Source organism: Variovorax sp. RO1 (assembly GCF_002849325.1).
Lineage (GTDB): Bacteria > Pseudomonadota > Gammaproteobacteria > Burkholderiales > Burkholderiaceae_C > Variovorax.
This window is the reverse complement of sequence record NZ_PKMT01000001.1, coordinates 1,620,818-1,677,637: the sequence shown is the minus strand read 5'-3', so window position 1 is coordinate 1,677,637 and position 56,820 is coordinate 1,620,818. Positions and strand designations below refer to the sequence as shown.

Genomic DNA, 56,820 nt, shown 5'->3' with positions numbered 1-56,820 from the left:
CGCCGCGCGCGCTCCAGGCCTTCGTTGATGGCAAAGCTGCCGTCCAGGTGCGGGTCGTTGATGTAGCCCTTCCAGCCGACGGTGGTGCGCGGCTTTTCGAAGTAGGCGCGCATCACGATGACCAGGTCGTCCTGCAACGAATCGGCCACCTTCTTCAGGCGCTGCGCGTACTCGATGGCCTGGTCGTGGTCATGGATGGAGCACGGGCCGACCACCACCACCAGCCGGTCGTCGCGGCCGTGCAGCACGTCGGCAATGGCCGCGCGGCTGCCTTCGACCAGCGCCAGCGTGTTGTCGCGCACAGGCACGCGCTCCTGCAGCAGCGCGGGGGTCATGAGCGGGCGCACGGCGCCGATGCGCACGTCGTCGATGCGGGTGGTGTCGAGCGTGCTGTCGCGGGAGCCGACTTCGGCGTCGTGGAGGGGGTCGTCGAGGCGGGGCATGGTCGTGGGTCTTGTGTCGAAGAAGGTTTCCTCGATTGTCCCCTCGAAGCCGCCTACCGCCGGCGGCCCCCTTCTGCTCGCCTACTTGCCGATCAGCTGCGTGAGCTTGTCGGCCTCGAACGACTCGCCGCGCGCCGCGTCGCCCGGTACGCAGTCCTTCGTGCCCGGCTGCGCCGACAGCTTCTCGATGGCCTGCCACAGGAGCGCGATCTGGTGCTCCTGGCTCGATGCGTTGTCGATCAGGCCGCGCATGGCCTGGCTCAGCGGGTCGTCCTCTTGCGTGATGCCGTAGGCCGAGAACTTCTGCGGCGCGGACACGTCGGCGCTCTCGCCCTCTTTCGACGGGATGATGCGCGCCGGAATGCCCACCGCGGTCGCCCCGGCCGGCACCGGCTTGATGACCACCGCGTTGCTGCCGATCTTGGCGCCGTCGCCGACGATGAAGCCGCCCAGCACCTTGGCGCCCGCGCTCACCACCACGTTCTTGCCCAACGTCGGGTGGCGCTTGGTGCCCTTGTAGAGCGAGGTGCCGCCCAAGGTCACGCCCTGGTAGATGGTGCAGCCGTCGCCGATCTCGGCGGTTTCGCCGACCACCACGCCCATGGCATGGTCGAAGAACACGCGCTCGCCGAGCTTGGCGGCCGGGTGGATCTCGATGCCCGTGAGCCAGCGTGCGCAATGCGCGATGAAGCGGGCCGGCCACTTGAAACCGTGGGTCCAACAGGCGTGCGCCCAGCGGTGCAGCACCACGGCATGGAAGCCGGGGTAGACCGTGATCACTTCCCAGGCGCTGCGGGCGGCCGGGTCGCGTTCGAGGATGCACCGGATGTCGGCGCGCAGGCGAGAGAACATCGCTGCCTTTGTTGTCGTTATATCGATAGGGGCCGGGCAGTCTAAAGCCGGGCGTCTTCGCGTACGCGCGATGGGGTTTTGTGACGGCTCAGCTGCCGCGCGGCGGCCGGGTGGCGTCGCTCATGGCCTTGGCAATGCCGCGCAGGATGTGGATTTCTTCCGGCGTGGGCTGGGCGCGGTTGAACAGTTGCTGCAGCCGCGGCATGAGCTTCTTCGGCGCCGCCGGGTCGAGAAAGCCGATGTCGACCAGCGAGCGCTCCCAGTGGTCGAGCATGCCGGCCACGGCCTGGGCGTCAGCCGCCTGCACCGGCGCGATGGCCTCGCGCACGCCGTAGCCGCCCAGCGCCAGGCGCCATTCGTAGGCCACCACCTGGATGGCCGCGCCCAGGTTGAGCGAGCCGAATTTCGGGTCGGTGGGAATGGTCAGCGCCACGTTGCAGCGGTAGACGTCCTCGTTGCGCATGCCGAAGCGCTCCGAGCCGAACAGGAACGCCACGTGCTGGTCGCCCTGCTTGCCCAACGGCTCCAGGTGCTCGCGCGGCGTGCGCGTGGGCGGGCCGAAGTCGCGCGGGATCATGGCCGTGGCGCACAGGTGGGTCACGCCGTCGAGGGCTTCATCGAGCGTTTCGACGATGCGGGCGTTGTTCAGCACGTCCAGGGCACCACTGGCGCGCTGGATGGTTTCCTCGCGCCGCAGCACGTTGGCCCAGCGGGGCGTCACCAGCACCAGGTCGTCGAAACCCATGGTTTTCATGGCGCGGGCGGCGGCGCCCACATTGCCGGCGTGGCTGGTCTGGATGAGGATGAAACGGGTGCGCATGACGGGTGGGGAAGACACAAACGGGCTGAGCCGGTAAAATGCCCGATTCTCGCCGCCCGCATCGCCGGACCGCAGGGTCTCCCAGATTGCACCAAATTGCATTCCTGAGGGCCACATCCCACCGTTCTTCTCACAATCCAGAATGTCGTCCCCCAACCTGCATCCCATGCTCAATGTGGCCGTCAAGGCCGCACGCGCCGCCGGCGCCATCATCAATCGCGCTGCCCTCGACGTCGAGGCCGTGCGCATTTCCCAGAAGCAGGTCAACGACTTCGTCACCGAAGTCGATCACGCCAGCGAGAAGGTCATCATCGAGACCTTGCTGGGCGCATACCCGGGGCACGGCATCCTGGCCGAAGAATCGGGCACCGAATACGGCGCCAAAGACTCCGAATTCGTCTGGATCATCGATCCGCTCGACGGCACCACCAATTTCATCCACGGCTTCCCGGTCTACTGCGTGTCGATCGCGCTGTCGGTGCGCGGCAAGATCGAGCAGGCGGTTGTTTTCGACCCGTCGCGCAACGACCTGTTCACGGCCACCAAGGGCCGCGGCGCCTACATGAACGAGCGCCGCATCCGCGTGTCCAAGCGCGTGAAGCTCAGCGAGTGCCTCATTTCCACCGGCTTCCCGTTCCGCACCGGCGACAACTTCAAGCAGTACCTGGCCATCATGGCGGACATGATGCCCCGCATGGCCGGCCTGCGCCGCCCCGGCGCCGCTGCGCTCGACCTGGCCTACGTGGCCGCCGGCTTCACCGACGGCTTCTTCGAAACCGGCCTGAACCCCTGGGACGTGGCCGCCGGCTCGCTGCTGGTGACCGAAGCCGGTGGCCTCATCGGCAACTTCACGGGCGAGCCCGACTTCCTCGACCAGCGCGAATGCCTGGCCGGCGCCCCGCGCGTGTACGGCCAGCTGGTGCCGCTGCTCGCCAAGTACTCCAAGTTCGCCAACGTGGACGACAAGCTGCGCGCCAGCGACCGCGTGCGCGCCGTGTCGGCCTCGACCCGCTCGACGCCCGACGAGGCCTCGACCGACCTGTACGCCCGCAGCACCGTGACCGACCAGACGGCCGCCTCGCTCGACGGCAGCGCTGAAGCCCCCGCGGCTGCACCCGCCGCGCCGGCCGCCCCGCGCAAGCTCACCCGCATCAAGCGCGAGGCGCCCGCCGAGGGCGACGCCTCCGCCAAGTGATGACGGGGCCGGGCGCCGCCGCGCGGGTTCGTGCGGCGTTGCGCATTGCGCTGAGCCACTACGTCGCGAGCGGGCTCACCGTCGCGCTCGGCCTGCTCGTGATCTCGGGCGGGGTGCACCTGTGGCTGGGCACCCTGGCCGCGTCGGCGGCCGCCACCGGCGTGATCGTCACGGCGCCGCCCGACCTGCCCGGCCCGCGCCGCGGCAAGTTTTTGCAGATGCTGCCGGCGCCGCTCATCGGCCTGCCGCTGTTCTTCGCGGTGCAGATGCTGCACGGCGCACCGATCCGCCTCGGGCTGCTGCTGGTGCCCGCCACCTTCATGGCCTTCGTGGCCATGGCCTGGGGCAAGCGCGGCATTCCCATCGCCATCGCGGTGATGTTCTCGATGATCTTCTCCATGGCCACGCCAGCCCCCGCCGGGCTGTCCGACGCCATCGCGCGCACCACCGAGTTCGGCCTGGGCGCCGGCCTGTACGTGGTGTGGGCCACGCTGGCCAACCTGCTGCTCAACGGGCGCTTTCGCACCCAGTCGATCGCCGACGTGCTGTTTTCGCTGGCCGCGCTCATGCGCACCGAGGCCAGCCAGTTCACGCCGCAGGACGAAACCCGCGACATCCGCGACACCCCCGCCTCTTTGCTGGGCCAGCTGCTGCGTGAGCAGGCCGCACTGGCCGACCAGCTGCAGGCCACGCGCGACATCGTGCTCGAGTCGCCGCGCACGCCGCGCCGCCAGCGGATGGCCGGCATGCTCGTCATCGTGCTCGAGATGCGCGACCAGCTGCTCGCGAGCGAGCTCGACCTCGACGCCCTGCGCGCCCATCCGTCGCACGCCCAGGCGCTGGTCGAGATGCGCCGCATCCTCGAAGAGCTGGCCGACGAAACAACCGCCCTGGCCGATGCGCTGCTCATGCGCCGCCACCCTGCCGTCGTGGCCGATCGCCGGCCGCGCCTGGCCGCCATCCACGTGACAGCCGACGACGAAGACACGCACGGCCAGATGGGCCCGTCGGCCGCCATGCTCGCGCGCGGCCTGGCCAGCCGCATCGGCCACATCAACGACGAGGTGCTGCGCCTCGCGGCCATGGCGCGCGGCGACGTCGAGCCCAACCTGGCCGTGGTGCGTGCCAACTGGCAGCTCTTCGTGAGCCCGACCGACTGGTCGCTGCGCCCTTTTCTCGCGCTCTGGCGCTGGGACGCGCCGCCGCTGCGCCACGCCATTCGTGCGGCACTGGCCATCGCGGCCGGCTACGGCATCGCCGTGTCGATGCCCTGGGGCTCGCACGATTACTGGATCCTGCTGACCATCGTGGTCGTGCTGCGCGGCAGCCTCTCGCAGACGCTGGAGCGGCGCAACAGCCGCGTCGCCGGCACGCTGCTGGGCTGCGTGCTCGCGGTGGGCCTGCTGTCGGCGCACCCCTCGGCGCTGATGCTGCTGGTGAGCGTCACCATCGCGCAGGCCATCGCCCACAGCTTCGCGGTGCGGCGCTACCTCGTCACCGCCGTGGCCGCCACCGTGCTGGGCCTGCTGCAGGCCCACATGCTGAACACCGGCACCGCGCCCATCTTTGCGCTGTTCGAGCGCATCGCCGACACGCTCATCGGCGCCGCGCTGGCCTGGGGCTTCTGCTACGTGCTGCCTTCGTGGGAGCGCACGCAGATTCCCGCGCTGGTGGCGCGCGTGCTCGCCGCGCAGGCACGCCACGCGCGGCTCGCGCTCGGCCTGGGCCAGCTGCAGGCCATCCAGAGCAGCCCCGAGCTTGAGTGGCGGCTTGCGCGCCGCGAGGCCTACGACAGCCTCTCGGCGCTCGTGCAGGCCACGCAGCGTTCGCTCTCCGAACCGCGCGCCGTGCAGCCGCCGCTCGAACCGCTCGAACATCTGCAGGCCCACAGCTACCAGCTGCTCGCGCAGCTCAGCGCCGTGAAGTCGATGCTCGTGCTGCGCCGCGACCGCCTCACGCCGGGCGACATCGAAGGCCCGCTCGTGCGCACCGCGCAACGCATCGAGGCTGCCCTGGGAACCATTCCGATCGCAGGGCCCTCTCACCCCGAGAGCACGGGTGCCACCACTGTCGGCGGCCCCATTCCCTTGCCTGACCCGTTCGACAACGACATCAGCCCCTGGCTGGTGCGCCGGCTCGACCTGGCCACGGCGCTCGCCACGCAGCTGCGCGACGACGCGGCGCGCATTCTTCAACCACTGAACGACAACACCCCAGAAGCAAAGACCACCCCCGCCTGATGACCCAAGAGCTCCTCGCACACCCCTGGTTCGGCACCTGGATTGCCGCCCTGATCGCCGTTCCCCTCGCCCTTCTCGCCCACCGCATCGGGGGCATGGTCCTCAGGCGGATCACCCGCCCGGCGCCCGCCGTGCATGCGATGGTGGTCAACTGCACCGCCCCCGCGCGGCTGGTGCTGCCGCTGGCGGCGCTCATGATGGTGTGGCAGGCGGCGCCCGAGGACCTGCGCTTCATGGGCAGCGTGCGGCATCTCACGGGGCTGCTGCTCATCGCGGCCAGCACCTGGTTCGTGCTCAAGGCCATCAGCGGCTTTGCCGACGGCGTGCTCGCGCAGCACCCGTCCGACATCTCCGACAACCTGCAGGCGCGGCGCGTGCTCACGCAGACCCGCGTGCTCGCGCGCACCGCCATGTCGGTCGTCGTCGTGGCCGGCGGCGCCATGATGCTCATGACCTTCCCCGGCGCGCGCCAGGTCGGCGCCAGCCTGCTGGCCTCGGCCGGCGTGATCGGCATCGTGGCCGGCCTGGCGGCCAAGCCCGTCTTCAGCAACCTCATCGCCGGCCTGCAGATCGCGCTGTCGCAGCCGATTCGCATCGACGACGTGCTCGTGGTCGAGGGCGAATGGGGCCGGGTCGAGGAAATCACCGGCACCTTCGTGGTCGTGCGCATCTGGGACGACCGCCGCCTGATCCTGCCGCTCACCTACTTCATCGAGAAGCCGTTCCAGAACTGGACCCGCCATTCGGCCGAACTGCTCGGCTCCGTCTTCTTCTACCTGGACTACGGCACGCCGCTCGCGCCGCTGCGCGCCGAGGTCGAGCGCATCGTCAAGGCCGCGCCCGAGTGGGACGGCCGCTTCTTCAACCTGCGCGTGACCGACGCCACCGAACGCACCATGCAGGTCCGCGTGCTCTGCACCGCAGCCACCTCCGGCCTGGCGTTCGACCTGCGCTGCAACGTGCGCGAAGGCGTCATCGATTTCATGCAGCGCGAGTACCCGCAGTTCCTGCCGAAGATGCGCTTCGAGGGCACCGATCCGGCGATGGGGCAGCCGGAAGTGTTACGGCACGCGGCGGCGGGCTGAACGGCCAAGCGAGCGGGAATACTTCGGCGGTGAGTGGACGGCGGCAGCCATGCGCTGCGCGCCCAAAGTCGATCGGATTCCACGAAAAGGGCATTTCTCCGCCACCACGGAAGCGCTGAAAGAGGCGCCGCGCATTGACCATCCCTGTCTGCCGAAACGACGCACATCAGCGCTCGAAGGCAACAGGGAGGATCAAAACAATGCCATCGCAAACAGGCGAGAAGATCGACTTTCGGAAGTCGAACAATTTCATGCGCTCCTGGTCGGCGCAGACCGGTGAGATTTTTCGTGAGGACATTGCGCTCTCCACGAACCGGGCGCCCCCGCCCATGCGGGGCCGGCTTGCAGCAGCCCCGGCCGCGCAGAAGTCGGTGGAGGTGCCTGCCAGAAGGACCGCCAAGCAAGACCCCTACGTCAACACGGTGCGCGGAGCGATCCACGCCGCGGAAGCGGTGTCGAACGCCGTGGGCGGCTTGCAGCACTGGTTGAACTCACCGCCTGCGCCCCCGCCTCCTCCGAAAGAAAAGCCGAAGCCTGTCCAGACTGTCCCGCCGTTTGACATTCAAGACATCCCCGGCGCAATGCGCAAGATCGGCGCGCCTGTCGGAGCCGACTTGATGGACAAGTGGTTTGCGGGGGCGTTGAACTATCCGCCCACGCCGGCTGACGAACGCAATGGCATCAACCAGAACGGCGTGCCGTATCCGCCGAGCATGTTCGATACCACCTCCGTCAAGATCGACTGGGTGATGAAATTTGCCAGAGCCCAAAAGGGCCGGGACTACCTGATGTCCCAGTTCGAGACAACAGCTGCGCGAAGAGAGCTCTCCAAGTCGCTGCGGCCGTTCCGGAATCGGCAGGACATCTGGCCTTGGTTGGAATGCCAGGGCGACATCGTTCGCTTCCACAAGGACTTCCAGTTCCAACAAGCACCTGTTGAGGGCACGCTGAGCCAGAAGCTGACGCAATTCATCACGCAGTCCCTTTCCAACGAAGGACTCCCGGACGATCTGACGTGCACGCTGGGCTCCTTCAACCTCTACGCGGCGGTCTCATACGCCTGGTTCGATCACAAGAAAAAATTGGCCATCGTGACCCACGTCTCCATCTATGTGAAAGACAACTTCACTTTCACGGACGAAGCGGGCAACGCATCGCAATACCTTGGGCACTGGAGTCGGAGCCATGTGGCGATCGTTCCAGCTCACCAGACTGCGGCGATGGCGAACATCGGATGGCTCGAATACCCCGTGGCACAAGGCGATGTGCATGCCAAGGACGCCGTGGTGTATCCGGTCAAGAACTCCGACTTTCGCGCGTGGCAACGCAAACACAACCAGGGCGGCGACTTCGTCATCTACACCGACAGGATCACCGTGAAGCTGGCCACGCCGATCGAGGTGGCGTTGTGATGCCCAACGCTCGCGCCATGCTGCACCGAAGTGCCCGCATCCTGCGCTGGGCGCTTTGTATCGCCCTTCTTCTCTTTGGCATCAAGTACTGCTTCGAGGTGAAAGCCCGTGTTCGTGCCGACAACCATCCCGACAGGTGGTGGAGCGAGGTGTCACCCATTCAGGACGGGGCTTACACGGCCAGGCTCGTCTTCGTCAGCCGTGGCACGATCCTGCTGAGGCTCTATCGCACGGGTGAGCCCACGCTGCTCGCAGAACGCACGTACACGGAGCACGGAGTTGAGCTCAGTTGGACGGACGACGGGTGGTTGATCTACGACACCTCTGACACGTCCTACCAAGAGGGCTCCATCCAACTCCCGCCCACCCGCCTCGACAACCTCATGGCGAAGCTCCCCTGACAGATCAGGAGGTCGGCGACCGCCGCCAAGCGCCGCCGCCCCCTCCTCTCCCCTACCGCGCAGGCGCCACCGCCGGCAGCACCACCGGCGCCCCCAACCGCGAGGCGCGCTCCCAGCCCGGTTGCGACTGCGCGCGCTCCAGCTCCGCAACAACCTCCTCCCGCGTGCGCGGCTGCGAGGCCTTCACGGGAATCGGGGCGCCCCAGCGCAGCACGCCGGCCCACTCGGGGCTTTGTTGCGCGGCGCGCAGTTCGGCCACCACTTCGGCATCCGTCTTTCCCGGTCCCGCGTTCTCAGGGTGTTCCTTGATGCCCGCTTCGTTCGCCGCGAAATGCGCGCCGGCCTCGACGTGCTGCGGGCTGCGCGACGCGGCCGTCTGCGCGCCGGCAATGAGCGGGACCGTGGCTGCGGCCACGGCCGCCAGCATGAAAGCCATCTTGCTGTTCTTCATGTGTCATCTCCTTCGAATGGCGCCGAAGAAGAACACCCTCATCGGCGATGGCGGTGTCTTGATGACCGCCATGCCGACACACTAGGAATGCAACGCCGTCGCGATGCGGACGGCGCCATTACAAAGAGGCAATCGCCGGCAACTCAGTCGGGCAGCGAGCCCGCCGGTGCCGCCACCGCACGCGCCGCGATCGGCACCGACATCACGATCGACGTGCGCGTCTCGCCCAGGTGGTTGATGCTGCTCACGAACGACTCGAGGTGCTCGATGTCGCGCGCGACCACCTTCAGCACGTACGAGTCCTGCCCCGTGACGTGGAAGCACTCGAGCACTTCGCGCCGGCCGTCAAGCAGCTTCAGCAGCCGGGCCTTGTCGGGTTGCGCGGTCGTGATGCCGACGAGCGCGGTGACGGTGTAGCCCGCCTTGCGCGGCGGCACCACGGCGCGGTAGCCCTCGATGACGCCGGCTTCTTCGAGGCGCTTCACGCGCTCCGAGGTGGAAGGCACCGACAGCGCCACTTGCCGCGCGAGCGCCGTGAGCGAGGTGCGCGCGTCCTGCTGGAGCGCGTCGAGGATCTGCCAGTTTTTGGCGTCGATTTCCATGGATCTAAGGCCCGATTGAGAATTTCACTTCCGATTTCAGGCAGCGCATGCCGCGCGCCTGAATTTCGCCATTCTCGTCACGCGAGCCGCGCCGAACAATCGTCGGCATGGACTTCCCTCTCTTTCTCAAGGCCCTTGTCATCGGGCTCTCGATTGCCGCACCGGTCGGCCCCATCGGCCTGCTGTGCATCCAGCGCACGCTCGCGCACGGCCGGACCATTGGCTTCCTCAGCGGCCTCGGCGCCGCACTGGCCGATGCCTGCTACGGCGCCATCGGTGCGTTCGGCGTGTCGGCCGTGGTGTCGACGATGGTCGCGGCGCGCGTGCCACTGGCGCTCGGCGGCGCGGCCTTTCTTGCGTGGATGGGCGTGCAGTTGCTGCGCGCACCGGCGGCCACGCAGGCCCGGGCCGCGGAAGACGCGGCCACGCCGGTGAAGGCGCTGCTGTCGGTGTTCGTGCTCACGCTGGCCAACCCGATGACGATTTTGTCGTTCGTCGCGGTGTTCGCCTCGCTGGGCAGCGGGCATGTGGGCAGCGGCAGCGGTGCGGCGCTCACGATGGTGCTGGGCGTGTTCCTCGGCTCGGCGCTGTGGTGGCTGGGGCTGTCGAGCATCGTGTCGATGGTGCGGCACAAGCTCGGCGCGCGCGTGCTGCAGAGCATCAACAAGCTGTCGGGTGCGCTGCTGCTGGGCTTTGCGGTGTTTCAGCTGTCGACGTTGCTGTCGCGCTGACGAATCAACTACCCGGCTTTGGCTGCGGGCTTGCGGCGCACGGGCTTGCGTGCACCCAACGCACTCGCCAGCGCCTTCGTTGCCCAGTCGCGCAAGGCGTGCGGGTCTTCGAGCGCATCGACCGGCGCCTCGTAGTAGCTCGCCACCTTCACGGTCGAGGCGCTGGTCGCGTACGAGAACGGCACCGCGCCCAGGCGCTCGAAGTCCGGCCGGGTGCCGTCGTCCACGCGCAGGTACAGCGTGCCCTTCATCACGAAGGCAAACTGCACGCCGGCCTGGACGAGGCCGAAGCCGCCGAAGAAGCGCTTGACCTCGATCGGGCCCATCGCGCCCAGCGACTCGGCCAGTTCGAGTGCTCGCCCATGCGAACGTTCGGCACCGCCGACGGCTGCCGTACCTTTGGCGCGGCTCAAGCGACCGCCTTGCGGCGTGCATCCGTCACCGGTGCCCCACCGTGCACTTCAAGCAAGCGCAGCAGCGCCTCGGAGCTGTGCGCCTTGGCCCAGTCGCGTTCGGAATCGTTGATGCCGACCAGGTGCAGGAAATCGAAGCGGCCCGAATCGAGCTGCGCCGTCGCGGGATAGTGCTTCGGCTCCATCAGCACCACATGGCGCAGGGCCACGGTGCCCTTCTCGCGGATCGCGTCGCCGACGGGAATGCGGTCGCCGTAGTCGAAGGGTTGCTTGTCTTCACCGAAGTGCGCGTGCGCGAGCAGCACGTTGTAGGCGAGCAGGCGGCGCAGCAGCTTGATCGCCCACTGGTCCTGCGGCTGCGACGGCACCTCGATGACCAGCTCGGAGCCGATCCACGAATAGCCTTCGGGGTCGTAGTCGGCCGGCTCCGTCTCCCAGGGCGTGGAGGCGCCCGAGGTCACGTACAGCCAGGTGTTGCGCACGGGCGTGGGCGCGAACTCGAACACGCCCAGGTGCAGCCATCGCGGATCGACGTCTTCAGCGCCCAGCGCCTTGAACTCGTCGAAGTCCAGCACGTAGATGCCGGTGCGCTCGGGGCCGAACAGGCGCGGGTACAGCGTCTCTTCGCGGTAGGCCCACACGTCTTCCATGGAACTCATCGGCGAATCCTCCTCGTTTGGAACGACGGGATTCTCGTCGTTCAGCGCGAACTGCGCGAACGATAGAGCGCCGGCCATTCGAGATTGGTGAAGGCGCGTAGCACCCACTCCACCGGGCCATACGCAAAGCGTGCCAGCCACCAGCTGCTGAGCAGCAGCTGCGCGCCGAAGATGCCGAAGGCAGTCATCAGGCTCACGAACGGACCGAACTCGCCGATGAGCCGCAGCCCGTACGCCAGGAAGAGCCACGCGCACACCGCCGACTGCAGCAGGTAGTTCGACAGCGCCATGCGCCCCGCCGGTGCCAGCGCCCTGGCCACCCATGCGCCGCGCGCCGAATCGAACAGCAGCATCAAGGCGCCGACATAGGCGGCCGTAAGCAGCGGCGCGGTGAAGAGCCCGGCGGCCAGGGCCAGCACATCCCAGCGCGAGCCCGGTGCGAAGACGCTGGCCCACGCATAGAGCGCCGCGCCCGGCACGCCCACGAGCAGCCCCGGCACCAGCAGCCGCTTGAACAGCGGCCGGCTTCGCCGCGCCCGTGCGAACAGCCGGCGCCGGCCCTCGATGACGCCCGCGAAGAACATCGCCAGCGCCATCGGCGCCTGGATCAGCCCGAGCACCAGCCACACCTGCGTCAGTTCGTACAGGTGCTGGCCGACGACCGTCAGGGGCGTGCCGCGGTAGGCCGCGAGCGCCGACATGGCCTGCGCCCACGCGGCACGGGTGTCGGGCGGGTCGCCGACCAGCGCCACCAGCACGCCCACGCTGCCCCACACCAGCGCCGTCGCCAGCACCAGCCGCCGCGCCCAGCGCGCCAGCAAGGCATCGCTGCGCGCGCGCACCGCCAGCAGCACCACGCCGAGCACCGCATAGGTCGTGAGGATGTCGCCATGGAACAGCAGCACCGCATGCAGTGCCCCGATGAGCCACAGCGCGGCGAGCCGGCGCGACAGGCGCGGCACGAAAGGCTTGCCGCTGCGTTCGGTCGACTGCATCTGCAGCGTGAAGCTGTAGCCGAACAGGAACGAGAACAGCAGGTAGAACTTGGTCTCGAAGAGAAAGGCGATGGCAAAGGCCGCGGCGCGGTCCAGGCCCGTGCGCATCATCGGGTCGGACAACGGCAAGCCGTAGAAGGGCGAAGCGAACGCGCCGATGTTCACGACCAGGATGCCCAGCAACGCGAAGCCGCGCAACGCATCGACGAGCGACTGGCGCTCACCCGCAACCGGTGTGTGGCTCATGCGCCCCTCCCCGGTTTCGCGAGAAAGCGGCTCGCCACGCGCCGCAGCATCGGGGCCTCGCGCGCCGGGTCGAAGCCCGTGTCGAGCGCCAGGCGCGAGAACACGCCGTCGATCAGCGCGGCGATCCAGTTGGCCGATTGCACGGGGTCGAGGTCGGGGTCGATCTGCCCGCGCGCCGCGGCCTTGCGCAGCAGTGCGGCGAGGCCGTCGCGCATGTCGGCGTCGCCCGCCGCCACGCTGGCACAGACCACCGGGTTGCGCAGGGTTTCGGCAGCCACCTCCAGCGCCAGCCGCGAGTAGCTGCGGTCGGCGGCAAAGACCATCACCACGTCGAGAAAAGACAGCACCACCTCCAGCGGGTCGGCCGGGTCGTCGTCGATCGCGGCGAAGTACGCGGCCGTGTCGCGCCGCTCTTCTTCGGCAATGGCTTCGATGATGGCGTTCTTGCTCGCGAAGTAGTGAAAGAGGTTGCCGGGGCTCATGCCCGCGGCGGCGCAGATCTGCGCGGTGGTGGTGGCGTGAAAGCCGCTGCGGGCAAAGCAGTCGGCGGCGGCCTCCAGGATCTGGCGGCGCTTGGCCTGCTGGCGTTCGGGATCAACTTTGCGCACGGCGGTTCTCGCGGATGGCAGTCATCCGCCATTATTAGACCGAGCGCTCGATCTATTCTTAAGAAACCCTGAAAAAGCCCTTCAGGAAGCGCGCGTGGCCGCGATGCCCCGGATGGTCTCCAGCAGCAGCCGCGCGCCCTCGCCCGTCTCGCCGCCGCGCCGCACGGTCACGCCCACCGGGCCTTCGGTGCTTGCCGTGTCGATGGCCACGCGCTTCAACTCCCCGCGCGCCACGAAGCCTTCCACCGCACCCTGCGGCGCAAACCACACCGCGTCGGAGCGCTGCAGCAGACTCACCGCAAAGCTGGTGTCGGTCGACTCCACCAGCCGGGCCGGCAGCGCGAGGCCTTGCGCGATGAGGAAGGCGTCGGCCGTGTGCCGGATCAGCGTGCCCGACACCGGCAGCACCAGCGGGTAGGCGGCCAGCGCGTCGAGCGTGGGCTTGCGACGCGAGGCCAGCGGATGGCCGGGCCGCACCACCAGCAGCAGCACCTCGCTGTACAGCTGCTCGAAGGCCAGGTCGGCCATGGCCGAGGCCTGCGCCAGCCGGCCCAGCACGAGGTCGATTTCGCCCTGGCGCAGCTGCGTCATCAGCTGCGCGTTGGTGCCGCTCACCACGCGCACGCGCATCGCCGGGTGCACCGCATGCAGCCGCGCGACGGCCTCGGGCAGCAGGTGCGCCGCCATGTTGGGCAAGGCGCCGACCACCACGCGCAGCTGGTCAGCCTCGGGCTGGTCCATCGCCAGGCCCAGGCCTTCGCGCAGGCCGCGCAGCGCCGACACGGCGTGGCGCACCAGCACCTCGGCGGCGGGCGTGAGCTCCACGCCGCGGCGGCGGCGCAGCAGCAGCTGGCGCCCGACGATCTCTTCGAGCTCGGCCACCGTCTTCGACACCGCCGGCTGCGTGAGCGACAGCGCCTCGGCCGCGCGCACCAGGTTGCGCTCTTGCGCCACCATCACGAGGCATTGCAGGTGGCGCATCTTCAGGCGCTCAAAGTTCATGGCTGACATGCGGTTCTCCTCGAAGCCAGTGGGGCGACGTGCTTTCAAATATAACCAGAGGGAATAGCTGGCAGAAGAGACTTCAGTTGTGCCGCGCCGCGCACCCTTCTAGAGTGCCGTGGATACGGAGACAGACAAAGCAGCCCATGACCACGATTTTTTCCTCGAAGCAGACCTCTTCATTCTTCGGCGCACAACGCCGCCTCACGCTCGCCGCCGCCTGCGCCGCGCTGGCCTTCGGCCTCGCCGCCCCGGCCGCGCACGCCCAGGCGACCTATCCTGCGAAGCCCGTGAAGTTCCTCGTCAACTTCCCCGCCGGCGGCCCGCTCGACATCCTCGGGCGCGCGCTGGCCGACGCGCTACAGAAAGACCTGAAGCAGCCCTTCGTGGTCGACAACCGTCCCGGCGCGGGCGGCAACATCGGCGCCGATGCCGCGGCCAAGAGCCCGGCCGATGGCTACACCGTGCTGCTCAGCATCGACAGCACCTTCACCATCAACCCGCACCTGTACGCGTCGATGCCCTTCGCGGCCAAAGACCTCAAGCCGCTGATGATCTTCAGCTCGTCGGGCCTGAGCTTCACCACCGCCGCGTCGGTGAAGGCGAAGACGCTGCCCGACTTCATCACCCAGGCCAAGGCCGAGCCCGCCACCTTCAGCTCGGCCGGCAACGGCAGCCCGGGCCACATTGCCGCCGAGATCTTTGCGGGCGCGACCGGCGCGAAGATCGTGCACGTGCCCTACAAGGGCAACGCCCCGGCCGTGATGGCCATGCTGGGCAACGAGGTGCAGGCCGGCATCGTCGCCACGCCCGGCGTGCTGCCGCAGATCCAGGGCGGCAAGCTGCGCGCCCTGGCCGTGACCGGCCGCCAGCGCGCACCGCTGCTGCCCGAGGTGCCCACCGTGGGCGAGCTGGGCCTGAAAGACCTGGAGTTCGAGGTGCTCTACCTCGCCATGGTGCCGGCCGCCACGCCCGAGCCCGTGATGCAGACCCTGCGCCAGGCGCTGCAGAAGGCGATGGCCCTGCCCGAACTCAAGAGCCGCCTGGCCTCGCTCGACATGGTGCCGCTCGCCGAAACCGAGGCTGCCGCCGCCACGCGCCTGGCCACGGCGCAGGCGCGCTACGGTCGCATCGTCAAGGCGACCGGGATGAAGGTGGACTGACGGCCTTGGCCTTGCCGGTGCGCGTCGTGTTGTTCTTCTTGCCGTTGCCTGCTGCTGCCGCCGCAGCCGCCGCCGCCGCGTGGCGCCCCCGGTCGGCCTTGGGCAGCACCGCCTGCGCGATCATGGTTTCGGCGTGCGCCTGCAGCCGGAGCAGCGCGTCGTCGAAGCGCGCGGCATCGTCTGCGTCGAGCGTGCCCATCAGCTCGGCGTTGATGCGCGTCACCAGCGGAAACAGCTCGTCATACAGCGCCTGCCCCGACGCCGTGAGGCCGAGTCGCACCTGCCGCCGGTCGCCCGCCAGGGCCGTGCGCGACACCAGCCGCTTGGCCACCAGCGAGCCCACCGCCTTCGAGGTGCGCGCCCGATCGAGCTGCGCAGCCTCGGCCAGCTGCGACGAGCCCAGCTCGCCCCGGCTGGCCAGCACCGCGATCAGCCGCCACTCGCGCCGCGTGATGCCGAAGCGCCCCTCGCACAGCCGGATCACCATGCTGCCCGCCACCGCGAGCAGCCGCGACAGCCGGTACAGCAGCAGGTCGTCCAGCGGGCGGCGCGGCGGGGTGGCTGCGTCTTCGGTCATGGGGCGAGGTCTCGAAAGGCCGGGTAAATCCGGGCGATGGTTGATTTGATCAATCGACTGTAGCGTCTCCAGAATCGTCCGCAGCCGCGGCCACCCGCCCCGGCCACGCACCGACCACTGCAGTACGCCGAACGAGACCCGGAGACATTGACGATGCCCCAGCTTCCCGACCCGACCCGCCGCCGCACCCTGACCACCCTTGGCGGGCTGGCCCTTGCACCGCTCGCACCGCTTGCATTCGCACAGCAATCGGCAGCCTTCACCCCCGGCCAGCCGATCAAGGTGCTCATCGGCGTGCCCGCCGGCGGCACGCAGGACGTGCTGACCCGCGCCATTGCCCACCAGGTGCGCGATTCGCTCGGCCCGCTCATCCTCGACAACCGCTCGGGCGCGGCCGGCCGCATTGCCGTGGAGGCCGTGAAGACCGCGGCGCCCGACGGCCACACCCTGCTGCTGGGCACCGCGAGCATGATGACCATGTTCCCCAGCGCCTACCGCAACCTGTCGTACGACCCCATCAAGGACTTCGTGCCGCTCGTGAACGCCGCGCGCTTCGAGCTGGCGCTCACCGTGCACAAGGACGTGCCCGCCAACACGCTGGCCGAGTTCATCACCTGGGCCAAGGCGCAAGGCGACAAGGTCAGCTTTGGCTCGTACGGCGCCGGCACGCCCTCGCACTTTCTGGGCGAAATGCTCAACCGCGCGGCTGGCCTGAAGATGGTCCACGTGCCCTACCGCGGCTCCACCCCCGCGCGCCAGGACGTGATGGGCGGCACCGTGCCCGTGTACTTCGACACCATCGGCGGCGCGCAGCAGATGCTGCCCACTGGCCGCGTGAAAGTGCTGGCCACCAGCGGCGACAAGCGCTCGCCGCTCATGCCGCAGCTGCCCAGCTTTGTCGAGAGCGGCTACAAGGACGTGGTGGCCACCGCATGGTTCGCCTACTACGCGCCGCTCAAAACGCCGCCCGCCACCGCCGAGACACTGCGCGCCGAAATCATCCGCGCCGTGAACTCGCGCGACGTGCGCCAGCAGCTGCTGCAGAACGGCATGTACCCCGTGGCCGACGGCCCCGAGGCGCTCGTGAAGACCATGCGCGAAGACATCGCCCGCTGGGCCGGCATCATGAAGGCCGTGAACTTCCAGGCCAACGACTGACCGACCGACAGACCCCAAGGACTCCCTTCATGATCTCGCGCACCCTCTCCGCTTCTTCCGCTTCTTCCGCTTCTTCCGCTTCCTTCACTCCCACGCGCCGTCGCCTCGCCGCCTTGCTGGCCATGGCCGGCATCGTGGCGGCCATCGCCGCCCCCACGCTCGCACGCGCACAGGCTGCGCTCGACAGCCCGCTGCGCATCGTCGTCGGCTACGCGCCCGGCGGCGCCACCGACCGCGTGGCGCGCATCGTGGGCGACAAGCTCACGGCCAAGCTCGGCGTGCCCGTCATCGTCGAGAACAAGCCCGGCGCGGGCGGCCGTCTGGCCGCACAGCAGGTCAAGGCCACGCCCGCCGGCCAGAACGTGTTGATGCTCGCCAACCCCGCCGTGATGATCGTGGCGCCCCTCGTCTTCAAGGACAACGGCTACGAGCCCGAGCGCGACTTCGTGCCCGTGTCGCACGTCAACGCCTACGACTTTGCGCTGTCCGTGTCGCCCACCCTGCCCGTGCGCGAGCTGAACCACTTGCTCGCATGGATGCGCGCCAACCCGCAGCAGGCCAACGTGGGCGTGCCCGCCACCGGCAGCCTGCCGCACTTCTTCGGCCTCATGGTGGGCGAGAAGGCCAAGGTGCAGACCCAGGTGGTCGGCTACCGCGGCTCCGCCCCGCTGCTGAATGATTTGATCGGCGGCCAGGTGCCCATTGCCGTCGACACCGAAGACGTCGTGCTGCCGCAGCACAACGCCGGCAAGCTGCGCATCCTGGCGCTGTCCGGCGAAAAGCGCTCGCCCTTCGCGCCGAATATTCCGACCTTCAAGGAAGCCGGCCTCGACCTCGCCGCCACCGGCTGGAACACCTTCTTCGCGCCGGCCACCATGCCCAAGGACAAGGTCGAACGCCTGGCCACCACCATCCACGCCGTGATGCAAGACCCCGACACCCAACGCAAGTTCAAGGACGCCGGCATGACGCCGGTGGTGAGCACCCAGGCGCAGACCGCCGCGATGCTCAAGGCCTACAAGGCGCAGTGGGCGCCCGTGGTCCAGAAGTCCGGTTATCAGCCCTGATCGAAAGACCTTCCGACATATGACGACACGCAGCACCCGCCCCAACATCATCTTCATCGTGGCCGACGACCTCGGCTATGCCGACCTTGGCTGCTACGGCGGCCGCGACGCGCCGTTTGGCCGCGTGTCGCCCGTGCTCGACGGCCTGGCCGCCAACGGTTTGAAGCTCACGCAGGGCTACTCCAACTCGCCCGTGTGCTCGCCCACGCGCTTCGCGATGATCACCGCGCGGTATCAGTACCGCCTGCGCGGCGCGGCCGAAGAGCCCATCAACAGCAAGAGCCGCGGCAGCACCACGCTGGGCCTGCCCACCGAGCACCCCACCCTGCCGTCGCTGCTGAAAGACAGCGGCTACAAGACCGCGCTCATCGGCAAGTGGCACCTGGGCTACCCGCCCAGCTTCGGGCCGCTGCGCTCGGGGTATGAAGAATTCTTCGGCCCCATGTCGGGCGGTGTCGACTACTTCACCCACTGCGACTCGGCCGGTCGCCACGACCTCTGGTACGGCGAAGAAGAGCACAAGGACGACGAGGGCTACCTGACCGACGTGCTCTCGAAGCGCGCCGTCGACTACGTCGAGCGCATGGCCACGCAAGAGGCGCCCTTCTTCCTGAGCCTGCACTACACCGCCCCCCACTGGCCGTGGGAAACCCGCGACGACGCCGACAAGGCCCCGCTCGTGAAGGACAACCTGTTCGACCTGTCGGGCGGCAACATCCATGTGTACCGCCGCATGATTCATCACATGGACGAGGGCATCGGCTGGATCATGGCCGCGCTCGAAAAGCACGGCATGGCCGACAACACCCTCGTCGTGTTCACCAGCGACAACGGCGGCGAGCGCTTCTCCGACAACTGGCCGCTGGTCGGCGGCAAGATGGATTTGACCGAAGGCGGCATCCGCGTGCCATGGATCGCGCACTGGCCGAAGGTGATCGCCAAGGGCGGCGAGAGCACCCAGCTGTGCATGACCATGGACTGGTCGGCCACCATGCTCGACGCCGCCGGCGTGAAGGGCGACGCCGCGTACCCGCTCGATGGCGTGTCGCTCATGCCCGTGCTGAAAGACGCCACCCAAACCTTCCGCCGCCCGCTGCACTGGCGCATGAACCACCGCGGCCAGGAAGCGATGCGCGACGGCGACTGGAAGTACCTGAGGGTCGACGGCAACGAGTACCTGTTCAACATTCCGGCCGATGAGCGCGAACGCGCGAACCTGGGGAAGAAGGAGCCGCAGCGGCTGGAGGCGATGCGGGCGCAGTGGCAGGCGTGGAATGCGACGATGCCGGGGATTCCGGAGGATGCGACTGTGAGCCTTGGGTATTCGGTGAAGGACATGCCGCAGCGCTGAGCCTCTCAGCGGTCGCGCGCTTTGATTTGTTCGACTTGTCGTAGTTGGGCTACGACAAGCCGAACAAAACGAAATCGCTCAGCGTGGAGACGCTTGTCGTTGCGGCTGCTGCATCGCATGCGCACTGCCGTCCGGACTCTACCTCGGCGGCCAGAAGAATCAGTTGCCAGCGTTCAACCACCACCGGCTTCTTCGAGGCATGCAACCACCTGTTCGCGTTGCTCACTAGGGATGTGTCCCAAATAAAAAAGTCGGACTCAGGAAATTTCTCGCCAGTAAGGCACTAGTTTTGAGAGGCACCTCTCCCCCAAAAAAGCCAACGGAGGGGCATCGATTGAAACTGGGCACTGTCATTCGCCTCAAGCAGAAACCGGAGAGCTCAAAACCGTATAGTTCGGCATCCAGACTCTTTCGGGGTTTTCCGTGAACGATGCCTTAGCCAATAGTCCATTTTCAGAGGCGCAACTCTCGAAGGCGCTAAGCACGCTGGAGGCGTCGGCGCAACAGCTACGCATCCTCATTGCGTCTATGCCGCCCAAGGAGCTTTTAGGCTACGTTTACGCGACGCTTGTACTCGGTCCGATCAAGGATCGGAAAATTTCAGATGAAGAAGTGCCGGAGACCGAAATCCGCCCGAAACAGAACCTCGAGGAGGCTCAGTTTTTACTGGAATATATCCATGCAGTCCTGGCTACGACATCGACATCCGTCGAATCGAAGTTGGACGAAGCAGTCTGCGCCGAGATCATCCGAATAGCGGAGAAACTGAAAAGTGCTTCGTTGATGATCGCCATGATCATCGCCGGACAGAGTTCGGAGGAGCAGTTCGGCGCCAATACTCAAACATTTCTTTTTCACGCGCTTTCGACTTGGATCTTGATGCGTGGACAGCGTTACCAAGTACTGGAAAAAGAGTTCTTTGTCTTCGCTCTCAATCCGCATGACGATGCCCTCCGGCGTGTCTATGGCATGGGGGCTCTGGAAATTGCGGCAGGAATTCAGGAATCCGCTGATGCGGTGCGACTGGGCCATGATCAAGCCGTACGAGCGCTCATGGGCTCGATCGAGGACGCACAGCGCTTCGTGGCATCGCACGATCAATCGGCTACGGAGGGGATGGCGCAATGGATGGCCGAACACACAGAGCCGGCGAAGAGGGCCAGCATAGCGTTCGATGATCTCTTCCAAGGAGGCATCTGCAACGTCAGTCGTCATACTCGACTCCCAGCTTTGCTGCTAGATGATCTGTCGTACGAGGTGGCTGAGGAAACGGAATTCTTTGGCCCAGGGACATACTCCGGCACCCCCTTTCGCACTCTACCTGCGCGTAAGAAGCCGTTCATCAAACTCGATGGGGAACATTACCTCACAGATCCAAGCTTTGCTCGCGATTCTATGTATCGGGCCATGCTGCACAACTTGTTGATTCGCGACATCGGATATTCGGATGAATTCAAGGAGCGACAAAAAGAGTGGAGCGAAACAGCGTTTTCTAACGTCTTCAAGGATCAGTTTATAGGTGCAACGATATTGCGAGAGTGTTGGATTCCGCCGATCTCTGACCCTAGATTTCCATTGAATACTGACCCACCCGTTTTGTGAGCCTGAAGGCTTCACAGTGTGGATAAGTGCTTGGTGTTCTCCTTGTGTGGATCTGTCGCAGATTGCGCCGCTGTTTGCGCGATTTGGTTGCCTCGATCGCGAGCCAGGTCGCGAGCTTCTCGGCATAGGGATCGAGCTTGCTTGAGCTCGTCCGCTTGGCGTAGCGCGGCTCTTCATCGCCGGCTCGCAGGTACTTCTTTACGGTGTTGCGAGACAGGCCTGTACGCCTGGCTATCTCGCGAATGGACATCTGCTCGCGCAGGGCCCAGCGTCTGATGACACTCAATGTCGCCACGTCTATCACTCCTAGGATCCCCTGCTTTAAAAATGAGCAGGGTAGGGTTTTACGTGGGTCAGTCTTAGACGGAAATTACTGCGTTTAGTGGGTCAATTTTCGGCAGCAATCAACAGGATCTACTTTCAAGCGTTTACCAGTCTTTCGACAGGGCTGGAACGGATCGGAAAGCTCTGCGTGATCCTTGATCACTTCATCGAAACGGACGGAGCATTTCCGAAACAGAAAGAGATGAAGCATCAGTTCGGTCACAAGTTGGAACTACTTTACGAGCGTTCGAAAGAGGTGACAGAAAGGCGCTCGATTCAACTGCAAATGACGCGCGATCTTTCCGATCCTGTACACACGGCAATCATGCGTGTGCTGCACGACTTCGCGGACGGCGACCGGTATTCAAACATCGACATCCTGGTCGGAGGGAGGTCATCGGCCGATCCCGTTGGAAGATGGTTCGAGGAAGTCGATACTCCTTTGTACAGTTCACGCGTTTCGCAAAAGAGAAAAGACCAGATCGCGCATAGTGCGAGCCTCGGCGCGCGGCTGCTCGGTGCTACCTCAATGGTTCGGCACACCGCCGAGACAGGCGATGGAATTACCACCTTTGAGGAGGGTAGTCAGCGAACAGGGATGTGGGAGGCGGTGGCTCCCTATCGACAGTTAGCTGTTCTACAGATCATTCGGTACTGGACGGAACTCATCATAGAGTTGGGGGACGCCGCACATGCCGTTCCAGGGGATGGCGTACCGTATTTCAGCGAGATTTTTGGAATGTTCTGCAATGAAGACTCATATCTCCGGTCAAGGAAAACATGGGAGACGCTCTGAGACGGGGCTACCTTAGTAGGCCTTTCCATCGGGTCGCCTTTAGCGGCCGCTGAAACCAATCGTTGAATGTCAGCCTTGGCTCTCTGAATTCAGCCCCGACTTTGACTGCTCCGGATCGAGAGCATCAGTACCCGACCACAAGCAGCAGACGTTCAAGATGCCGCCCGCAGCCGTACGCTGCCAATATTGGGGCCGCCTACCTCGAACCAGCTGTCGGGCCGGCACGATCACTAGGAACCGGATGACTGCTGCAGGGCAGACACCCTGAGGTCAAGCTGCAGCTACAACCAGCAGCAATCGCTGCAAAGCGGTTCAGCCCTCGTTCTAGGAGTAGGAGACGCGCTCGTTGCAGCATTGGAGACGATGGAAAAGTGACCCGCCGCCGGTCACAACGACACGGCGGCCGAGCACCAATCCCCTACCCCCTCCCACTCTCCCCCAACAACCTCTCCGCCTCCCTCGCCAGATCCGCTGCAATCCACAGCATGTGATCCCGGTGTTTCTCTCCTGCTTCCTCAAACCAGCCGTTGCCGTCGCCGTAGCAGCACCACAGCAGGGAGTTCAGCTGGGCCAGTTTGATTTCGAGGAGGTCTCGGGCGTCTTCGCCAGTGGGGGTGGACGAAGGTGTCGCCCCGCTCTTGCGGCGGGGAGATTGGGGCGTAGAACGCCCGGCCATAATTCGATCAGCCATTTGTTGTGCTCGCTTTCGAAAGTAGTTGCACGTCATGTGGTTAGACGGTCAGGGTGTTCACGCACCCTGGCCGTCGCCTTTTGCGCTTCACATTCGTGTCGCTGCGCCACAAAGAGGCATCGACACCCGCCGTGAGGCAAAGCGGTTCATTCATTCGCTCGTCAATCGATCAATGGATGCATGGGGAGAAGGCGTTTCCTTTCACGGGGTTCGTCGGCCGCTACAGCGGGCCGTCTTGTCACGGGGGCATTCACTGTAGAGAAGCAAAGCCGCGCAAGAGAAAAGAATTCGTCGAGGATTCCTCGAATCGACGAGATATCTGAGGTGCCCCGGTTTTTTGGGCTTCACCGGAGACGAGGCGAAGCGAGGCCCAGCGCAGGGCCGGCCGCTGGCTAGCTAGTGCGCGTGCGTGGCGCGTTCGGCTTCGCTGCTCTCGTGGCCGTCCACGTAGCCGGCCTGGCTGGCGCTGCGGTCCGGCAGCGCATCGACCGCCAACGCGAGGAAGACGGCGAAGAGCAGCCACAGCGCCACGTCGCTCAACCGATAGAGGTTTCTGCGAAAGCGCTTGGTGCGGCGGATCACGGCGCGCCTCCCGGGGCGGCCGTGCGGGCGTCGTCGTTCAACGCACGCAGAAGACAAAGCCCCCTGCAGCGGGCTGCATCCACTGCGACGGCCTCGTCGTCCACGTCAGCCATGGGGCATGCGGTGGAACAGCCCCGGCAGAAAGCCGCCGGGCGCGGTGAGCCGCGACTTGAGCCGCACGACCAGGTGCAGGTCGTCCACCAGATGGATGTCGCCGCCGCGGTGGGTGAGCTGCAGCTTCACGGCCAGCAGGCCCTGCAGCTTGGCGCGGTGCCATTCGGCGGCGTCGGTGATCTGCGCGCGCGTCATGGCCGGGATGCCGATGCCGTGTTCCAGCTCGGCGGCGCGCAGGCAGGTCACGACGCGGTCGACGCTTTTCAGCGTGCCCTCGATCACCTCCAGGCAACGCTCGGCCAGCCGCATCGGCTCGTCGGCGGAGTTGCCGTACACGAAGGCCTCGTAGGGACGGGGCGCGCGCGTGGCGTCGCGAAGCATGGGCTGCGGACCGATGTTGCTGTTGTTGCTGCTGCCTATGGGGCTCAGCGCGGCAGCAGGTCCAGGCATTGGCGGCGGCGCCACACGGCGCTGCGCACGGCCTGGCTGTCGTCGAACACGACCTTGTACTGACACACGAGGTAGTTGGCCGACTGGGGCATCTGGAACTTGAAGTGGTAGTCCCACTCGGTGCCGAGCGCGCCGCGCTGCTGCTTCAGCGCTTGGCCGAGCACGGCGAGCACCTGGGCCTGGTTGAGGCCGGGCTTGATCTCGCGAAAGCGCTCGGGCCGCGACACGACGCCGTCGCGCAGAAAGGGTTCCTTGAAGTCGGGGCGGCGCGCCTCGACGTCGCGGTAGTCCAGCTTGTCGGGGTTGCTCACGGGGTCCACGGGGTTGTCGCGGGCCACTGCGGTGGTGGCGGCGCCGAGCAGCGCGGCGGCGAGCACGAAGGTGGCAACGGCGGGTGATGCGTGCGGGGTCTTGGTCATGGCTAGCGTCCTCTTGGGTCAGATGGGTGTCAGATGGGTTTGTGGGGAAAGATGAGCGCGCGCGGGTCAGCGCTCGCGCATGGCTTCGCGCGCCTTGTTCAGCGGCTTGGTCAGGTAGTCCCACACGGTCTTGCGGCCGGTGCGAATGTCGGCGGTGGTCACCATGCCGGGCACGATGGGCATGCGGCGGCCGGCCTTGTCGGTGAGTGCGTCGGAGTCGGTGCGCACGAGCACGGGGTAGTACACGATCTCGGGTTTGACCTCGTCGCGCTGGGTGTCGGGCGCGATGGTTACGACGCGGCCCTTGAGGCCGCCGTACACGGCGTAGTCGTAGGCGGTGATCTTGATCTGCGCCTCCTGCCCGGGCCGCATGAAGGCAATGTCGCGCGGCGAGATGCGCGCCTCGACCAACAACTGGTCGTCCAGCGGCACGAGGGTCAGCAACGAGCCGTTGGGCGGCACGACGCCGCCGATGGTGGTGACCTGCAAGCTCTTGACGATGCCGCGCACGGGCGAGTTCAAGGTGAGCCGCTCGAGCGAGTCGGCACGCCCGCGCACCACCGACGACAAAGACTTCACCTCGGCATCGGCCTTGGCGAGTTCTTCGCGGCTGCGCACCATGTAGTTGGAACGCGCCTCGGAAATCTTCAGCTCCAGGTCGGCGGCCTGGCGTTGCAGGCGGATGAGTTCGACGTTGCTGGCCGCGCCGCTCACCTGCAGCGAACGCGTGATGTCGAGCTCTTTGCGCACGAGCGAAAGCGCCTGACCCAGGCCGGCCGTGGTGTCGCGCAGGCTGCCCTGGCGCGAGCGGAAGAGCGCGCTTTCGGAGTCGACCAGTTGCGCGTGCGCCTTCAGCTCGGCGGGGAACTGCAGGGTGTTGCGCCCTTCCACCTCGGCGCGCAGGCGCACGCTGCTGGCCAGGGCGGCGCGGTAGCGCGCGGCGGTTTCTTCCACGCTCGATTCGCCGCGCGTCGGGTCGAGCTGCGCGAGCACCTGCCCCTTCTCGACGATCTGGCCTTCGTGCACGCGCAGCTCGGCAAGGATGCCGCCTTCGAGCGACTGGATGCGCTGCTCGCGCGAGCTGGGAATCACCTTGCCCATGCCGCTGGACACCTCGTCGATCTCGAAGCACCAGGCCCACACGAAGAACACGAGCAGAAAGAGCGCGACGAACCACACGACGCGCGCAGAGCCGCTGGCGCGGGCTTCGTCGAAGTCGTCGGCGCCGCCGGGACCCCACACGGTGGCGGTGGATACGGCCGGTGCGGTGGGCGCTTGCACTTGTGCCTTGGTCAATGTCACGGCGTTCATACCTGCGTCTCCTTGCCACGGCCTGCGGGGGCCGTGGTCTCTCGCGATGCCGCCGCGCCCTGGCGCAGCCGCGCCATCACCTGCTCGCGCGGCCCGTCGAGCACGACGGTGCCGCCGTCCACCACGAGGATGCGGTCGACCGCTTCGAGCACGGCCGGGCGGTGCGTGGCCAGCACCAGCGTGCGGCCTGCGGACAGCGCGCGCAGGTGTTCGATCACTTCGCGTTCGGCCACTTCGTCGAGCGAAGCGGTGGGCTCGTCGAGCAGCAGCACGCTGGGGCGGCGCAGCATGAGCCGCGCGAGCAGCAGGCTCTGGCGTTGTCCGCCCGAGAGGCCGCGCCCGCCTTCGAGCAGCGGATGGTCCAGCCCGGTGGGCAGGCGGCGCACGAAGGCCCAGGCGCCGGTGGCTTGCAGGGCCGTGATCAGTTCGGCGTCGGTGGCGTGGGGCGTGCCCATCTGCAGGTTCTCGCGCAGGGTGCCGTGGAACAGGCGCGCGTCTTGGGCGAGCAGCCCCACGTCGCGGCGCACGTCGGCGGGGTCGATGTGGGCCATCGACACGCCGTCGAGCACCACACTGCCCGCGCGCGGTTCGATAAGGCCCGACAGCGCCTGCAGCAGCGTCGACTTGCCCGCGCCGTTGCGCCCGAGCACGGCAATGCGTTCGCCGGCGCCGATGTGCAGCGCCTTCACGTGCAGCGCGGTGGTCTGGCCGTCGTGGCTGAAGACGGCGTCGCGCAGCGTGAAGTCGCCCTGCACGGCGGGCCGGTGCACGCGCGTCTCGTGGGGCGGGTGGTCGACCGGGAGCTTCATGAGCTGGTCGAGCGACTCGCCGGCCACCTTGGCCTGCTGCCAGCGGTTGAGCACCTGCGTCACGCCGGCCAGCGGCGCGAGCATGCGGGTCGACAAGATCGATGCGGCCACGAGCACGCCGGTGCTCATGTGGCCGTCCATCACGAGCGGCGCACCGAAGAACACGACGAAGGCAAAGGCCCCGCCCTGCACGGTCTGCGTCCAGTTGCTCAGGGTGTTGAGCAGCGCACGCAGTTGCAGGCCCGAGTCGGCGTTGACGGCGTTGTAGTGGTTCCACTGGTTCTGGAAGCGCGGCTCGGCCTGCAGCACCTTGATGTCGTCGATGCCCTGCACGGCCTCGACCAGCATGGCGTTGCGCAGCGACGATTCACGCATGCCCGCCTGGGCCAGCGCGCGCAGGCGCGGCTGCGCCAGCAGGCTGGGCACGAGCAGCAGCACGCACGCGGCCAGCGGCACGAGCACGAGCCAGCCGGCAATGAACCAGAAGAGCACGCAGAACACGAAGAAGAACGGCAGGTCGGCCACGGCCGCCACGGTGGTCGACGTGAGCATTTCGCGCACGGGCTCCAGCTCGCGCAGCTGCGAGATGAAGGTGCCGGTAGCGCGCGGGCGCGCCGAGCCGCGCACGCGCAGCGCGTGGCCGAACACGCGGTCAGAAATGCGCAGGTCGGCGCGCTTGCCCACCACGTCGGTGATGCGCATGCGCGCGCCGCGCATGACCCAGCTGAACACAATCGACAGCAGCACGCCGCCGAACAGCACATGCAGCGTGGGCAGCGACTGCGCGGGCACGACGCGGTCGTACACCTGCATCGAGAACAAGGTGCCGGCCAGCGCCATGAGGTTGTAGGCGAGCGACGCGACGAGGATGTGGGCGTAGGGCCGCCAATCGGCCAGCACGATCTGGCGCAGCCAGTGCGGCTCGACAGGGCGGATGTAGGCGTCGACGCGCGAGTCGGGCGCCGATTGCGCGGGCCGCAGCACGGCCATGGCTTCGAGTGCGGGTTGCAGCTCGTCAATCGTGCAGACGGTTTCTGCACCCTGGTCGCCACCGAGCATCACGCGCAGGCCCTGCGCCGAGATGGCGGTGACCACGGCCACCTGCCCGTCGCGCAGTTGCAGCACCACGGGCAGGCGCCAGGGGCTCAGGGTGTCCAGGCGCGGCGTGACCTGGCGCACGGTGAGCCCGGCTTGGCGGGCCATCTGGCGCACGCGCTCGCCGATGTCTTCGTGGTCGCTCCATGCGGCAGCGCCGCGGATGCGCTCGCGCGAGGTGTCGAGGTGGTAGTGGGCGGCCACGGCCAGCACGGCATCGACCCAGCCGGCGAGCAGCTCGGGGCCGCGCGCGGCAGACAGCTCGGGCATGGTGGTGGCGGTCATGGCTGGCCTCCGGCGACGAGGTCGCCTGCATCGACCAGCCCGAAGGCCTCGCGCAGGCGGCCCGACTGGTACAGGCACTCGACCGCGAGGCGCTGCACTTCGTGCGCGCTCTCGGCCTGCTCGAAGCGCGCGCCGTGGAACTCCTGCTCGGCATTGAGCAGGTCGAGCAGCGAGCGCGTGCCCAGTTGCAGGTACTGCTCGCGGTACAGGTCGCGCGTGCGCTGCGTGCTGTGCACGCGCGCGGCGAGCACGGGCAGGCGCTGCGCGTGGCCTTGCGATTGCACGCGCGCGTCTTCGAGCCGCTGCCGCACGCTGAGCTGTGCATAGCCCAGCGCGGCCTCGGCCGCTTCGACGGCGTGCACGGCGGCCCGCTGGCGGGCCTGGCTGCGCCCGCCTTCGTAGAGCGGCGCGCTGAAGTTGACGGTGAACGTGCTTTCTGTGGCGGGTTGGCCGGCGAGCCGCGCGCCCGATTCGAGCCCGCGGTTGACGCCGGCGTTGAGCGACAAGGTGGGCAGCAGTTGCGCATCGGCACCGCGCAGCGCGGCCTGTGCCATGTCGCGCTCGGCCTGCGCCATCTGCACGGTCGGCGCGGGCAAGGCCGTCTGCGGGTGCGCGGCGCAGGCGCTCGCGAGCGGCGGCGACGCTTCGCCGGCAATGTCGACCGGTGCGCGGCCCTGGGTCAGATGCATGAGGTTGAGGCGCCAGCGCTCGGCCTGCGACGCGGTGTTGAGTTGCTGGGCGCGTGCGGCTTCCAGGCGCGACTGCGCCTGCGCCACGTCGGACTGGCTGGTGGCGCCCTTGGCCTGGCGCTCGCCCACGAGGCCGGCCAGCGACTGCACGCCCTTCACCTGGGCCTGCGCGATCTCGCCGAGCGCCTGCTGGCGATGCACTTCGATCCATGCCTGCGCGGTGTCGCGCACCACGTCGTCGACCGCCACCAGCAGCTTGGCGCGCGCGGCCGTGGCCGAAGCCTCGGCCTCGTTCACGGCGCTCGACACCTTGCCGAAGTCGTACAGAAGCTGGGTCACCGACAGCGAGGCCTGGTGCACCTGGCGGCGACCGTCGGTCTGGAGCTGGCGGTTGCCGGTGCGCGCGCTGAGGCCGGCGCTGACCTGCGGGTAGTAGCCCGAGCGCGCGGCCGCAATGCCCTCGCCCGCCTGCAGGGCCTGCCCGACCGCGTTGCGCACGGTCGGGTGCGAGGTGGCGGCCAGGCGCACGGCCTCGGTCATGCCCAGCGGGGTGGCGGCGCTCGCTTGCGCAAGCACCGCCGTGCCGGCGAGCAGGAAGAAAAGGCCCGCGGCGGCGGACGGGAGATGACGAGAAAAAACAAGCATGCGTAAGAACGGGCGACAGCGTGCGAACAAGGTGCCGACACCGCAAGCGGCGCCGGCACCCCGGTCACTCAGTGGTGAAGCGCGAGGCCCATGTGAAGCTCGTCGTCGAGCGAAGGGGCCACGGGCGGTGCGTAGGCCGCGAGCGAATCGGCCGACGACGCCAGGGCCAGCACCGAGGGCGATGCCTGCGCGGATGCGAAGGGCGGCGGGAACGCGGCCTGCAGCAGCGCATGCAACGACTCGGCAGCGCCGAAACCCTGCAGCATGTCGGACAGCTGCATGCCTCCCCATGGGCTGTCGCCGAAGGGGAAATGCGGCGCATCTTGCTGCTGCTGCTCGATCGACACCGTCACTTCGTCGACGCCGGCCAGGCCCAGCGAGTCGGGCGAGCTGAAGAGCGCTGCCGCCCCCGCCGCACCGGCTGCCGGCGTGTAGTTGACGTGCAGCGTCTGCGTGGCCACGTTGCTCGCATCACCGTCGCGGTCGACCACCTGGTAGCTGAGGGTCTCGTCGTAGTTGTGCGAGCTGGTGGTGCGCGGTGCCACCTGGTAGCTGAATTCGCCCGAGTCGAAGTCCACGACCAGCTTGCCGCCCTGCGCCGTGGCAATGGTGACCTGGTGTGTCGCCGCGTTGTAGCTGTAGTCGCTGCCGGTGGCGGGGCCGGTCTTCGTCATCAGGCCCGTGTTGCTGTCGAAGGCGTAGGTGGTGCCGTCGATGCTCAGCGTGGACACATGACCACCGTCGGCGCCGAAGCCCGACGAGCCACCGAGGCCGCCGGTCAGCAGGTTGCTGACGGTGGGCGGCACGCTGATCGTGCCTTGCAGCATGTCGTTCAGCTGGCTCGTGTCGGTGACGATCTTGCCGTTGGTGTTCGTTCCGGTGTTGCCGTTGTAGGCGATGGGGTCGATGAAGCCCTGCTCCGTCGGGCCCAAGCTGGAACCCAGGCCCAGCGCGAACGAGTTGATCTGGTGGGTGGTGAGGAAGTTCTTCCAGAGCGTTTCTTCCGCTGCCTGGATGCCGTTGTCGGACGAGTTGTTGTTGTTCTGGTTGTTCAACTGGCCGGTGTTGCCGTCACCCTGGGTCGGCTCGCCGTCCGTGAGGAAGTACGAGACGTTCTGGGCACCCTGCAACTTGCCGGTCGCCGAGAAGCCACTCATCGCCTGCGCCAGGGCAGCGTCGTAATTGGTGCCGCCCCCGGCCTGCAGGTTCTGCACCAGCGTCTTGGCCTCTGCCGCCGTCATCCAGGCCTGCTGCGCCGCCCCGGTGCTGCTGAAGGTAACGAGCTGCACCCTCACGTCGCCGTACAGGTCGTAGCCGTCGATCAGGTTCTGGACGGCCTCTTTCGCACGGCTGAGGCGTGTCGGGGTTTCCTGCCCCATGCTCCCGGAGAGGTCGAGGACCACCATCAGGTTCGTGTTGATCGGCGCCACGTCGACAGACTGTTCGCCGTTCACGAGCACCGGCGCGTCGTCCTTGACGGGCACATCGAAGCTCACTGGCGCAGCAGCGGTCTGGCCGTCGGTCACATGCACCTGGAATTGCAGGTTCGACACGCCCTCGCCGTTGCCAGCCGGGTGGTCGATCGGCGCCTTCAGCGTGACGGTGTAGCCCGCCTCGAACTGCCCCGCGCCCGTGGCGGTGACGTTGCCCACGGCCACGGTCATCACCTCGGTGGTGACGCCGCCGACGGTGACGCTGCCCGTGAGTGTGTGCGTGCCCGCGTCCCAGGTCCACGTCACCGGCTGGCCGCCGGAGGTGATGCCGTTCGGTCCACTCAGCGACACCGACAGGTCGCCGGCCAGGCTGTCCGGGTCCGTGATGGAGATGGTGCCGGTCGATTGCAGCGGCGGCTCTCCCGCAGCCGGAATGCCACCGGGCAGGCTGCCTTCGGAGAGGACATCGGCGTTGGTCACCGTGGCCGACGGCGCGTCGTTCACCGGGTTGACGGTCACGTTCACCGTGCTGGTGGTCGTGCCGCCATGGCCGTCGCTCACCGTGACGGTGAAGCTGTCGGTGCCGTTGAAGTTCGGGCCAGGAACGTAGGTGTAGGTGCCGTTGGCGTTCACCGTCACCGTGCCGTGCGACGGGTTGCTGCCCTTGGTGTAGGTGAGCGTGTCGCCATCGACGTCGCTGCCGACGATCTGGCCGCTGACGGGCGTGTCTTCGTTCGTGGTCTTGGTGTCGTCGGGCGCCGTCGGTGCTTCGTTGACGTTCTGCTCGTTGAGCGTGACGGGGATGTTCGTCGTGACGGTGCCGTCGCTTGCGCCGACCACCAGCGAGTGCGCGTTGGCGCCCGCTTCGTAGTCGTTGACGAACGCCGCAGCGCCTGCGGGCGTGAGGCTGATTGCGCCCGTGACTGGGTCGATGGCGAAATAGCCGTTGTCGTTGCCAGAGAGGATGCTGTAGGTGATGGTCGCGCTGTCGACGTCGGTGGCACGGACGGTGCCGAGCACGGTGCCTGCGGCGCGGTTCTCGTCATAGCCGAAGACATAGCCGTCTGTCGTGTTCACCGGCGTGCCGCCTCCATCGACGAACACGGGAGCGTCGTTGACGGGGTTGATCGTCACGTTCACGGTGCTGGTCGTCGTGCCGCCGTGGCCGTCGCTCACCGTGACGGTGAAGCTGTCGGTGCCATTGAAGTTGGCGCCAGGCGTGTACGTGTAGGTGCCGTCGGCGTTGACAGTGACCGTGCCGTGCGCTGGGTTGCTGCCCTTGACGTAGGTCAGCGCGTCGCCATCGACGTCGCTGCCGATGACCTTGCCGCTGACAGGCGTGTCTTCGTCGGTCGTCTCGTTGTAGTTGGGCACCGTCGGTGCGTCGTTGATGTTCTGCTCGTTGAGCGTGACGGGGATGTTCGTCGTGACCGTGCCGTCGCTCGCGCCGACCACCAGCGAGTGCGCGTTGGCGCCCGCTTCGTAGTCGTTCACGAACGCCGCAGCGCCTACGGGCGTGAGGCTGATCTCGCCTGTGACGGGGTCGATGGCGAAGTAGCCGTTGTCGTTGCCCGAGAGGATGCTGTAGGTGACGGTCGCGCTGTCGATGTCGGTGGCGCGGACGGTGCCGAGCACGGTGCCGGCGGGGCGGTTTTCGTCGTAGCCGAAGACGTAGCCGGTGGTCGTTTCGACCGGCGTGCCGCCTCCGTCGACGAACACGGGGGCGTCGTTGACGGGGTCGATGGTCACGTTGACGGTGCTGGTGGTCGTGCCGCCGTGGCCGTCGCTCACCGTGACGGTGAAGCTGTCGGTGCCGTTGAAGTTGGCACCCGGCGTGTAGGTGTAGGTGCCATCGGGGTTGACCGTGACGGTGCCGTGCGCTGGGTCGCTGCCCTTCACGTAGGTGAGCGTGTCGCCATCGACGTCAGTGCCGACGACCTGGCCGCTGACGGGCGTGTCTTCGTTCGTGGTCTTGGTGTAGTCGGGCGCCGTCGGTGCATCGTTGACCGGGTCGATCGTGACCGTCACGGTGCTGGTCGTTGTGCCGCCGTGGCCATCGCTCACCGTGACAGTGAAGCTGTCGGTGCCGTTGAAGCTAGCGCCAGGCGTGTACGTGTAGGTGCCGTCCGCGTTGACCGTGACGGTGCCGTTCGTTGGGTCGCTGCCCTTGGTGTACGTCAGCGTATCGCCGTCGATATCGCTGCCGACGACCTGGCCGCTGACGGGCGTGTTTTCGTTCGTGGTCTTCGTGTAGTCAGGTGCCGTCGGTGCATCGTTGACCGGATCGATCGTGACCGTCACGGTGCTGGTGGTCGTTCCGCCGTGGCCATCGCTCACCGTCACGGTGAAGCTGTCGGTGCCGTTGAAGTTGGCGCCAGGGACGTACGTGTAGGTGCCGTCAGCGTTGACGGTGACCGTGCCGTGGGCTGGATCGCTGCCCTTCGTGTACGTCAGCGGATCGCCATCGACATCGCTGCCAGTCACTTGGCCGCTGACCGGCGTGTCTTCGTTCGTGGTCTTGGTGTAGTTCGGGACCGTGGGCAAATCGTTCACCGGATCGACGGTGACCGTGATGGTGCTCGTCGTCGTGCCGCCATGACCGTCGCTCACCGTGACGGTGAATGTGTCGGTGCCGTTGAAGTTGGGGTTCGGCGTGTACGTGTAGGTGCCGTCGGGGTTAACGGCCACGGTGCCATGCGAAGGATTGCTGCCCTTCGTGTAGGTCAGCGCGTCACCGTCCAGGTCAGCGCCCGTCACCTTGCCGCTGACTGGCGTGTCTTCGTTCGTCGTCTTGGTGTAGTCAGGGGCCGTCGGTGCGTCGTTCACCGGGTTGACGGTCACGTTCACCGTGCTGGTGGTCGTGCCGCCGTGGCCGTCGCTCACCGTCACGGTGAAGCTGTCGGTGCCGTTGAAGTTGGCGCCCGGGACGTAGGTGTAGGTGCCATCGGCGTTGACCGTGACGGTGCCGTGCGCTGGGTTGCTGCCCTTCGTGTACGTCAGCGTGTCGCCATCGACGTCGCTGCCGACCACACTGCCGCTGACTGGCGTGTCTTCGTTCGTCGTCTTGTTGTAGTCGGGCGCCGTCGGTGCGTCGTTGATGTTCTGCTCGTTGAGCGTGACGGGAATCGTCGTCGTGACCGTGCCATCGTTCGCGCCGACCACCAGCGAGTGCGCGTTGGAACCGGCTTCGAAGTCGTTGACGAAGGCCGCAGCGCCTGCAGCCGTGAGGCTGATCGCACCGGTGACCGGGTCGATTGCGAAGTAGCCGTTGTCGTTGCCCGACAGAATGCTGTAGGTGACGTTCGCGTTGTCGACATCCGTGGCGCGGACGGTGCCGAGCACAGTGCCTGCAGGGCGGTTCTCGTCGTAGCCGAAGACATAGCCGGTGGCTGTGTCCACCGGCGTTCCGCCGCCACCACCTTCGACGAACACAGGAGCGTCGTTGACGGGGTTGATGGTCACGTTCACGGTGCTCGTCGTCGTGCCGCCATGGCCGTCGCTCACCGTGACGGTGAAGCTGTCGGTGCCATTGAAGTTCGCGCCCGGCGTGTAGGTGTACGTGCCATCGGTGTTGACCGTGACCGTGCCGTGGGCTGGGTCGCTGCCCTTGGTGTATGTCAGTGCATCGCCATCGGCATCGCTGCCGACGACCTGGCCGCTGACGGGCGTGTCTTCGTTCGTGGTCTTGGTGTAGTCGATCACCGTGGGCGCGTCGTTCACCGGGTTGACAGTCACGTTCACCGTGCTGGTGATCGTGCCGCCGTGGCCGTCGTTCACCGTCACCGTGAAGCTGTCGGAGCCGTGGAAGTTGGCGCCGGGGACGTAGGTGTACGTGCCGTCGGCGTTGACCGTGACCGTGCCGTGCGCCGGGTCGCTTCCCTTGGTGTAGGTCAGTGTGTCGCCGTCGGCGTCGCTGCCGACGATTTGGCCGCTGACCGGCGTGTCTTCGTTCGTGGTCTTGGTGTAGTTGGGTGCCGTCGGTGCATCGTTGATGTCCTGCTCGTTGAGCGTGACGGGAATGACCGTAGTGACGGTGCCGTCGTTCGCGCCGACCGTCAGCGTGTGAACGTTGGATGCTGCTTCGAAGTTGTTGACGAACGCTGCAGCGCCTGCGGCCGTGAGGCTGATCGCGCCCGTGACCGGATCGATGGCGAAGTAGCCGTCGTCGTTGCCCGACAGGATGCTGTAGGTGACGGTCGTGCTGTCGACGTCGGTGGCGCGAACCGTGCCGAGCACGGTACCTGCGGGGCGGTTCTCGTCGTAGCCGAAGACGTACCCGTCAGTCGTGTTCACCGGCGTGCCGCCACCGTCGACGAACACTGGCGCGTCGTTGACGGGATCGATCGTGACCGTCACGGTGCTGGTGGTCGTGCCACCGTGGCCATCGCTCACTGTGACGGTGAAGCTGTCGGTGCCATTGAAGTTGGCGCCAGGCGTGTACGTGTACGTGCCATCGGGGTTGACCGTCACCGTGCCATGCGCCGGATCGCTGCCCTTCGTGTAGGTCAGCGTGTCGCCGCTATCAATGTCGCTGCCGGTCACGCGACCGCTCACGGGCGTGTCTTCGTTCGTGGTCTCGGTGTAGTCAGGCGCCGTGGGCGCGTCATTGACGGGCGAGACGGTCACAGGCACCTTCACGGTGGTGGTGCCGCCCTTGCCGTCGCTGATGGTCACTTCAAAACTGTCGGGGCCTTCGTAGCCGGGCTTGGGCGTGTAGACGAACTGGCCGGTGGACGGGTCGACGGTGACGGTGCCGTGCTCGGGGCCCTTGGCGACGGTGTAGTTCAGCGCGTCACGGTCGGGGTCGGTGGCCTGCACTTGTCCGGTCACGGGCTTGTCCTGCTCGGTGACGACGGGCTCGGCCTTGCCTTCGGGGCCGCGGTTCTGCGGGGGGAGCAACGGCGGGATGAAGGCCGAGCCACCGCCGCCGCCGCCACCACCGCTCGCGGCGGCACCGACGCCCAGCACGCCGAGCGCACCCAGCAGCCAGCCGGGCACACCGTCGGGCAGCAGCGCGCCGCCGGCGTCGTTCCATTCGATTTCAGTGAAGTGGAAGTCTTTCCAGGGCGCGGTGTACTGGCCCCACCACTGCACGCCGGCGCCGTCTTCGAGCACGAGGTCGTTGCGGCCGCCGTCGGGGTACTCGGCGAAGAAGCCGCGCACGGCAACTTCCTGGCCGTCGCGCATCACGAGCACGAGGTCGTCGCCGCGGCGCTCGAACTTGAGCACGCTCTCGGGCGCAATCTTCAGCGAGACGATCGACGGGCGATCCAGAACCAGAGGGGTTTCTGCCGTCGCCGCTTTGCGGGCCGACGCGCCACCAGACTTGTAAACAGCTTCCATGATTTGTCCTTGCTCCTTGACTCCGAACCTCGGGCGCGCCGTCGCTTTCGACGAACAGCCCGGGCCGCACACATTGGGAAATCTCGAGCGCCGCTTGCGTCTCTCGAGGACTTGCCGGCGAGACCCGGTGCGGGTCCCACACAGGCTTGCGCTTGCATGGGGCGGGATTCTTGGTGCGGGGGGTCGGCCAGACTTTTGCCGGAGAGGCCGCGGCGTTTGCCGTGGCGGACAACTGTTCACAAACGTGTGCGAACGTCGAATACTTCACACGAATGGGGAAAGAAATACGGTAATTCGGGGGTGAAGGAAAGCGGACACGGGCGGTCTTTTGGCTTACGGACTTTTGCCAGGCCGTCTAATTCTTTTGATTGAAGGAATGAGCTCGGTTATTTGCTGCAATACCGGAAATTCCGGACTCGCCGCCTCCAGCGCCCCGTTTCTCCTCTGACAGAGGGCGTTTCAGAGGCCGTCGCACAGCGCCCGTTTGGGGTCACCTACACGAATGGCAAGCGAATCAATCAGGAATGAATGGCAGTCATTGGATGAATTTGCAAAGTTTGTGACAATGATTACCAAATTAACTCCTTGGTTACATTGTTTCGGCCACCGGGCGTTCAAACGCGGTGCCGGCGCCCCTTATTTCCATGTCTTATTGGTCCCCTCCGGAGCCCCGGAGAGCTCATCTTCTGGTTGTTGACGACAACGTCGACGAGCTCAAGCTCCTGCTGGAAACGCTGCGGGGCACCGGTTACCGCATCACGCTCGCTTTCGACGCGATGGAGGGCTACCGCCGTGCGACGACGCTGCAGATGGACCTGGTGCTGCTGGACGTGCGCCTGGGCGGCACCGACGGGTTTGCCGCCTGCCGCCTGCTGAAGGCCGACCCGGCCACGGCAGACATTCCGGTGATCTTCGTGACCTCGTCGGCCAGCGTGGAAGAGCGCCTGACGGGCCTGCGGGCCGGCGCGGTCGACTACATCGTGAAGCCCTTCGATCCGGCCGAGGTGATGGCCCGCGTCGAAATTCACCTGGCGCTGGCGGAATGCCGCAGGGCGCGCGTCGCGCCTGCAGCGGAACCACCGCAGCCGCTCGATCGCCCGGCCGCGAACGACGGCGGCGCGCCGGGCTCGGGCATGGACCGCGCGCTCATGCAGGCGGCCGAACGGCTCATCCTGGCCGACCTGAGCCGCGTGCTGCCGCTGCGCGAAATCGCGGCGCGCGTGGGCACGCACGAGAAGCGGCTGTCGCGCGTGTTCAAGGAGCTTGCGAACCGCACGGTGTTCGAGTTCGTGCGCGAGGCACGGCTGCACGAGGCGCAGCGCCTGCTGCTCGAATCGGCGATGCGCATCGAAGAGATCGCCGCGGCGGTGGGGTTCTCGAGCGCCGCGAATTTCGCGACGGCGTTTCGCGAGTACTTCGACTGCACGCCCTCGGCCTGCCGCCAGGCCGGCGTCGAGCGTTCGAGCACCTGACGCGTGATGCACCCGGCGCGCGTGTCCCGATGGACGAGCGACTTGCTGCTCGGCCTGGCCTTGTGGCTGTGGGCCTTCGCAGCCAGCGCAGCCGAGGCAGTCAAGTTCAGCGCGCTCGCCCGAGGCGACATTGCCGTCGAACAGACCGTCGAGGTGCTGGAAGATCCGATGGCCCGACTGTCAGCAAGCGAGGTGCTCGCGCTGCCAAGCGGTGGTGCAAATGGCTTCGCACCCGCCACGCCCGACCAGTTGATGCGCGGGTTCTCGACAGCGGCGGTCTGGCTGCGCCTGTCGCTCGTCAACGATGCGCAGGAGGTGCGCACGGCGCGTCTCGGGCTCAACGTGACGTGGCTGCGGCATGTCGACTTTCACCTGCTGCGCACGCGCGACGGGCAGCCCGTGTGGACGCACGCGCAGGCCGGCGTGTCCGACCCGATGGACGCCACGCACCGCTACGACCGCATTCCGCAGCTGCAGATCGACCTGCAGCCGGGCGAATCGGTGCAGGTGCTGGTGCGCGTGATGAGCACGGGCCAGATCAAGCTGGTGCTGGAGCTGCACACCGACGAGGCGTGGCATCACATCGAACGCAACCACGCGCTGCTCAGCGGCCTGCTGATCGGCGGGCTGCTGGCCTTCGCGGTGTATTCGGCTGCGCTGTGGTGGATCTCGCGCGCGCCGATGCTCGCGTTCCAGGCCGGGAGCTTTGGGCTGCTGGCGCTGTACGAGGCCACCTACCGGGGCTATGCGCGCATCGCGCTGTGGCCGAACAGCACCGACTGGAGCTACCGCGGGCACAGCGTCATGGTGGCGGCCACGGCGCTGTGCCTGCTGCTGTACTTTCACGAGCGCAGCCGCCAGAGCCCCATGCGCGTGCCCGGGCGCCCGCTGCTGTTCGTGCTGGCCGCTGTCGAAATCGTCGTGCTGCTGGGCACCTTGTTCGGACCCTACGCGACCTTCGCGTCCATCGGCATCGTGAACGCGCCGCTGATCGTGCTCGCGCTGACGGTCTGCACTTTCATCTACCAGCGGCGCGCCGGCCCGGGCGGGCGACTGTCGCTGATGGTGATGCTCGTGATCTGCGTGGGCGCGCTGATGCGCATGTCGGCGCTGATGTTCGCGGAGCGTTCGATGTCCGACTTCGACCACTATGCACTGGCGTTCCCGGGCATGCTGGTCGGTGCGTTCGCGATCACGGCGTGGTCGTTCCAGGAAACGCGCCAGCGCAATGCGGCGCAGCAGACGCTGCTGGCGTGGCAGGCCCAGGAGCAGCAGCGGCTCGAAGAAGAAGTGGTGCGCAAGACCCGCGCGCTGAGCGAGGCACTGGGCCAGGCCGAACAGCGCACGCGCGAGCAGAAGGAGCTGCTGGCCTACATCAGCCACGACCTGCGCGCGCCGGTGGCCACCATCCTCGGCAACCTGCGGCTGATGCAGGACGGCATCGACACGCCGGTGCCCACGCGGCTCGCCACCATCGAGCGCAGCGCGACCTACCAGCTGGAGCTGATCGATGAGCTGGTCGACTACGCCAAGGGCGAGCTGGCGCCGCTCGCCGTCGAAGCGCAGCCGGTGCAGCTGCGCACGCTGGTCGACAACATCGCGCAGTACGCAGACGCGCTCGCGCAGCGGCAGCACAACAGCTTCGAACTGACGATCGACGGCGCGCTGCCGGCCATGGTCCGCCTGGACGGCAAGCGGCTGCAGCAGGTGGTGCTGAACCTGCTGTCGAACGCGGCCAAGTTCACGCGCCACGGAACGATCGCGCTGCGCGTGCACGCCCTGCCCGCCGCCGTCGGCGATGCGTGGCAGCTGCACTTCGAAGTGACCGACAGCGGCACGGGCATCGACACCGACACGCTCGACCGCATGACCCGCCTGCTGGCCGACAACGCGCCCAGCATGGCGGGCGGCGGGCTCGGGCTGGTGATTGCGCAGCGCATCGTGCAGCGGATGGGCGGGCAACTCGCGATCCACAGCGGCATGGGGACGGGGACGCGGGTGGTCTTCTCGCTGGCGACGGAGCCGGCGCCTTCGTCGGATGCGCCGTCTGCACCGCCGCTACCGGAACCCATCGCCGCGCCCGCCCCGCGCCTAAAGCCCAGGGCGCGCCGGCCACTTCCGGTGCTGACGCCGCTGTCGCCGGCGCAGAAGGACGAACTCGAAGCGCTCGCCCGCGATGGGCGATGGAGCGACCTGCACGAGTGGGTGAACCGGCTGGCCGCAGACGCGCACAGCCAGCCGATGGTGCTGACGCTTCGCCAGGCGCTGGACCGGCTGGATTTCGAGCAGATCCGCCTGATTGCGCGCGCGGCGCCCGTGCGCGCGCTCTAGCTGCGAAGCGTCAAGCGTCAGTCGTTGCCGAACACCGGCTTGCGCTTTTCCACGAACGCGCGCACGGCCTCGCGGTGGTCGCCGGTCATGTGGGCAATGGCCTGGTAGCCGGCCGACATTTCGAGCAGCGATTCGAGGGTGCTGCGCTCGCCCTCGCGCAGCAGCCGCTTGGTCATGCGCAGCACGCCGCCGGGGTTGGCGGCGATGCGGGCGGCGAGCCGCAGGCTTTCTTCAAGCAGTTGCTCGTGCGGCACGACGCGCGAGACGAGGCCGCAGGCCAGCGCCTCTTGCGCGCTGAGCGCGTCGCCGGTGAAGGCCATCTCGGACGCTTTCGACATGCCGACCACGCGCGGCAGCAGCCAGGCGCCGCCGTCGCCCGGCACGATGCCGACCTTGACGAAGCTCTCGGCAAAGGTGGCTTTCTCCGAGGCGATGCGGATGTCGCACATGCAGGTGAGGTCGAGCCCCGCGCCCACGGCGGGGCCGTTGACGGCGGCGATCACGGGCACGTCGAGGTTGTAGAGCGCCTTGGGCAGGCGCTGGATGCCGTTGCGGTATTCCTCGCGGATCACCTCCGGCGACAGGCCTTCTTTCTCGTAGCGCTGCATGTCTTTCACGTTGCCGCCCGAGCTGAACACGGGGCCTTCGCCGGTGAGCACGACCACGCGGATGCTGCGGTCGCGCGTGATGTCGGCGCAGGCCTGCACGATCTCGTCGACGGCGGTGTTGCCGGTGAGCGCGTTGCGCGTTGCGGGCTGGCTCATGGTGAGCGTGAGGATGGCGCCGTCGCGCGTGGTCTTCAAAAACGGGGCGGTGGTCATGCGGAATCTCCTTGGGTGTCTTGTGTCGTCGTTCGCGTTCACGCGGGGTCGGTGGTGGCACGGATGAGGTCGAGCGCGAGGCCGTCGCGGCGGTCGACCAGCTCGGCGCCCACCACGTCGTGCCAGTGCGACTCGGAGCCGCCGGCCTGGCGCCAGGCGTGCAGGCGGCGCGTGTACATCTGCAGGTCGAACTCTTCGGTGAAGCCGATGGCGCCGTGGATGGAGTGACTCAGCGCCGCCACTTCGAGCGCGGCCTCGCTGGTGCGCGCCTTGGCGATGGCCACGCGCAGGCGGTCGGTGCTGCAACCCATCTGCGCGGCCATGCGGGCCGCGAAGGCGTGCTCGGAGATCACGCCCAGCTGGTGCTGGATGGCCTGGAACTTGCCGATGGGCCGGCCGAACTGGTTGCGGTCGTTGGCGTATTGCAGTGTTCGCGTGAACACGCTCATCAGCGCGCCGGCGAGCTGCGCGGCGAGCACGCAGGCCAGCGGCACGCGCACGTCGGCCACACCCGACACCGGCAATGCGGCGGCCTGCGCGGGGGCGGACCACGACAGCGTGGCGTCCAGCGGCGCGACAGCAGCGGTCGACGCTGCCGCATCCGCCGGCAGCAGCAGGCAGGTCTTGCCCAGCCCCACGAGCACCCAGTCGGCCACGCGGCCGAAGCTCACGCGCTCGCACACCAGCGTGTCGTCGTTCTGCAGTCGCCCCTGCGCCAGCGCGATGCTGCCGCCAGGCCGGGGCACGCCGGCCTGCGCCAGCAGCGAGCGCGCCACCATGGTCTCGGCCAGCGGCACGGGCACCACGAAGGCGCCGCAGAGTTCGAGCAGGGGAAAGGCCTCGGTCAGCGAGAGGCCCGCGCCGCCTTCGACCTCGGGCAGCAGCGCATCGGCAAAACCCGATTCCTCGATCGCCTGCCACAGCGCTTCGGCCGATTGCCCGCCTTCGATGTCGCGCACGGCCTGCAGCGTGCAGCGGTCGGTGAGTACGCCGCGCAGGGCGTCGATGTAGATGTCGTCCATCGTCTGTTGTCCTTGTGGTGTCAACGCAGGCCGAGGCCGCGCGCGATCATTCCGCGCAGGATGTCGCGCGTGCCGCCGCGCAGCGAGAACGACGGCGCCACCTGCGTCACGTAGTCGAGCGTGCGCAGCAGTTCGAGCGGAATGTCCTGCCCGTCGCGCGCATACAGGTCGTCTGCAATGGCGGCGGGAATGAGCTGCTCCACGCCCGTGCCCAGGTCCTTGACGAGCGCGGCCTCGACGATCGGGCTGCCGCCCTGCGCCACCTTCTCGGTGACGGCGAGCGACATGGCGCGCAGCGGCGCGAGCTGGCTCAGGATCTTGCCGGCCAGCCGCACCGACGCGGGCGTGCGGCCGGCCTCGGTGCGCACGAAGGCGAGCCACTCGTCGAACAGCACGATGCTGGAAAACAGCCGCTCGGGTCCGCTGCGTTCAAAGGCCAGCTCGGCCGTCACTTGCTCCCAGCCCCGGCCCTCTTCGCCGATGAGCGCGTCGGGTGCGAGCGCCACGTTGTCGAAGAACACCTCGCAGAAATGCGAGTCGCCCGACAGGTCGGTGATGGGCCGCACGGTCACGCCCGGCAGGCTCAGGTCGACGATGACCTGCGACAGGCCCTTCTGCCGGTCCTGCGCCTCGCCCGAGGTGCGCACGAGCGCGATCATGTACTGGCAGTGGTGCGCGTTGGTGGTCCAGATCTTCTGGCCGTTGAGCGTGAAGCCTTCGGCCGTGCGCACGGCGCGGGTGCGCACGCTGGCCAGGTCGGAGCCGGCGTTGGGCTCGCTCATGCCGATGCAGAAGAACGATTCGCCGCGGCAGATCGGCGGCAGGTAGAAGCGCTTCTGCGCCTCGGTGCCGTACTTGAGGATGAGCGGGCCGCTCTGGCGGTCGGCGATCCAGTGCGAGCCGACGGGTGCGCCGAAGTTGAGAAACTCTTCGACCAGCACGTAGCGCGCGAAGGCGCTGCGGCCACCGCCGCCGTATTCGATGGGCAAGGTGATGCCGAGCCAGCCGCGCCGGCCGAGTTCGCGGCTGAAGGCGCTGTCGTAGCCCGACCATGACTTGGCACGAATGTGCGCGGGCACATGGGCGAGCGCCTCGGAAAGAAAGGCCCGCACGGGCGCGCGCAGCGCCTCGTCTTCGGGCGGGATCGCGGTCATCGACAGCGAGGTCAGCGCACTCATGCGACTACTCCTTGTTGGATCAAATCGGCAATCGCCTCCGGCGCCATGCCCATCACGTCGGCCAGCACGTCGCGCGTGTCCTGGCCCAGCAGCGGCGGCGCGCGGCGGTACTGCACCGGCGTGTGCGACATGCGCAGCGGGCTGGCAACCAGCGGGATCTCGCCCGCCACCGGATGCGTCATGCGGATCTGCGTGCCGCGCGCCTTCACCTGCGGGTCTTCGAACACATCGGCGATGGTGTTGATGGGGCCGCAGGGCACGCCCACCTGCTCGAACAGCGCGATCCACTCGGCGGTGCCGCGCGTGACGGTGAGCGCGCGCATCAGCGCGATGAGTTCGGTGCGGTGCGCAATGCGGTCGGCATTGGTCCTGAAGCGCGCATCGTCGGCCCACTGCGCATGCCCGACCGCGCGGCAGAAGTTGCCGAACTGGCCGTCGTTGCCGATGGCCAGGATCATGAAGCCGTCTTGCGTGGGAAAGTCCTGGTAGGGCACGGTGTTGGGGTGAGCATTGCCCATGCGCCTGGGCTCACCGCCGTACAGGTGGTTCATGCCCTGGTTGGCGAGGCAGGCCACCTGCACGTCGAGCAGCGCCAGGTCGATGTGCTGGCCCACGCCGGTGATGTCGCGCGACTGCAGCGCGGCCAGGATGGCGGTGCTGGCATACAGGCCGGTGAGGATGTCGGTGAGCGCCACGCCCACCTTCACCGGGCCGGCGCCCTCCTCGCCGTCGGCGCGGCCGGTGATGCTCATGAGGCCGCCCATGCCCTGCATGAGGAAGTCGTAGCCGGCGCGCTCCGCGTACGGGCCGGTCTGGCCGAAGCCGGTGATAGAGCAATACACCAAGCGCGGGTTCAGGGCCAGCAGCGAAGCGTGGTCGAGCCCGTACTGCGCGAGGCTGCCGACCTTGAAGTTCTCGACCACCACGTCGCAGCGCGTGGCCAGTTCGCGCACCAGCGCCTGGCCGGCGGGCGTGGTGAAGTCGACGGCCACCGAGCGCTTGTTGCGGTTGGCGCAGAGGTAGTAGGCGGAGTCGCGGGTGTCGGCGCCCTCGCGGTCTTTCAAAAAGGGCGGGCCCCACAGACGGGTGTCGTCGCCGCGCCCGGGCCGTTCGATCTTGATGACCTCGGCGCCCAGGTCGCCCAGGGTCTGGCTGGCCCAGGGGCCGGCCAGCACGCGCGAGAGGTCGAGCACGCGGATGTGCGAGAGCGCACCGGCGCCGGCTGTGCCGGGTGCACCGGCGGCCTTCTTACTGCTGTTCGACATTGGCCTTCACCGCGATGCGTTTCCACAACTGGATTTCCGCGGCCTGGAAGGCGCGCATTTCCTCGGGCCCGCCGCGCATGACCTCGGCGCCGATGCGCTCGTAGAACTCGCGCGTTTCGGGCAGCGTCTCGATCTTCGTGAGCAGCGCGGCGAGCTTGTCGGTCTCGGCCTTGGGCGTCTTCGCCGACACCATGGCACCGACCCAGGTGTAGGCCGCAAAGCCCGGCAGGCCAGCCTCGGCAGCGGTGGGCACATTGGGCAGCGCAGGCAGGCGCTTGTCGGCCGCCACCGCCAGCGCGTGCACCTTGCCCGACTTGGCCAGCTCCTGCGCGCTGGTGATCTCGGCGAAGGCCAGGTCGACGGTGCTCGACACGACGGCCACGAGCGCTTCGCTCGCGCCCTTGAAGGGCACGTGGCGGGTCTGCACCTTGGCGGCATCGTTGAACAGCTCGGCCATGAGCTGGTAGCCGGCCGAGCCCGCTCCGTAGTTGAGCGCGCCGGGCCTGGCCCTGGCGCCGGCCATCAGCTCGGGCAGGGTCTTGTAGGGCGACGGGCCGGGCACGACGATGAGCGCAGGCGAGCGCATCATCATCGTGAGCGGTGCCAGCTCGGTGACGGGGTCGTAGGGCAGCGACTTGAACAGCGCCACGTTCACGGCCAGCGTGGAGTTGCTGCCCACGAACACGGTGTAGCCGTCGGCCGGTGCGGCGAGCACGGCCTTCACGGCAATGAAGCCGTTGGCGCCGGGTTTGTTCTCGACGACCACGGGCTGGCCGGTGAGCTCGGTGAGCTTGCGGCCGAAGTAGCGCGCCGAGGTGTCGGTGCCGCTGCCCGGCGGAAACGGCACGACGAACTTGATGGGCTTGGACGGAAACTCCTGCGCGGCGGCAGGGGCGGCGCCGAAGGCCGCGATGCCCAGGGCGAGCAGCGGTGCGGCGAACGCGAGGCGATGAAAGTGGGTGCGCATGGCGATGGGCTCCTTCGCGTTCAGTCGAGCGTCACGCCCGTGGCCTTGACCACGCCGGCCCAGCGCGCCAGCTCCTTCTTCACGTAGGCGCCGTACTCCTTGGGCGTGGAGCCCAGCGGCTCGGCGCCCTGCAGCGCCAGGCGCTCGCGCACGTCGGGCGACTTGAGCGCCTTGACGATCTCGGCGTTGAGGCGATCGACCACGGCCTGCGGCGTGCCGGCCGGCACCATCACGCCCTGCCACGCGCCCACCTCGAAACCGGGCATGCCCGATTCGGCGAGCGTGGGCACGTCGGGAAACATCGACATGCGCTTGGCGGTGGTCACGGCGAGCATCTTCAGGCGCTTGTCGCGCACGAAGCCCATGACCGAATTGACGGTGTCGGTCATGAACTGGATCTGGTTGCCGACGAGGTCGACGTCGGCCGGTGCGCTGCCCTTGTAGGGCACGTGGGTGGCGTCGATGCCGTTGGCCTGCACGAACTGGAACGCGCCCAGGTGCGTGACGTTGCCATTGCCCGCCGAGCCGTACGACAGCTTGCCGGGGTGGGCCTTGGCGTAGGCGACGAACTCCTTCACGGTGCTGGCCGGCACCGAGGGGTGCGTGACCAGTGCGAGCGGCACCACGGCCACGAGCGCGACGGGAGCGAAGTCTTTCTGCACGTCGTACGACACGCTCTTGTAGAGCGCGGGGCTCAGCGCAATCGACGAGGTGTTGTAGAGCACGGTGTAGCCGTCGGCCGGCGCCTTGGCGACCATCTGCGCACCGATGTTGCCGTTGGCGCCGCCGCGGTTGTCGACCAGCACCGGCTGGCCGAGCTGCTCCGCCAGTTTTTGCGCGAGCACGCGCGCGACGAGGTCGGTGGGCCCGCCGGGCGGGAACGGCACGACCATGGTGATGGGCTTGGCCGGGTAGGCGGGGCCCTGGGCGAAGGCGGCCGGGGCGGCGATGGCGAGGGCCAGTGCGGTGCCCACGAGGGCACGTCGCGTGAAGGGCATGAATGAATGGCGAGTGGGCATGTCTTGTCTCCGTTGGTATTTATGGGTGGCGAAATTCGAAAGCGGATCAGGCCGCGGCAACGTCTTGCGGCCGGCCCGCGAGCAGGCGGCGCGCGTCGTAGTGCATGACGCAGCGGCCGTGCTGGTTGAACACGTCGATGCGCGAATCGACGATGGCGCGGTTGCCCTTCGACGTCGGGCGGATGCCGGTGACCTCGACCACGGCCTCGATGGCGTCGCCGACGAGCACCGGCGCATGGATCTTCTGCACCAGCTCGAGCATGGCCAGGCCGGTGCCCTGGATCATGGTCTGCAGGATGAAGCCCTCGATGAGCGTGTAGGTGAGCGCGGCCGGCACGGGGCGGCCCGCGATGGCGCCGGCCTCGTATTCGGCGTCGATGAAGATCGCCTCGAGCATGCCGGTCACGCCGATGAAGTTGACGAGGTCGGTCTCGGTGATGGTGCGGCGAAAGGTGCGCATGCGCTGGCCGACGGCAAGGTCTTGCCAGACGAAGCCCTGGCCCAGGCGGGGCAGCGCGCGGTCTTGCGGCGACAGGGAAGGAAGCGGGCGGGGCGTGTCGGTCATTGCGATGAGGTCTCCAGGAATCGTTCGATGCGTTCGGCGGGCCAGCCCGCCGCGGCGAGGCTTTCGCGCGTGTGTTCGCCCAGGCGCGGCGGCATGCGCACGGGCGGACGCACGCCGTCGAACTTCACGCTCACGCCAGGGAAGCGCATGGCGCCCATGTGCGGGTCGTGCAGTTCGGTGAAGAAGCCGGTGGCGACCAGGTGCGGGTCGCGCGGCAGGTCGTCCAGGCGGCTGACGGGCGCGGCCGGAATTTCGAGCCGCTCGCAGGTGGCGAGCCAGTGCGCGGTGCTGCCCGTGGCCACGAAGCCGCCGGCCAGTTCGAGCAGCTCGCCGATGTGGCGCGTGCGTGCGGCCATGTCGGCAAAGCGAGGGTCGTCGGCCAGCGCGGGCTCGCCCACCTCGGCGAAGAAGCGGCGCCAGTGCGCGGAGGTGTACGGCATCATGCAGATGTGCCCGTCGGCGGTGCGCCACGGGCGGCGCCACGGCGTGAGCACGCGCGGGTAGCCGGCGTCGGCCAGCGGCGGCTCGAAGTGGCGGCCGTACAGGTGCTCGACGAGGTTGAAGGCCACCATGGTCTCGAACATCGGGATCTCGACGAAGCAGCCGCGCCCGGTGCGCTCGCGCCGGAACAGCGCCGCAAGAATGGCCTGGGCGCCAACCAGCGCACAGGTCTTGTCGGCCGCGATGGTGGGCAGGTAGCGCGCCTCGCCGCTCTGCTGTTCCATGAGCGCCGAGAGGCCCGACATGCCCTGGATGACGTCGTCGTACGCAGGCCGCCCGGCGTAGGGGCCGCCCTGCGCAAAGCCGTGCAGGCCGGCATACACGAGACGCGGAAAGCGCGCGGTGAGCGTGTCGGGGTCGATGCCCAGCGGCGCAAGCTTTTGCGGGCGCATGCTGTGCATGAAGACGTCGGCGTCGGCGAGCAGCGCCATGAGCGCCTCGCGCGCCTCGGGGCGCTTGAGGTCGAGCACGACGCTCTTCTTGCTGTGGTTGCTGCCCAGGAACACGGCCGACATGCCGGGCTCGGCAGCGGGGCCCGTGCGGCGGGTGGAGTCGCCTTCGGGCGGCTCGATCTTGATCACGTCGGCACCGTAGTCGGCCAAGGTCTGGCTGGCCAGCGGCCCGAACACCACGCTCGAAAGGTCGAGCACTTTCACGCCCTGAAGGGGAAGCATCGTTGGTCAGTCTCCTGGCGCCGATTCTGCGAAGCGGTCGCCATGCCGTCCAATATCAAATATGCGCTCTGTGATACCGTTTACAGATCATGGACATCCGCCAGCTGCGCCACTTCATCGCCCTTGCCGAGACGCTCAATTTCCATCGCGCGGCCGAGCGGCTGCACATGGCGCAGCCGCCGCTGTCGGCCTCGATCCGGCGGCTCGAGGCGCAGGTGGGCGTGCCGCTGTTCCTGCGCAACCGGCGCGGCACCGAGCTGACGCCCGCGGGCACGGCCGCCCTCGAAGAAGCGCGCCGCGCGGTGTTCCACGGCGAGCAGTTCGCCAAGGTGGCGCAGGCCGCCTCGCGCGGCGAGGCGGGCCTGCTGCGCGTGGGCTTCGTCGGCTCGGCAACCTACGCGCTGATGCCGCGCGTACTGCCTCGTTTCAGGGCGCGCTACCCGGGCGTGCAGCTGGTGCTGGGCGAATCGACCACCGCGCGCATCGTCGGCATGGTGGAAAACGGCGACGTCGACGTGGGGCTGGTGCGCTTTCCGATCGGGCGGGCCTGCAAGGCGCGCGTGTTTCCGGCCGAGCGCGATGTGTTCGTGGCCGCACTGCCGGCCGGCCATGCGCTGGCGCGGCGGCGCCGGCTGGCGCTGTCGGACCTGGCCGCCGAGCCCTTCGTGATGTACGGCGCCATGGAAGTGCCGGGCCTGCACGCGGCGGCGCTCCTGGCCTGTCAGCAGGCGGGCTTCATTCCCGACGTGCATCAGGAGGCGGTGCAGGTGCAGACGCTGATCAGCCTGGTCGAAAGCGGCCTGGGCGTGGCGCTGGTGCCTTCGGTGGCGGCGCGGCATGTGGCGCGCAACGTGGTGTTCAAGCCGCTCGCGGGGCCGGGCGCACAGACCGCCATCGGCATCGCGCTCGCCCTGCCGCCGGGCGCGCAGACCTCGGCGGCGCAGCGCTTCGCAGACAGCGTGCTCGAGCAGCCGGCCGACTGAACCGGATCGTCCTGCTCACGCCCAAAGCCTAGAACCCGCGCAGGCGTCAGGGTCTGCTTTGGGGACTGGCTTGCCTTCTATTTCGATATATCTAGAATAGTTTCAGACACGATCAAGAAGGACCACCCCATGCGCCACTCCCACCACGCCCCGCACCCTCACCATTGCCACGCCCCGCGCGGCGAGCACGACGACGGCCTCTCGGGGGGCGGTCGCGGGCTGCGCGGCGGGCGCGGCGGCGGCGCGGGCCGGGTGTTCGGCCATGGCGGCTTGCGCTTCGTGCTGCTGCAGCTCATTGCCGACAAGCCCTCGCACGGCTACGAGCTCATCAAGGCCATCGAAGACCGCCTGGGCGGCACCTACGCGCCGAGCCCCGGCGTGGTCTACCCCACGCTCACGCTGCTGGAAGAACTCGGCTACCTGAGCGTGGAAACCGCCGACGTCGGCGGTCGCAAGCGCTACAGCATCACGCCGAGCGGCCAGGAGTTCCTGGCCGCCAACCGCGAAACGGCCGACGCCATGATGGCCCGCATGGCGGGCGGCGTGGACGGCGCCGGCCCGCGCGCCGGACGGCCCCCGCAAGTCACCCGCGCCATCGAGAACCTCAAGCTCGCGATGCGCCTGCGCCTCGGCGGCGCCCCCCTCACCGAACAACAAGCCCACGAATTCGCCGCGGTGCTCGACAGCGCCGCACAACAGCTCGAACGCATTTGAATCAACCTGAAATGACCGACTTCACCACCAACTCCTCCTCTGCCAACACGCCCGATCGCACGCCGCGCCGCGTGCGCCACGAACTGCGCTTTCGCCAGCTCACAGTGAAGACCGTGCAGCGCATGACGCCGCACCTGATCCGCATCACGCTGACCGGCGACGCGCTCGAAGGCTTCACGAGCCCCGGCTTCGACGACCACGCGAAGCTGTTCTTTCCCGATGCCACCACCGGCCAGCTCACGCTGCCGACCGTCGGCCCCGACGGCCCGGTGTGGCCCGAGGGCGGTCGCCCGGCCATGCGCGACTACACGCCGCGCCGCCACGACGCGCAGGCGAACACGCTGGAGATCGACTTCGCACTGCACGACGCCGGCCCTGCCACGCAGTGGGCCGAGCAGGCCAAGCCCGGCGACATCGTCGGCGTGGGCGGCCCGCGCGGCTCGTTCATCTTGCCGACCGAGTTCGACTGGCACCTGCTGATCGGCGACGACACCGCGCTGCCCGCGATCGCGCGTCGCCTGGCCGAACTGCCCGCCGGTGCGCGCGTGGTGGTGCTGGCGGAAGTCGACAGCGAAGCCGACGAGATTCCCTTCGAGACGCAGGCCGAACTCACGCTGCGTTGGGTACACCGCCAAGGCGCAGCACCAGGCCTGAGCCCGGTGCTGGTCGACACGCTGAAAGCGATGACGCTGCCGGCCGGCGACTTCCATGCGTGGGTCGGTTGCGAATCGGCGATTGCGAAGGCACTGCGCGCACACCTCGTGGGCGAACGCGGTGCGAACCCGAAGTGGGTTCGGGCGTCAGGTTACTGGCGCCGCGGTGCCGTTGCGACACACGACACGCACGACGAATAAGTGTTGGTATTGCTCCTTCCCCTCCCGGGGGAAGGCTGGGATGGGGGCAAGCGGCCTGTGAAAAGCCGCTGAGGGTTGATAGGCCGCGAGCCCCCACCCCACCCTCCCCCGGAAGGGTAGGGAGAAAGCCCCACTAGAGCCAACCGACGCGCTTGAACCGGTAATAGAGATACCCGCAGGTACTGACGATCAGCCCCAACGCCATCGCATACCCATAGCGAAACTTCAGCTCCGGCATGTGCTCGAAGTTCATCCCCCAGATGCCCGCAAACGCAGTGCACACCGCGAAGATGCTGGCCCACGCAGCCAGCCGCTTGGTCACTTCGCTCTCTTCGATGGTGACCATCGAGAGGTTCACCTGCACCGCCGTGGCAATGGTGTCGCGCACCGCGTCGATCGAGCCGTTGATGCGCACCAGGTGGTCGCCCACGTCGCGAAAGTACTCCTGCGTGCCCACGCAGATCTGCGGCACGCGCCCGCCGTGCAGCTTGCCCGCGGCTTCCACCAGCGGCGCCACCGCGCGCTTGAGAATGAGGCTGCGGCGCTTCAGGTCGTACAGCTGCTTGATCTTGTCGCGCGCCGCACCGCCCTGCGCAAAGATCTGCTGCTCGATGGATTCGAGTTCCACTTCGAGCGCGTCGATCACCGGAAAGTAGCGGTCGACCACCGCGTCCATCAGCGCATACAGCACAAAGCCCGCGCCGTTGCGCAGCAGGTCGGGCTCGCGCTCGCAGCGCTCGCGCACACCCAGAAAGCCCTGCTGGCTGCGGTTGCGCACCGACAGCACGTAGTTCTTGCCGACGAACACGTTGACCTCGCCCACGTTCACGCTGTGCCCGCCTTCGCCTTCTTCTGTCGAGGGCTCGACCAGGTGCATCACGACGAAGAGCGAGTCGCCGTACTCCTCCACTTTGGGCCGCTGATGGCCGTGCTGGGCATCCTCGACAGCCAGCGGGTGCAGATCGAATTCGTCCTGCATCTGGGCCAGCTCTTCCGGCGTGGCGTCGCTCAGTGCCACCCAGACGAAACAGCCGGCGCGGGAGATGTACTCGCTGATGTCCTCGACGGGAATGTCGGCGAGCTTGGCGCCGTTTTCATAGGCCACGCAATTGATCAGCATCGGGACGCTTCCCTCTTCGAACTTGGAATGAACTCAGGCGGCCGCATCGGTCGATGCGGTCGCGGCCAGGGCGGCCGTCTCTGCGAGCGAGGCCTCGATGGCCTGCGTCTCGCGGCTGAGCAACGCCAGCCCCTGGTCGGCGAGTGCGCGATGGCTGTCCACGTCGGCCCACAGGCTCGCCGCGGCTTCGGCACACGTCAGCGACGTGAAGCGGATGCGGCCCTTGGCCAGCGCGACGAAGCGCTGCTCGCGCAGCGGATCGGCCCGGTCCCAGGCGCCGCCGATGAGCACGCGCTTGCCGCGCTTGATGCGGGGCTCGCGCTCGGCGAAGAAAGGCAGCTTGGCGCTGACCCAGCCCAGCAGGCCGGTGTTCAGCGCGGTGTCGAAGGCGGAAGGGGCAGCGTTCGCCTTGGCAAACTCACGCAGCGTGCCGAGCTGGTAGAGCGCCGGGTCCTTGGCGCCGCCTGTGCCTTCCACGGGCCGGATGACGGACGGGCCGTTGCTTGCGCCCGGGCGCCCTTCGGGCCGTTTCGACTTGCGCAGGTCCGCCAACTGGGCCGGCGACATGCACAGATACAGCGCCGCGAGTTCAGCGGGCAAGGTGGCGGTGTCCGGGAGCGCGTCCGCTGCAGGGCCTTTGATTTCATCCAGGGGGGCCATGGGCGCCTTTGTTCTTCACGCGGGGTTTGCGCCGGGCGATTTTAGGAGCCGCGACGCGAGCCGCCGCCCGCGCCCGGCCGCATCAGTCGCCGGGTTCGGCCTCCGCGTCCACTTGGGGCGCCTCGGGCGCATCGGCCGGCAGCCATTGCAGCTCGTCCGGCATGTACGGCTGCGACCAACGCATGCCGTCCAGCCGCACGCGCAGCGTGAGCCCCCGCACGGTGGTCACGGTGCCGGGTTGCCCGCGCACCAGCACCCTGGCGCCCTTGCGGGCTGGTACCTGAAATCGGTTCCGGATGTCCTCGAAGCTCACTGGGATCTCCCTCCAAAGTTCTTATGCGTCCGCGCAGTCATGCGCGTGACTACGTTCGGATGCAACTTCTGGATTCAAAGTTCTGAGCCGCAGCCACGATGCGCCGTTGATCCGCGCCAGTTCCCAAAAAGTTCACATCCTCGGAACCAGAAAGGTGTTTCGGGGCGCGATGCTGCGCGGGCCGTCTGGACAATGCCGTCCAGACCAGAACAGAAGCACATGACCATCCGGCGATCCCTCCCAGGAAAACAGACCATGAAGACCGACACCGCCATCCGCCACGTCTCCCCGCCGGGTGCCAACCTCTTCCTTGAACTGGGTTTTGCGCCGGCCAAGGCCCGCCGCCTGCAGGCCGCATCGCAGAAGCAGATCGACGACGCGCGGGTCGAAATGCTCAACCGCATCGGCAAGCCGGTCACGCTGACCGTCGGCTGATCCCCGTCCGCCCGTCCCCGATAATCCCCGAGTGAAAACGACGACTGCCCACCCCGCCCCCTCTTCCAGCGACTTCTCCGGGCACACGCCCATGATGGTGCAGTACCTGGGCCTCAAAGCCGACCATCCGGACACGTTGCTGTTCTACCGGATGGGCGATTTCTATGAACTGTTCTGGGCCGACGCCGAAAAGGCCTCGCGCCTGCTCGACATCACGCTCACCCAGCGCGGCCAGTCGGCCGGGCAGCCGGTGCTGATGTGCGGCGTGCCCTTCCACTCGGTCGACACCTACCTCGCGCGGCTCATCAAGCTCGGCGAGTCCGTGGCCATCTGCGAGCAGGTGGGCGAGGTCGGCGCCAGCAAGGGGCCAGTCGAGCGCAAGGTGGTGCGGGTGGTCACGCCCGGCACGCTGACCGATTCGGAATTGCTCAACGACAAGAGCGATTCGCTGTTGCTCGCGGTGCATGCGGGCACGCGCAATTTCTGCGGCCTGGCCTGGCTCAGCGTGACGGGTGCCGAGCTGCGCCTGGCCGAGTGCCCGGCCGATGCGCTCGAAACCTGGATCGCGCGCATCGCGCCGAGCGAGCTGCTGTACAGCGCCGAGGTCACGCCCGCTTTCGAGCAGCGCCTGAAGGCCGCGCGCGCGGCCGTGCCGTTCACGCTGTCGCTGCGTCCGGCCTGGCAGTTCGATCCCGGCCTGGGCGAGCGCAAGCTCAGCGAGCAGATGGGCAGCCACAGCCTCGCGGCGTGGAACGCCGAATCGCTGGGCAACGCGCACGCCGCGGCCGCCGCGCTGCTGGGCTATGCCGAGCACACGCAGGGCCGCGTGCTGTCGCACGTGCAGCGCCTGTCGGTGGAACGCGACGGCGACCTGATCGAGCTGCCGCCCACCACGCGCCGCAACCTCGAGCTGGTGCAGACACTGCGCGGCGAAGATTCGCCCACGATGTTCTCGCTGCTCGACACCTGCATGACGGGCATGGGCAGCCGCCTGCTCAAGCGCTGGCTGCTCTCGCCGCGCCGCGACCGCAGCGAAGCGCAGGGCCGGCTCGACGCCATCGGCGCACTGCAGTCCCCCGGGCCCGGCGCCACCGCCGCACCCTGGCGCACGCTGCGCGAGCAGCTGAAGAACACCAGCGACGTGGAACGCATCGCCGCGCGCATTGCGCTGCGCCAGGTGCGTCCGCGCGAACTCGTGGCGTTGCAGCTTGCGCTGTCGAAGGCCGAGCAACTGGCGCCGCTGCTGCCGGGCGCGGCTGCGCTGCTGGCGCAGATCACCGAACGCCTCGCACCGCCGCCGGGTTGCGCCGATCTGCTGGTGCGCGCGGTCAAGCCCGACCCGTCGGCGCTGGTGCGCGACGGCGGCGTGATCGCCACGGGCCACGACGCCGAACTCGACGAGCTGCGCGAGATCAGCGAGAACTGCGACGACTTTTTGCTCAAGCTCGAGATCAGCGAGCGCGAGCGCACCGGCATCAGCAACCTGCGCGTGCAGTTCAACCGCGTGCACGGCTTCTACATCGAGGTGACGCAAAGCGCGCTCTCGAAGGTGCCCGACAACTACCGCCGCCGCCAGACGCTGAAGAACGCCGAGCGCTTCATCACGCCCGAGCTGAAGGCTTTTGAAGACAAGGCACTGAGCGCGCAAGACCGCGCACTGGCGCGCGAGAAGTGGCTGTACGAACAGCTGCTCGACGCGCTGCAACCCTCGGTGCCCGCGCTCACGCAGCTGGCCGGTGGCATCGCCGCGCTCGACGCGCTGTGCGCGCTGGCCGAACGCTCGCACACGCTGAACTGGCGCGCGCCGACGTTCGTGTCGCATCCGTGCATCGAGATACAGCAGGGCCGCCATCCGGTGGTGGAGGCGCGGCTGGCCGAAAAGTCGTCGGGCAGCTTCATTGCCAACGACACGCAGATGGGGCCGCAGCAGCGCATGCAGATCATCACCGGCCCGAACATGGGCGGTAAGTCGACCTACATGCGGCAGGTGGCGATCGTGGTGCTGCTGGCGTCCATCGGCTCGCACGTGCCGGCCACGGCCTGCCGCCTCGGGCCGATCGATGCCATTCACACGCGCATCGGCGCGGCCGACGACCTGGCCAACGCGCAGTCGACCTTCATGCTCGAGATGACCGAGGCCGCGCAGATTTTGCACAGCGCCACGGCGCAGTCGCTGGTGCTGATGGACGAAATCGGCCGCGGCACCAGCACCTTCGACGGCCTGGCACTGGCGGCCGGCATCGCGGCGCAGCTGCACGACCGCAGCAAGGCCTTCACGCTGTTCGCGACCCACTACTTCGAGCTGACCGAGTTCCCGGCCACGCACCACGGCGCCGTGAACATGCACGTGAGCGCGACCGAGTCGGGCCGCGACATCGTGTTCCTGCACGAGATGCAGCCCGGCCCTGCCAGCAAGAGCTACGGCATCCAGGTGGCGCGCCTCGCAGGCATGCCAGCCGCAGTGGTCAACCATGCGCGGCAGGCGCTCGACGCACTCGAATCGCAGCATGCGCAAACGCGTGCGCAGGTCGACCTGTTCGCGCCCCCGCCTGCCGCCGAAACCCCCATGGTCAGCGCCGTAGAATCCGCGCTGGCTGCCCTCGACCCGGACACCATGAGCCCGCGCGAAGCCCTCGACGCGCTCTATGCCCTCCAGAAACTGAACGCACGTGAACGCAGTACCGCATGAGCGGGCCCAGTTCCTGCAAGGCGAACCCATGACTTATTGCGTAGGCATCAAACTCAACGCCGGCCTGGTGTTTCTCTCCGACTCGCGCACGAACGCGGGCGTGGACCACATCAGCACCTTCCGCAAGATGATCGTCTACGAGCAGCCGGGCGATCGCGTCATGGTGCTGCTGTCGTCGGGCAACCTGAGCATCTCGCAGTCGGTGCGCGAAATTTTGCAGATCGAAGAGCTGCGCGAAACGCGCGAAGACGGCTCGCAGGGCGACCCCATCACCATCTGGAACGCCAAGAGCATGTTCGACGCCGCGCGCGTGCTGGGCTCGGCCGTGCGCCACGTGTACGACCGCGACGCCGAGGCGCTCAAGCATGCGGGCCTGGACTTCAACGTGTCGTTCATCTTCGGCGGACAGGTCAAGGGCGAAGGCATGCGCCTGTTCCTGGTCTACGCCGCGGGCAACTTCATCGAAGCGACCACCGAGACGCCCTACTTCCAGGTGGGCGAATCGAAGTACGGCAAGCCCGTGCTCGACCGCGTGCTCACGCCCGAAACGCCGCTGGACGAAGCCGCCAAGTGCGCGCTGGTGTCAATGGACTCGACCATGAAGTCGAACCTGTCGGTGGGCCTGCCGCTCGACCTGGTGGTGTACGAGGCCAACAAGCTCGAGACCGACCGCGTGATCTGCATCGACGCCGACAACCCCTACTACCGCATGATGCACAACAGCTGGGGCCAGAAGCTGCGCGAAGTGTTCGACAGCATCGAAGACCCGGTGTGGGACGACAGCGTCACCGACCACCCGCTGCGGATGCCGGCCACGCGCCACAGCCCGCTGCGCAAGATCTCGACTCCCGACGAAAAGCTCATCTGAATCTGTCCGTGCCTCCTGTCATCTTTTCGCACGGCAACAGCTTCCCGGCGAGCACCTACCGCGTCGTTCTCGACAGCCTTCGCAACCGGGGCTTCGAGGTCGACGCCATCGAGAAATTCGGGCACGACCCGAAGTACCCCGTCACCGACAACTGGCCGCACCTGGTGCAGCAGCTGGCCGACTTCGCCAAGCTGCGCGCCGACCGCGCGGGCGGCCCGGTGTTCCTCATCGGCCATTCGCTGGGCGGTTTCCTGAGCCTCATGTGCGCGGCGCGCCACCCCGAACTGGCGCGCGGCGTGTTGCTGATCGA

50 protein-coding genes and 1 pseudogene (2 of these 51 only partly in view) are annotated in these 56,820 nt (G+C 67.6%); 21 read left to right on the top strand and 30 right to left on the bottom strand.

From position 1 onward, the window contains the following. The 3 genes from CY658_RS08145 to CY658_RS08135 form a co-directional block, all read right to left on the bottom strand. Window positions 1–443: the beginning of a 3-deoxy-7-phosphoheptulonate synthase gene (locus CY658_RS08145; protein ID WP_101489641.1), read on the bottom strand. It extends 682 nt beyond the left edge of the window; only the first 443 of its 1,125 coding nucleotides appear in the window; its start codon is at window positions 441–443; the stop codon falls past the left edge of the window. A gap of 81 nt (window positions 444–524) precedes the next feature. Beyond that, window positions 525–1,316 (bottom strand): serine O-acetyltransferase, encoded by a 792-nt coding sequence (gene cysE, locus CY658_RS08140; RefSeq protein ID WP_257884832.1) that lies wholly within the window; start codon window positions 1,314–1,316, stop codon window positions 525–527. Window positions 1,317–1,383: 67 nt separating this feature from the next. Then, window positions 1,384–2,115 (bottom strand): RNA methyltransferase, encoded by a 732-nt coding sequence (locus CY658_RS08135; RefSeq protein WP_101489639.1) that lies wholly within the window; start codon window positions 2,113–2,115, stop codon window positions 1,384–1,386. 142 nt (window positions 2,116–2,257) lie between these two features. Between CY658_RS08135 and CY658_RS08130 the strand changes: the two genes are divergently transcribed. The 5 genes from CY658_RS08130 (at window position 2,258) to CY658_RS08110 (ending at window position 8,448) form a co-directional block, all read left to right on the top strand. Then, the gene (locus CY658_RS08130; protein WP_101489638.1) at window positions 2,258–3,310 is read left to right on the top strand and encodes an inositol monophosphatase family protein; all 1,053 of its coding nucleotides are present in this window, start codon (window positions 2,258–2,260) and stop codon (window positions 3,308–3,310) included. Then, window positions 3,310–5,550 carry an FUSC family protein gene (locus tag CY658_RS08125; RefSeq protein WP_101489637.1) on the top strand — a complete coding sequence of 747 codons (2,241 nt, stop codon included), beginning with the start codon at window positions 3,310–3,312 and terminating at the stop codon, window positions 5,548–5,550. Before CY658_RS08130 ends, CY658_RS08125 begins: the two co-directional genes overlap by 1 nt. Continuing rightward, complete coding sequence (locus tag CY658_RS08120; RefSeq protein WP_101489636.1) at window positions 5,550–6,635, top strand: mechanosensitive ion channel family protein; 1,086 nt, start codon at window positions 5,550–5,552, stop codon at window positions 6,633–6,635. The genes CY658_RS08125 and CY658_RS08120 overlap by 1 nt, the downstream gene beginning before the upstream one ends. 200 nt (window positions 6,636–6,835) lie before the next feature. After that, entirely contained in the window at window positions 6,836–8,047 is a 1,212-nt protein-coding gene (locus CY658_RS08115) for a DUF6402 family protein (RefSeq protein WP_101489635.1), read from the top strand. Then, on the top strand, window positions 8,047–8,448 hold the full coding sequence (locus tag CY658_RS08110) for a hypothetical protein (RefSeq protein WP_101489634.1): 402 nt from the start codon (window positions 8,047–8,049) through the stop codon (window positions 8,446–8,448). Before CY658_RS08115 ends, CY658_RS08110 begins: the two co-directional genes overlap by 1 nt. Before the next feature lie 52 nt (window positions 8,449–8,500). Here the strand turns inward: CY658_RS08110 and CY658_RS08105 are convergent, their stop codons facing one another. Beyond that, entirely contained in the window at window positions 8,501–8,899 is a 399-nt protein-coding gene (locus CY658_RS08105) for a DUF4148 domain-containing protein (RefSeq protein WP_101489633.1), read from the bottom strand. A gap of 143 nt (window positions 8,900–9,042) precedes the next feature. After that, window positions 9,043–9,501 (bottom strand): Lrp/AsnC family transcriptional regulator, encoded by a 459-nt coding sequence (locus tag CY658_RS08100; RefSeq protein WP_101489632.1) that lies wholly within the window; start codon window positions 9,499–9,501, stop codon window positions 9,043–9,045. A gap of 107 nt (window positions 9,502–9,608) precedes the next feature. Here CY658_RS08100 and CY658_RS08095 point away from each other — a divergent pair, with 107 nt between their 5' ends. Beyond that, a complete protein-coding gene (locus CY658_RS08095) occupies window positions 9,609–10,232 on the top strand; it encodes a LysE/ArgO family amino acid transporter (RefSeq protein ID WP_101489631.1) in 624 nt (207 codons plus the stop codon). Window positions 10,233–10,240: 8 nt separating this feature from the next. Here the strand turns inward: CY658_RS08095 and CY658_RS08090 are convergent, their stop codons facing one another. The 5 genes from CY658_RS08090 to pcaQ form a co-directional block, all read right to left on the bottom strand. Further along, window positions 10,241–10,558: a TfoX/Sxy family protein gene (locus CY658_RS08090; RefSeq protein WP_101490283.1), complete on the bottom strand. Its 318-nt coding sequence runs from the start codon at window positions 10,556–10,558 to the stop codon at window positions 10,241–10,243. Window positions 10,559–10,641: 83 nt separating this feature from the next. Then, complete coding sequence (locus tag CY658_RS08085) at window positions 10,642–11,304, bottom strand: suppressor of fused domain protein (protein WP_180838890.1); 663 nt, start codon at window positions 11,302–11,304, stop codon at window positions 10,642–10,644. Between the two features lie 41 nt (window positions 11,305–11,345). After that, entirely contained in the window at window positions 11,346–12,545 is a 1,200-nt protein-coding gene (locus tag CY658_RS08080; protein ID WP_101489629.1) for a DUF418 domain-containing protein, read from the bottom strand. Then, window positions 12,542–13,153 carry a TetR/AcrR family transcriptional regulator gene (locus tag CY658_RS08075; protein WP_101489628.1) on the bottom strand — a complete coding sequence of 204 codons (612 nt, stop codon included), beginning with the start codon at window positions 13,151–13,153 and terminating at the stop codon, window positions 12,542–12,544. The genes CY658_RS08080 and CY658_RS08075 overlap by 4 nt, the downstream gene beginning before the upstream one ends. Window positions 13,154–13,234: 81 nt before the next feature. Continuing rightward, window positions 13,235–14,164: a pca operon transcription factor PcaQ gene (pcaQ, locus tag CY658_RS08070; RefSeq protein WP_101489627.1), complete on the bottom strand. Its 930-nt coding sequence runs from the start codon at window positions 14,162–14,164 to the stop codon at window positions 13,235–13,237. 137 nt (window positions 14,165–14,301) lie between these two features. Between pcaQ and CY658_RS08065 the strand changes: the two genes are divergently transcribed. Continuing rightward, window positions 14,302–15,318: a tripartite tricarboxylate transporter substrate binding protein gene (locus CY658_RS08065; RefSeq protein ID WP_101489626.1), complete on the top strand. Its 1,017-nt coding sequence runs from the start codon at window positions 14,302–14,304 to the stop codon at window positions 15,316–15,318. Here the strand turns inward: CY658_RS08065 and CY658_RS08060 are convergent. Further along, the gene (locus tag CY658_RS08060; RefSeq protein WP_101489625.1) at window positions 15,290–15,895 is read right to left on the bottom strand and encodes a MarR family winged helix-turn-helix transcriptional regulator; all 606 of its coding nucleotides are present in this window, start codon (window positions 15,893–15,895) and stop codon (window positions 15,290–15,292) included. The genes CY658_RS08065 and CY658_RS08060 overlap by 29 nt on opposite strands. 153 nt (window positions 15,896–16,048) lie before the next feature. Between CY658_RS08060 and CY658_RS08055 the strand changes: the two genes are divergently transcribed. The 4 genes from CY658_RS08055 to CY658_RS08040 all read left to right on the top strand — a co-directional run bounded on the left by CY658_RS08055 (window position 16,049) and on the right by CY658_RS08040 (window position 21,073). Next, window positions 16,049–17,053, top strand: a complete 1,005-nt coding sequence (locus CY658_RS08055) for a Bug family tripartite tricarboxylate transporter substrate binding protein (protein WP_101489624.1) — start codon at window positions 16,049–16,051, stop codon at window positions 17,051–17,053. A gap of 122 nt (window positions 17,054–17,175) precedes the next feature. Then, window positions 17,176–18,120 carry a Bug family tripartite tricarboxylate transporter substrate binding protein gene (locus CY658_RS08050; protein WP_219589587.1) on the top strand — a complete coding sequence of 315 codons (945 nt, stop codon included), beginning with the start codon at window positions 17,176–17,178 and terminating at the stop codon, window positions 18,118–18,120. A gap of 19 nt (window positions 18,121–18,139) precedes the next feature. Then, on the top strand, window positions 18,140–19,471 hold the full coding sequence (locus tag CY658_RS08045; RefSeq protein ID WP_101489622.1) for a sulfatase family protein: 1,332 nt from the start codon (window positions 18,140–18,142) through the stop codon (window positions 19,469–19,471). Window positions 19,472–19,894: 423 nt separating this feature from the next. Further along, window positions 19,895–21,073: a hypothetical protein gene (locus tag CY658_RS08040; RefSeq protein WP_143713629.1), complete on the top strand. Its 1,179-nt coding sequence runs from the start codon at window positions 19,895–19,897 to the stop codon at window positions 21,071–21,073. A gap of 46 nt (window positions 21,074–21,119) precedes the next feature. Here the strand turns inward: CY658_RS08040 and CY658_RS08035 are convergent. Beyond that, window positions 21,120–21,377: pseudogene (locus CY658_RS08035) on the bottom strand (helix-turn-helix domain-containing protein); the annotation flags it as partial. Window positions 21,378–21,545: 168 nt separating this feature from the next. On the opposite strand from CY658_RS08035, the gene CY658_RS08030 reads away from it, so the two are divergent. Further along, window positions 21,546–22,193 (top strand): hypothetical protein, encoded by a 648-nt coding sequence (locus CY658_RS08030; protein ID WP_143713627.1) that lies wholly within the window; start codon window positions 21,546–21,548, stop codon window positions 22,191–22,193. Window positions 22,194–23,280: 1,087 nt separating this feature from the next. Here CY658_RS08030 and CY658_RS32420 read toward each other — a convergent pair. The 7 genes from CY658_RS32420 to CY658_RS07995 form a co-directional block, all read right to left on the bottom strand. Then, complete coding sequence (locus tag CY658_RS32420) at window positions 23,281–23,466, bottom strand: hypothetical protein (protein WP_143713626.1); 186 nt, start codon at window positions 23,464–23,466, stop codon at window positions 23,281–23,283. A 105-nt stretch (window positions 23,467–23,571) separates the two neighbouring features. After that, entirely contained in the window at window positions 23,572–24,030 is a 459-nt protein-coding gene (locus CY658_RS08020) for a hypothetical protein (RefSeq protein WP_101489618.1), read from the bottom strand. Next, window positions 24,006–24,449: an outer membrane protein assembly factor BamE domain-containing protein gene (bamE, locus tag CY658_RS08015; RefSeq protein WP_099791177.1), complete on the bottom strand. Its 444-nt coding sequence runs from the start codon at window positions 24,447–24,449 to the stop codon at window positions 24,006–24,008. Before bamE ends, CY658_RS08020 begins: the two co-directional genes overlap by 25 nt. A 66-nt stretch (window positions 24,450–24,515) precedes the next feature. Next, a complete protein-coding gene (locus CY658_RS08010) occupies window positions 24,516–25,760 on the bottom strand; it encodes an HlyD family efflux transporter periplasmic adaptor subunit (RefSeq protein ID WP_101489617.1) in 1,245 nt (414 codons plus the stop codon). Continuing rightward, window positions 25,757–27,949, bottom strand: a complete 2,193-nt coding sequence (locus CY658_RS08005) for a type I secretion system permease/ATPase (RefSeq protein WP_101489616.1) — start codon at window positions 27,947–27,949, stop codon at window positions 25,757–25,759. The genes CY658_RS08010 and CY658_RS08005 overlap by 4 nt, the downstream gene beginning before the upstream one ends. Beyond that, entirely contained in the window at window positions 27,946–29,283 is a 1,338-nt protein-coding gene (locus CY658_RS08000) for a TolC family outer membrane protein (protein WP_101489615.1), read from the bottom strand. The genes CY658_RS08005 and CY658_RS08000 overlap by 4 nt, the downstream gene beginning before the upstream one ends. A gap of 68 nt (window positions 29,284–29,351) precedes the next feature. Continuing rightward, window positions 29,352–36,059: a tandem-95 repeat protein gene (locus tag CY658_RS07995; protein WP_101489614.1), complete on the bottom strand. Its 6,708-nt coding sequence runs from the start codon at window positions 36,057–36,059 to the stop codon at window positions 29,352–29,354. 644 nt (window positions 36,060–36,703) lie between these two features. Between CY658_RS07995 and CY658_RS07990 the strand changes: the two genes are divergently transcribed. Together CY658_RS07990 and CY658_RS07985 are read left to right on the top strand one after the other, a co-directional pair. After that, window positions 36,704–37,531: a response regulator transcription factor gene (locus CY658_RS07990; RefSeq protein ID WP_101489613.1), complete on the top strand. Its 828-nt coding sequence runs from the start codon at window positions 36,704–36,706 to the stop codon at window positions 37,529–37,531. A 6-nt stretch (window positions 37,532–37,537) separates the two neighbouring features. Further along, window positions 37,538–39,862 (top strand): sensor histidine kinase, encoded by a 2,325-nt coding sequence (locus CY658_RS07985; protein ID WP_101489612.1) that lies wholly within the window; start codon window positions 37,538–37,540, stop codon window positions 39,860–39,862. A gap of 17 nt (window positions 39,863–39,879) precedes the next feature. Here CY658_RS07985 and CY658_RS07980 read toward each other — a convergent pair whose 3' ends face one another. Genes CY658_RS07980 through CY658_RS07945 form a run of 8 tightly spaced genes read right to left on the bottom strand, consistent with a single transcriptional unit; the run spans window position 39,880 to window position 47,874 of the window. After that, the gene (locus tag CY658_RS07980; protein ID WP_056579453.1) at window positions 39,880–40,683 is read right to left on the bottom strand and encodes a crotonase/enoyl-CoA hydratase family protein; all 804 of its coding nucleotides are present in this window, start codon (window positions 40,681–40,683) and stop codon (window positions 39,880–39,882) included. Window positions 40,684–40,721: 38 nt separating this feature from the next. Next, entirely contained in the window at window positions 40,722–41,705 is a 984-nt protein-coding gene (locus CY658_RS07975) for an acyl-CoA dehydrogenase (RefSeq protein WP_101489611.1), read from the bottom strand. A gap of 20 nt (window positions 41,706–41,725) precedes the next feature. Next, window positions 41,726–42,883 (bottom strand): acyl-CoA dehydrogenase family protein, encoded by a 1,158-nt coding sequence (locus CY658_RS07970; protein WP_101489610.1) that lies wholly within the window; start codon window positions 42,881–42,883, stop codon window positions 41,726–41,728. Beyond that, on the bottom strand, window positions 42,880–44,148 hold the full coding sequence (locus tag CY658_RS07965; RefSeq protein ID WP_101489609.1) for a CaiB/BaiF CoA transferase family protein: 1,269 nt from the start codon (window positions 44,146–44,148) through the stop codon (window positions 42,880–42,882). The genes CY658_RS07970 and CY658_RS07965 overlap by 4 nt, the downstream gene beginning before the upstream one ends. Beyond that, the gene (locus CY658_RS07960; protein WP_101489608.1) at window positions 44,132–45,115 is read right to left on the bottom strand and encodes a Bug family tripartite tricarboxylate transporter substrate binding protein; all 984 of its coding nucleotides are present in this window, start codon (window positions 45,113–45,115) and stop codon (window positions 44,132–44,134) included. Before CY658_RS07960 ends, CY658_RS07965 begins: the two co-directional genes overlap by 17 nt. Window positions 45,116–45,135: 20 nt before the next feature. After that, complete coding sequence (locus CY658_RS07955; protein WP_101489607.1) at window positions 45,136–46,134, bottom strand: Bug family tripartite tricarboxylate transporter substrate binding protein; 999 nt, start codon at window positions 46,132–46,134, stop codon at window positions 45,136–45,138. Window positions 46,135–46,180: 46 nt separating this feature from the next. Further along, window positions 46,181–46,699, bottom strand: coding sequence for a MaoC family dehydratase (locus CY658_RS07950; RefSeq protein WP_101489606.1), 519 nt, complete (start codon window positions 46,697–46,699; stop codon window positions 46,181–46,183). Then, window positions 46,696–47,874, bottom strand: a complete 1,179-nt coding sequence (locus CY658_RS07945) for a CaiB/BaiF CoA transferase family protein (RefSeq protein WP_101489605.1) — start codon at window positions 47,872–47,874, stop codon at window positions 46,696–46,698. Before CY658_RS07945 ends, CY658_RS07950 begins: the two co-directional genes overlap by 4 nt. Window positions 47,875–47,963: 89 nt before the next feature. Here CY658_RS07945 and CY658_RS07940 point away from each other — a divergent pair, with 89 nt between their 5' ends. The 3 genes from CY658_RS07940 (at window position 47,964) to CY658_RS07930 (ending at window position 50,425) form a co-directional block, all read left to right on the top strand. Further along, entirely contained in the window at window positions 47,964–48,857 is an 894-nt protein-coding gene (locus CY658_RS07940) for a LysR family transcriptional regulator (RefSeq protein ID WP_101489604.1), read from the top strand. A gap of 129 nt (window positions 48,858–48,986) precedes the next feature. Continuing rightward, the gene (locus tag CY658_RS07935; RefSeq protein ID WP_101489603.1) at window positions 48,987–49,571 is read left to right on the top strand and encodes a PadR family transcriptional regulator; all 585 of its coding nucleotides are present in this window, start codon (window positions 48,987–48,989) and stop codon (window positions 49,569–49,571) included. A gap of 11 nt (window positions 49,572–49,582) precedes the next feature. Further along, window positions 49,583–50,425 carry a siderophore-interacting protein gene (locus CY658_RS07930; protein WP_101489602.1) on the top strand — a complete coding sequence of 281 codons (843 nt, stop codon included), beginning with the start codon at window positions 49,583–49,585 and terminating at the stop codon, window positions 50,423–50,425. A gap of 133 nt (window positions 50,426–50,558) precedes the next feature. Here CY658_RS07930 and corA read toward each other — a convergent pair whose 3' ends face one another. From corA to CY658_RS07910, 3 genes are all read right to left on the bottom strand, one after another. Continuing rightward, window positions 50,559–51,545, bottom strand: a complete 987-nt coding sequence (corA, locus tag CY658_RS07920; RefSeq protein WP_101489600.1) for a magnesium/cobalt transporter CorA — start codon at window positions 51,543–51,545, stop codon at window positions 50,559–50,561. 33 nt (window positions 51,546–51,578) lie between these two features. After that, window positions 51,579–52,145: a hypothetical protein gene (locus CY658_RS07915; protein WP_257884783.1), complete on the bottom strand. Its 567-nt coding sequence runs from the start codon at window positions 52,143–52,145 to the stop codon at window positions 51,579–51,581. A 142-nt stretch (window positions 52,146–52,287) separates the two neighbouring features. Next, complete coding sequence (locus CY658_RS07910; RefSeq protein ID WP_180838888.1) at window positions 52,288–52,518, bottom strand: polysaccharide deacetylase; 231 nt, start codon at window positions 52,516–52,518, stop codon at window positions 52,288–52,290. A 255-nt stretch (window positions 52,519–52,773) separates the two neighbouring features. Here CY658_RS07910 and CY658_RS07905 point away from each other — a divergent pair, with 255 nt between their 5' ends. The 4 genes in view from CY658_RS07905 to CY658_RS07890 are tightly spaced (at most 31 nt apart) and all read left to right on the top strand, a layout consistent with a single transcriptional unit that may run on beyond the window. Beyond that, window positions 52,774–52,953 (top strand): hypothetical protein, encoded by a 180-nt coding sequence (locus tag CY658_RS07905; RefSeq protein WP_101489597.1) that lies wholly within the window; start codon window positions 52,774–52,776, stop codon window positions 52,951–52,953. Window positions 52,954–52,984: 31 nt separating this feature from the next. After that, window positions 52,985–55,642, top strand: coding sequence for a DNA mismatch repair protein MutS (gene mutS, locus CY658_RS07900; RefSeq protein ID WP_101489596.1), 2,658 nt, complete (start codon window positions 52,985–52,987; stop codon window positions 55,640–55,642). A gap of 28 nt (window positions 55,643–55,670) precedes the next feature. Beyond that, the gene (locus tag CY658_RS07895; RefSeq protein WP_101489595.1) at window positions 55,671–56,510 is read left to right on the top strand and encodes a proteasome-type protease; all 840 of its coding nucleotides are present in this window, start codon (window positions 55,671–55,673) and stop codon (window positions 56,508–56,510) included. 2 nt (window positions 56,511–56,512) lie between these two features. After that, window positions 56,513–56,820 carry the start of an alpha/beta fold hydrolase gene (locus tag CY658_RS07890; protein ID WP_180838922.1) on the top strand. It continues 499 nt past the right edge of the window, so the window shows 308 of its 807 coding nt (coding positions 1–308); it begins with the start codon at window positions 56,513–56,515; the stop codon falls past the right edge of the window.

Coding starts and splice junctions, on each gene's coding strand:
- CY658_RS08135 (WP_101489639.1), bottom strand. CDS start 2,115: ATGCGCACCCGTTTCATCCTCATCCAGACCAGCCACGCCGGCAATGTG.
- CY658_RS08130 (WP_101489638.1), top strand. CDS start 2,258: ATGTCGTCCCCCAACCTGCATCCCATGCTCAATGTGGCCGTCAAGGCC.
- CY658_RS08125 (WP_101489637.1), top strand. CDS start 3,310: ATGACGGGGCCGGGCGCCGCCGCGCGGGTTCGTGCGGCGTTGCGCATT.
- CY658_RS08120 (WP_101489636.1), top strand. CDS start 5,550: ATGACCCAAGAGCTCCTCGCACACCCCTGGTTCGGCACCTGGATTGCC.
- CY658_RS08115 (WP_101489635.1), top strand. CDS start 6,836: ATGCCATCGCAAACAGGCGAGAAGATCGACTTTCGGAAGTCGAACAAT.
- CY658_RS08110 (WP_101489634.1), top strand. CDS start 8,047: ATGCCCAACGCTCGCGCCATGCTGCACCGAAGTGCCCGCATCCTGCGC.
- CY658_RS08105 (WP_101489633.1), bottom strand. CDS start 8,899: ATGAAGAACAGCAAGATGGCTTTCATGCTGGCGGCCGTGGCCGCAGCC.
- CY658_RS08100 (WP_101489632.1), bottom strand. CDS start 9,501: ATGGAAATCGACGCCAAAAACTGGCAGATCCTCGACGCGCTCCAGCAG.
- CY658_RS08095 (WP_101489631.1), top strand. CDS start 9,609: ATGGACTTCCCTCTCTTTCTCAAGGCCCTTGTCATCGGGCTCTCGATT.
- CY658_RS08090 (WP_101490283.1), bottom strand. CDS start 10,558: ATGGGCCCGATCGAGGTCAAGCGCTTCTTCGGCGGCTTCGGCCTCGTC.
- CY658_RS08085 (WP_180838890.1), bottom strand. CDS start 11,304: ATGAGTTCCATGGAAGACGTGTGGGCCTACCGCGAAGAGACGCTGTAC.
- CY658_RS08080 (WP_101489629.1), bottom strand. CDS start 12,545: ATGAGCCACACACCGGTTGCGGGTGAGCGCCAGTCGCTCGTCGATGCG.
- pcaQ (WP_101489627.1), bottom strand. CDS start 14,164: ATGTCAGCCATGAACTTTGAGCGCCTGAAGATGCGCCACCTGCAATGC.
- CY658_RS08065 (WP_101489626.1), top strand. CDS start 14,302: ATGACCACGATTTTTTCCTCGAAGCAGACCTCTTCATTCTTCGGCGCA.
- CY658_RS08060 (WP_101489625.1), bottom strand. CDS start 15,895: ATGACCGAAGACGCAGCCACCCCGCCGCGCCGCCCGCTGGACGACCTG.
- CY658_RS08055 (WP_101489624.1), top strand. CDS start 16,049: ATGCCCCAGCTTCCCGACCCGACCCGCCGCCGCACCCTGACCACCCTT.
- CY658_RS08050 (WP_219589587.1), top strand. CDS start 17,176: ATGGCCGGCATCGTGGCGGCCATCGCCGCCCCCACGCTCGCACGCGCA.
- CY658_RS08045 (WP_101489622.1), top strand. CDS start 18,140: ATGACGACACGCAGCACCCGCCCCAACATCATCTTCATCGTGGCCGAC.
- CY658_RS08020 (WP_101489618.1), bottom strand. CDS start 24,030: ATGCCTGGACCTGCTGCCGCGCTGAGCCCCATAGGCAGCAGCAACAAC.
- bamE (WP_099791177.1), bottom strand. CDS start 24,449: ATGACCAAGACCCCGCACGCATCACCCGCCGTTGCCACCTTCGTGCTC.
- CY658_RS08010 (WP_101489617.1), bottom strand. CDS start 25,760: ATGAACGCCGTGACATTGACCAAGGCACAAGTGCAAGCGCCCACCGCA.
- CY658_RS08005 (WP_101489616.1), bottom strand. CDS start 27,949: ATGACCGCCACCACCATGCCCGAGCTGTCTGCCGCGCGCGGCCCCGAG.
- CY658_RS08000 (WP_101489615.1), bottom strand. CDS start 29,283: ATGCTTGTTTTTTCTCGTCATCTCCCGTCCGCCGCCGCGGGCCTTTTC.
- CY658_RS07995 (WP_101489614.1), bottom strand. CDS start 36,059: ATGGAAGCTGTTTACAAGTCTGGTGGCGCGTCGGCCCGCAAAGCGGCG.
- CY658_RS07990 (WP_101489613.1), top strand. CDS start 36,704: ATGTCTTATTGGTCCCCTCCGGAGCCCCGGAGAGCTCATCTTCTGGTT.
- CY658_RS07985 (WP_101489612.1), top strand. CDS start 37,538: ATGCACCCGGCGCGCGTGTCCCGATGGACGAGCGACTTGCTGCTCGGC.
- CY658_RS07980 (WP_056579453.1), bottom strand. CDS start 40,683: ATGACCACCGCCCCGTTTTTGAAGACCACGCGCGACGGCGCCATCCTC.
- CY658_RS07975 (WP_101489611.1), bottom strand. CDS start 41,705: ATGGACGACATCTACATCGACGCCCTGCGCGGCGTACTCACCGACCGC.
- CY658_RS07970 (WP_101489610.1), bottom strand. CDS start 42,883: ATGAGTGCGCTGACCTCGCTGTCGATGACCGCGATCCCGCCCGAAGAC.
- CY658_RS07965 (WP_101489609.1), bottom strand. CDS start 44,148: ATGTCGAACAGCAGTAAGAAGGCCGCCGGTGCACCCGGCACAGCCGGC.
- CY658_RS07960 (WP_101489608.1), bottom strand. CDS start 45,115: ATGCGCACCCACTTTCATCGCCTCGCGTTCGCCGCACCGCTGCTCGCC.
- CY658_RS07955 (WP_101489607.1), bottom strand. CDS start 46,134: ATGCCCACTCGCCATTCATTCATGCCCTTCACGCGACGTGCCCTCGTG.
- CY658_RS07950 (WP_101489606.1), bottom strand. CDS start 46,699: ATGACCGACACGCCCCGCCCGCTTCCTTCCCTGTCGCCGCAAGACCGC.
- CY658_RS07945 (WP_101489605.1), bottom strand. CDS start 47,874: ATGCTTCCCCTTCAGGGCGTGAAAGTGCTCGACCTTTCGAGCGTGGTG.
- CY658_RS07940 (WP_101489604.1), top strand. CDS start 47,964: ATGGACATCCGCCAGCTGCGCCACTTCATCGCCCTTGCCGAGACGCTC.
- CY658_RS07935 (WP_101489603.1), top strand. CDS start 48,987: ATGCGCCACTCCCACCACGCCCCGCACCCTCACCATTGCCACGCCCCG.
- CY658_RS07930 (WP_101489602.1), top strand. CDS start 49,583: ATGACCGACTTCACCACCAACTCCTCCTCTGCCAACACGCCCGATCGC.
- corA (WP_101489600.1), bottom strand. CDS start 51,545: ATGCTGATCAATTGCGTGGCCTATGAAAACGGCGCCAAGCTCGCCGAC.
- CY658_RS07905 (WP_101489597.1), top strand. CDS start 52,774: ATGAAGACCGACACCGCCATCCGCCACGTCTCCCCGCCGGGTGCCAAC.
- CY658_RS07895 (WP_101489595.1), top strand. CDS start 55,671: ATGACTTATTGCGTAGGCATCAAACTCAACGCCGGCCTGGTGTTTCTC.